Consider the following 57,671-nt stretch of genomic DNA (forward strand, 5'->3'; position numbering starts at 1 on the left):
CCATACAACTAATCCGTGTTTTTCCATTAACACGAGTTCCGCATTCGGATTATTTTGAACTCCCTCTGCAATCATCTTAGAAAGGGTGAATCCTGGGCGGATATATGGTACCCAAACAAAACGGTTACCAAAGATTTCTTCTGCTAATTGTTTTCCATTATCTGCACAGCAAAGACTAATAATTGCATCTGGATGAGTATGGTCGACATGCTTAAATGGTAAAAAGGCATGCAAGAGTGTTTCAATGGATGCTCTCGGATGTTTACTATTAATCATACAATGTGATAAGTATTCGACCATTTCTTCATCTGACATTTCATCCCGTTCCATTAACGGACGGATATCATCCATTTTTAAACCAGTAAAGTTATGGTGTTTCATTGTGGCTAAATCGGATCCGCTTCCTTTTACCCACATGACTTCAATATCACGACCTCTAAAATCTTCTTCGATTGTTTTCATCGACGTATTACCACCACCCCAGTTACAAACAGCTCGATCTGATCCAATTAAATTTGAGCGGTATACGAGTTCATCTAACCCCGTTTGCAAATCTGTTGCTTCTTGTTTATCCCATAAATTTTTTACCATAACTACCTCCGTTTTAGTTTGAATATTTTTGTTTATTTCTGTTTTTTTACCTTATCATAGTTTTGTTTACATTTGAATAATTCTGCATTTTGATTTTTCAGACTTTTACCGTTTCAATAATACTTCTTCTTCATAATTTTTCACTTCCTCTAACCACGTTTCTTTCACTGGCACTCCCATTTGCTCGCAATAATAATCCCATATAGCTCCGAATGGATATGTTTTAAATTCTTCGATTAGCGCTAACCTTTCTGTGAAATTCCCCTCTTCTTGTAACTGTTTTAGTTTCTCGTTTGGCATGAGTAACCCATATAGTAACGACTTAATCATATTTCTTGTACCTATCGTCCATGCTGCAATACGATTGATGCTAGCATCAAAAAAATCTAATCCAATGATGACTCTATTTAACGCATCGTTTCTCACGATTTCTAATGCAATTTCTTTTAACTCGTCATCTAAAATAACGACGTGGTCACTATCCCATCGAACGGGTCTTGAAACATGTAATGCTAGTTTTTCACTAAATAACAGCATAGATGAAATTTTATTTGAAACGGTCTCTGTCGGATGGTAATGTCCTGTATCAAGCAAACATAGTTTATTTTTTTCCAATGCATAATTTAAGTAAAATTCGTGTGAACCAACTACATAGGCTTCAGAACCGATTCCAAATACTTTACTTTCCACGGCATCCAAGTTATATTTTTCATCTATTTTTTCTGTGAAAATTTCATCTAACGCTTCCTTCAGACGTTTTCTTGGAGTTAAGCGATCACTCGGAATATCCTTGTAGCCATCTGGTATCCATACGTTAGTTAAACTTGGTGTTCCAAGTTCTTTACCAAAATACTCTCCAATTTTACGGCTAACTTTACAGTGCTCAATCCAGAATTTACGAATCTTTTCATCAGGATGAGATAACGTTAATCCATCAGCTGCTTTTTCATGGGAAAAAAGGGTCGGATTAAAATCAAGACCTAGCTCATTTTCCTTAGCCCACTTCACCCAGTTTTCAAAGTGCTTAGGCTTCAGTTCGTCCCTTTCCACCTCTACACCATTTGTTTCTGCATAGATAGCATGTAAGTTTACACGATGTTTCCCAGGGATTAGGGAAAGTGCTTTTTCGAGGTCCATTCGCAGCTGCTCTGGAGTTTTTGATTTACCCGGATAATCTCCGGTTACATCAATTCCTCCAGATAGCTCCCGTTGGTTCACTTCAAACCCTGTCACATCATCGCCTTGCCAACAATGAATGGAAATAGAGACTTTTTTTAATATTTCTAACGCTTGTTCAACTTCAATCCCCCACTTTTCATAATCTAATTTTGCCGCTTCAAAATTTGCTTTTACTGACATCGTTATCTCTCCTCTACTAAACTCGTATATTTTTTCACATCAAAAGATTCCTTTATTATTGTACGTGCGTCACGAATGTTGTTTAATTCTCCTAAAGTCATGAGCTGGGCGACGATATTTCCAATTGCAGTTGCCTCAACTGGTCCTGCGTACACAGCTTTATTTGTTTTTTCAGCAATAAGTTGGTTTAACAATTCATTTTGACTGCCACCTCCGATAACATTGACACGATCAAATTTTTTCTCATAGATTTCTTCTATTTGATTAATCGCAGATTGATAGCTAATAACTAAACTGTCAAAAATACACTTTGCAATTTCACTTGGGGTTTGTGGTATTTCCTGAGAGGTTTCACTGCAGAATTGTTGAATCTCCTCAATCATATTTGCTGGCTTAAGGAACCTTTCATCGTCCACATTTACTGTGGAAGTAAACTCCGGAGCTTCATGAGATAGGTTCACTAATTCTTCATAGGAGTACTGATCTTCCAAGTTTCGTTTCACTTCTTGAATCATCCATAGACCCATAATATTTTTTAAAAAACGATAACGGCAATCAATGCCTCCTTCATTTGTAAAGTTATAATCAAGTGCCTTTGTTATACAGATGGGAAAATGATTTTCTACGCCAATGAGTGACCATGTGCCAGAGCTTAAATAGATCGTCCCTTCCGTTTCTGGGATGGAAATGACTGCAGACGCAGTATCGTGTGTTGCGGGAAGAACGACGTTAATATTAAAACCAATTTCATTTACAATTTCTTGTTTTACGTCTCCTAATACTGTTTTTGGAAATTTAATGTCCTGGAACATCCGTTTATTGATACCTAACTTATCCAATAATTGTTGGTCCCACTTTTTTGTAAAAGCATTGACTAATTGAGTGGAAGTTGCATTCGTATACTCATTCACTTTTACTCCAGTTAGTAAGTAGTTAAGATAATCTGGAATCATTAAAAAAGTTTTTGCCTTTTCTAATATTTCTGGATTATTTTTCTTGATGGAATAAAGCTGATAAAGAGTATTAAACTTTTGAAATTGAATCCCAGTCTCCAAATATAAGCGTTCCTTTGAGATAATCGTAAATACCTCCTCCATTATCCCATCGGTTCTAGGGTCACGATATGCCACTGCGTCTGTTAATAAGTTGTCATTTTCATCTAATAATACAAAGTCAACTGCCCACGTATCGATACCGATACTATCTGGTTGAATCCCTATGTCATGACATTTCTTCAAACCCGTTTTTATTTCTTCAAAAAGTTTATCCATCTCCCAACAAAAGTTTTCTCCATTATGAATCATTTTGTTTTCAAACCGATGGATTTCCTGAAACGTTATTTTCTCTTCCTCTATTAATCCATGGATCATTCTTCCTCCTGATGCACCTATATCTACTGCTATACTAGATTTACCCATTTTCTCACCCTCTCTAGAAAGCGCTTACTTAATTTAATAATATCGTGGAGGTATATTAAAATATATAACTTGATTCGCCTATTTATTGTCCTTATTTGCAAGCCGATGTAGCATTTATAAATTCCATATTCATCCAGGTGCCAGGCACCTGGATGAATATGGATATAACAAACTTGCTGATGGTGGAACCAAGTTAACAACGATGTTCTTTGTTATAATAAAAGAGTGCTAAAAATCGAAATATTCAATTTAATAAACGAGGTGGTTTGATGACTTTTCAAATTCTACACGAACTAATGGAAATAACGGAGGAAGAACAAACAATCTTGGAACATAAACAGGAAGTTTCGAAGGAATTGTATACTAGTCAAACCCCATTCATCATTGAAAGTGATAAGTTTTTAAGTAATGAAAAGAAGATCATGATCAGGAAGCACACTAGATTTGTTGATTTTCCAAAGCATAGACACGATTACATTGAAATCAATTATGTTCTTAACGGACAGTTAAAACAGAAAGTCGGAGAAACTGAAATCACGTTAAAACAAGGTGAATTATTATTTTTAAATCAACATATTGAGCATGAGATAGAAGCGTGTGAAAAAGAAGATATCATATTAAATTTCATTGTTCACCCAGACTTTTTAAAATTCATCTTTTCTTTTCTCTCAACGGAAAACATGGTCAGTGATTTTCTATTAAATAGTTTGTACTACAATACGCATAATGGTGAATATTTGTATTTTAAAGTTTCTAGTGTAATCGAAATTCAAGAAATATTAGAGAAGATGATTTTAGAGTTGTTTCATCATAATCTATTGTCTGATTCCACGGTGAAATTATATATGGGGCTCCTCCTAATACAACTAATTAAGCATTCGGATAAACTTATCCAAAGGGAAAATACTCCTTTTGAAAAGAACTTTGTCATAACATGCTTAAAATATATAGATGAGCACTATCAGGATGCTTCCTTAAACGTATTAGCCGACCGTTTGAATCAGCCAATATATGCAGTAAGTAAAAATATTAAAAAAGCAACGAATCAAACTTTTAAAGAGCTCCTTCAAGAAAAAAGACTAACGAAAGCAAAGGAACTGTTGGAGACCACTCAACTTTCCATCGGTGAGGTCGCAGTACAAGTTGGTTACGACAATATAAGTTACTTTTATCGGATTTTTAAAGGAAAGTACGGACAAACACCGAAGCAGTTAAGAAATAAACTTGCAAGTAAATAAGTAGATTTATGTACTTACCTTACGAAATGATTGTTCGAATTTGCCATTCACACGCTTGAAGAGGAGATTTTTTCGAAAAAATCTTAATTCACAAGGAGATGAAAATAATGACAAAATATTCTTATTCACTTGTCGACGTCTTTACAGATCGGCTGTTCGGGGGAAATCAGCTTGCTGTACTTCCAAATGCCGAGGGCTTATCTGATCAGCTGATGCAGAAAATTGCAGCTGAGTTAAACCTTTCTGAAACAGCCTTCGTTTTTCAAGCTACAAACCCTGAAAATCATAACAGAGTACGTTTTTTCACACCTCAAACAGAATTACCGATGGCTGGACACCCAACTATCGGTACAGCTTATGTTCTAACTTCTAATGCAATCATTAAAACAAAACAAGGAGCAAATCAGTTAGTGTTTGAAGAAGGAGTAGGGAATATAATAGTAACGGTTCATAATGAAAACAATGAAATAAAACACATTGAGATGAACCAACCACTCCCAAAGTTTGGAGACTATTTTTCTCGTATCGATTCCGCTGCTGAACTTCTTTCTTTAAACCAAACTGATATTGACACTCGTTTCCCGATTCAGAGCGTTTCAACTGGAGTCCCTTTTTTATTTATTCCTGTGAAATCAACACGAACGATGAAGGACATCAACTTCAATAGTGAGATTTGGAAAAAAATGTTTCGGCACAATGAGTATACAAAACATATTTTCGTATTTTCCACAGATAAAGCAAACGAAGAGTCAATCGTTCGCAGTCGTATGTTTGCACCTGCAATGGGCATTGCCGAAGATCCTGCAACAGGTGCCGCAAGTGGTCCACTCGGTGCGTATCTCGTCGAACACGGGATTGTGACTACTCAGCAAAATGGAAATTATAAAATAAGAAGCGAGCAAGGTGTTGAAATGGGTAGACCGAGTTTTATAGATATCACAGTCGTTAAACAAGAAGATCATTATAAAGAAATAAAAATAGGCGGTACGGTCGTGGAAGTCGGGAATGGTTCATTATCAATTCCATGATTATGAATAACTTTTCCGATTGATATCGGACCAAACTTCAATTGTTGATGATTTCCCCCTTCGATGCATTCTCTTCTTCGATTGATCTTGCAGAGGAAGAAGCACAGAATACCTTCCATCTATTTACTATAAAAGAGATCTCACGATTACAACCCTTAAAGGTTTATTTTCACACAGGCTAAGCCTGTGGTTTAAGAAGAATGTAATAAAGGGGGGAATAAGTTCCCCTCCTCATCGGAGTGACATGATTAATACTAGTAACGGTAGAGCATAACGAGTTCAAACTGCTGACTTTATGGCTTCTAATTTGTGCTCTTCAAATAATTTAGTTTTTATAACAACCTCTGCAGAGCCGCCCTCACCTTCTCTTTTTCAGATGTTCCATGAATCACCTGCCGTACAGCAGATTTAATTGCTTCCAACAAAATAATTCCAAGTTCGTATGGATTTTCTTCTCCTATTTCCTTCGCTATGTCACCGAGAAATTTTTCAATAGGATCATGTTGATTACGTGGATCAGGCTCTGTGAACAACTTCCCGACACCGGTACGAAGAACACCATCAAACACAGCTGTACACGCAACTGAAAGAACCTTCTCGTTTGAATGGCTTTCAACTGCTGCTTCGACCCTGTCAATGATCCTCATGGTGATGTCATCACGAATTAGTCCATAAAAGGATCCTTTAGATTTGAAGTGGTGATATAAAGCCCCCACTGTCACACCAGCTTCTTTTGCTATTTCCTCAACTTCAACGTCAACATAGTATTGTTTACTGAACTGATTCAAACCAGCTTGAATCAATTTATGTCTCGTTGAACCTGGTATTGGTATATCATTATGGAGTCTCATGCTGTTTTCCATTCCTTTCTAATTTTCCAGTTGACACCAAAACATAATTTGATTATGTTTATAGTAACACAATTATGTTACTATGATAAGGAGATGATTGTATTATGGTTGGAAAACTTATTTTTTTCTACATGCCTGTCGATGATATTGCCCAAGCAAAGAAATTTTATCGTGACACACTGGGGTTAAATGAATCTTGGCGTGAAGGGGATTTGACAGTCGCATTCAAACTACCTGAATCAGACTTGGAATTAATGGTTGACGAAACAACGGATTCAAACGGGCCTGGTCCTATCTTTTTAGTCCCTTCTGTTCGACATATTTATTCAACCATGAATGAGGAGATTAAGTTTTCTGGGGAACCTGGTGAAACACCTGATGGACTATGGTTAAGTGGGATTGACCATTCTGGAAATGCTATTTATTTCACGGATGAAAGTGGTACAAAGTAAGGTCTTATTCAAAATAAAAATTAAAACAGTTAGCTCCCAAGCCAATGAATAAGTGGTATACTCTTAATTTCCGAAAAAGAAACAGGGCTCCTTATTGGGACCCTGTTTCTTTTCAAAACCTCACGCATCTTGACTATTGAACCTCATCTTCTAATTGCGAGATTTAAACCGGATTTATTGTTTTTCCATCAAGAAGGTAGCTGATCATATTATGAGCCGCTTTTTCACTTACTAGCGCTCCCGCTTCAATGGTATATGCTGCTATATGTGGAGTAATAACAACATTATCGAGTCCTCTTAATGGCGAAGTTTGAGACAATGGTTCCTTTTCAAATACATCTAATCCGCATCCTGCGATTTCACCATCCACAAGCGCTTCATAAAGGTCCTCTTCCTTAATTAACGGACCTCTCGCTGTATTAATTAAGATGGCACTCTTTTTCATTTTTCTGAGCACATCCCGATTAATCATATGTTTTGTGGAATCTATTAATGGAGCATGAAGACTAATATAATCTGCTGATTCCCATATTTCATCTAAACTTGAACGCGTGACACCTATTTTCTTTTCTTCTTCACTTCTATCACTTACATCATATCCCAACACATTCATCGAAAAACCTTTTCCTCTTCTGGCAACACTTTTTCCAATCGCACCTAGACCAATGATACCTAAAGTCTTCCCCCAAACACTTCTTCCATCATATCTCTGCCATTCTCCGGTGTTCATCGTTTGATAAGCTTGTGGGATCATTCTTGCTGTACTAAGCATTAGTCCAAATGCCATATCTGCAACAGCATCATTGTTCGTTCCTGGTGTATTCGTACAAACAATGCCTCGCTTCTTTGCATAGTCGAGATCGATATTGTCTACGCCAACACCATGCTTTGCAACGATTTTTAGCCTTTTCGCTAAATCTAACTCTTCTTTACCAACTGACTCTAATCCAACAATCCAGCCATCTATATCATTGAGGTCGCTTTTATTAAATGGGATCGAGCGAACAACCTCAATTCCTCGAGATTCTAACTCTTGAAAAATAGCTGGATTAAATTTCCCAAAGCTAGGAGATGTCACAAGTACCTTCATAATTTTTCACCCTTTATAATAACTTCAAGTAAACCTCTTTTATATCTTCTACACTTAATTCTTTAGGATTATTATCCATTAAGCGAGTGACCTTTGATGCTGCAATTGCAAGTTCTTCAACGTTCTCATCTGTTATACCAAAATTAGATAAGTCTTGTGGGATATTTAATTCTGCCGTCCACCTTTTTATTTCATTGATTAATGTTCTTGCACCTAATGCCACATCATCTTCTTGTTTTGCAAGATTCAATTCAACCGCAATCTTTGCCATACGCTCTTCAATCACATCCAAGTTCTTTTCCGTGACATGTGGTAATAACATAGAATTTGCTTCTCCATGGGGAATATGATATTTCCCTCCGAGAGGATATGCTAATGCATGAACAGCTGCAGTACCCGCTGCCGTTAACGCCATCCCGCCATATGTGGATGCAAGTAACATATTCTCCCTCGCTTCAATGTTAGAAGGTTCTTGATATGCTTTTAGGATCGATTTTGCAATAAGTTTCATAGATTCTATAGCGAATAAGTCACTAATCGGATTCGCTTTATTAGAAATGTAAGATTCAAAGGAATGAGTAAATGCATCCATTCCAGTTGCAGCAGTAATCGGTTTGGGGAGGCTGAGTGTTAATAAAGGATCAAGGATGACGTAGTTTGGTAATAAATGTTTACTTACCACTCCTACTTTTAATTCTTCATCCGGGAGAGTTACAATAGCATTTGGCGTAACTTCTGCTCCTGTTCCAGAAGTCGTAGGAATTAAAACTGTTGGCAAGCCTCTTTCTTTGACATTCCCGATCCCCAATAGGTCCCTTACATTTACTTCCTTATTAAACATCACAGCGAGTAGTTTCGTGACATCTAATACACTGCCTCCCCCTATTCCAATAACAAGATCATAGTTTTTTGCTCGATATATTGAAGAGAGTTCCTCAATATGGCCAATAGTAGGCTCAGGTTGAACAGAATCTAGAATATCAACGTTTATATTTTGCTCATTCAATTCTTTTTCAAGTACCTTTAATTGGTCAAAAGAGCGAAGAAAATTCGATGTAACGATTAACACTCGATTAACGGCTGCAACTTCCTCTATCAATGAAGGTAGCTTTTCAATTGACCTTTGACCAAAGATCAATTGATCGGCAGTTTGAAATTGACTCAAATTCATCGTTTCATCTCCCCTTAAATAATTTCATTTCAAAAATTATAGCATTGCTATTAAAGTGAATATTGTGAGGATACCAAGCAAGAAAAAAACGACAAATCTCATTTGAAACTTGGCAATCTCTCCACTTGAATATTCATTAAATATAGACTGTACCATTAGATTTAACCCACTATAAGGGCTGGCTAGCATTCCGCAAATAAATCCAATCATAAGTAAACTTCCTAATAAATCCGGCCGTAAAAAATAGTCCAAATTCGTAAAGACTTCTAAGAATAACACAAGTATGACAAATTGATGGACGCCTACTTGTGACAGTAAAATCATACATACAACAATCAAAGCCATCACTAAGAAAATCGGCAAAGCATTTGTTATTTGTTGAACGAAACTAAGTGAGTTGCTCGTTTCTAAATACAAATTTAATGTAAAGATAAACCAGCCTGCGATCAGTATTACTGAAAATTGCTGAAAGTAACTTGTCACACCTTTAATTTGAGAAATAACATCCTTTTTCCACTGCTTATATTGTCCAGAAAAGCTACTCCACAGAGCAGTATAAGGGATAATGACAAACAAGATCACTTCCATCATGTTCATATCTGTCACCGAATCAATAAAAACTAAAATAGCGACAAACATAATAAAGGGGATGAAAATAGCCATGATCTGTTTGAATATCATTTTCGTTTCGATTTTCTCTTGACTTGACTCTTCATTCCTCTCATCTACCACTCCTTTGTACCGCTTCACAAGTACATAAGATAAAACAAAGGCAAAAACGACAACACCCAATTGTACCTTTAAAAGCTCAATGTAACTGACCCCAACATAACTTACCGTAATCGTAATCGCTGCCCCTACAGGGGTTATTAGCATTGCTAGTGCAAATGAACGATTTTGTATTTGGACCAATCGATCTTGATGCAAGTCAGAAACATCGTTTCTAAATATCTTCGAATTAAGTGGAACGCTCGACAAGTTGATCATCAAGCTCATAATGAACGTAAAATACTCCGAAAGAGTGAGAGTGGAGACTTTTGCTCTCATTTTTTCTAATACAGCGTGAACCGACGGCAAATATTTATGAATCGGAGAAGAGATTAATGGTACAAATAAAATAAATAACAATAAATCTACCATTGTTGTAATGCCGTAAAAGGACTCTATAAAATGAATTTCCGAAACATAAATGAGAAACATAACGGACACAAAGAAGATGATATTTAGTACAATCGCTCCCCTTATCGCATGCCTTAATGAAAGAAGATAGATTCCAACTGTCAAAAATAACAAACAAGTAGTGATAGGTTCATAAGGTAATAAAACATCCAGTACATATGTGACAAGTAACACTAAGACAAACCAATAAGTGCCTTTACTCACAATCCAATTAAACATTGGCCTTCTTTAAATAACCTTTCTTCTTTGATCGAGTGATAAAGTACACAGTAAGAACTGTCAAAATAAAGAAAAATAACGCAATTGGTCGTGTAAAGAATGGTGTAATATCACCACCACTTTGGATGAGACCCGTACGAACATACTGTTCAAAGCTAAACCCTAGTAATAAGGTGATCACTAATGGCAGTGCTGAGAAGTTCCATTTATGCATGAAATATCCTAACACTCCGAATATCGCCATAATCCATACATCCGAGATCCGATACCCGATATTGTAGCTCCCTGCAATACTCATAACCATGACAATTGGTAATAAATAAACCTTTTTTATTGCTAATAGTTTCGGAAAAATTCTTGCTCCGATTGTTACCATAAAAGTAAACATCACAATGACCGCAATAAAGAAAGCAACAAACAAACCTACGAGAAATTCAGGTTGGTTCACAAATAATAGCGGTCCTGGTTGTAGACCGTGCATTTGTAATCCACCTAATAGAAGAGCAGTAACACCGTCACCTGGAATCCCTAATACTAATAACGGGATTAAAGCACCACCAATAACTGCGTTATTGGCAGTTTCAGAACTCACGACTCCTTGGACATTACCTTTTCCAAATGAAGAAGGATTCTTATCAGCTTTTTTCGCTTGATCATAAGCAACAAAGGTTGCCAATGAAGATCCAATACCTGGTAAAATACCAATCATCGTTCCTATAACACCTGAACGAATAAAGTTAACAAAGGAGTCTTTGATTTCTTTTATTTTAGGCAACACCTTCACATTTTTACTTTTTGGTATAATAGGCTGGTTAAAATCTGACTCTAATTCAATGAATACACGAGAAACAACAAATAATCCGATCATTGCCGGAACTGCTTCTATACCGTTTCTTAAAAAATCAATTCCAGTTGGGTTTCGATCCATCGCATTAATAGGATCATATCCCCATGTTGCTATTAGGAGTCCTAAAACCGTCATCAACAAACTTTTGTAAAAACTCCCTGTAAGTCCAGCAACCGTTACAAATGCAAAAATCATAACCATTGCATACTCATAAGCCGTGAACGATAACGCAATAGTAGCGAGCTGAGGTGCAAGTAAAATAAGGAAAAACAGGGAGATAAGCGCTCCTATTAAATTTGATACAGCCCCCATTCCTAATGCTTTAGAGCCTTGCCCTTTCTTTGCCATCGGATAACCATCAAACACAGTCGTCACTGAAGATGGAGTACCTGGCATACCGATTAAAATAGCGGCAACTACTCCCCCGGAGATGCCTCCAATATAGGCTGCTAACAATGTAGACAAGCCCGTTACCGGCTCCATCCCAAACGTTAATGGGAGGAGGATGACTACTGCTAGCGTAGCTGTTAAGCCTGGAATCGCTCCAAAAACCACACCTAGTATCGTCCCTATAGCTATATAGATTATGGCTGAGCTTGTTACAATATCTCCAAAAGCAGAAAGATAACTTTGAAAATCCACATCCATTTCCTCCCAAAATCAGAATAACCAAGCATTAGGCAAGTACACACTGATCAAGTCAAACAAAAAGTATAAAATGACATTTAAAACAACACTAAAAGTAAAAGAGTTCAAAATTTTACCCCGATCAAACCGATAAACCATCCATGTGAAAAGAAAGACAAACACAAAAGATGTAACAAAAAAACCAACGTAAGCAAATCCATAGGCAAATAGAACGACGAGTATCATGGCAATATAAATTCGATACTTATCTACAATCAACGTAAGTTTACTTCGACTCTCACTTGGTGTGACTACTTCATCTTCCTTCTCAATCTCAGGCACTTCCATTGTTTCTTCAGCTTCTCGTATGACCTCGTTCGACTGCTTCGAACCAATCTTTTCTTTTACTATAGAAGCAACAGCTAATCCTATTAATAGAATAGACAAGACAATGACATATTCACGCTGGTTCAACACGTCTCCTTGAAAACCACGAACACTGATTTGAAAGGCTGTAATGAAAAAGAAGAGTCCAAGAAGAATCATGACTATTTGAATAGAATATTTCCCTCTCATAACCATCATCCTTAGTATTGTGATGACTTGAATAATCATGTAACTATCATTTGTAGCCCCAAGTGAGGTTTTGGGGCTACACCAAATGAATGAATTAATCAATATCAATATTTTCTGACAGCATATCAAATACCTCTTGTACTTCTTCGTTCACTTGAATAAATGATTCACGATCCAAAAACTCAGCTTCAGCTCCGTTATCAGCAGCAAAGTTTTGAAAATCCTCATGTTGAACGACTTCTTGAAATACATCCTCTAAATAATGAATGACCTCTTCAGGAGTTCCTGACGGAGCATAATAACCAAACCTAACAGATACACCAGTACTTACACCTAAGTCAGAGAATGATACAGCATTTTCTAATAAAGAATGGAAGTGTTCTTCGTAGCTTGATGTTACAAGAGGTACCGCATCTCCAGATTCAACATATTGAATGGAATCAGGAGTTGACGCCATTCGTAAATCTACTTGTCCTCCTAAATGTGCTGTAATTAAATCTGCACCACTTTGATAAGGAATGACTTCAAATGCATCTGGATGTCCAGTGGCTTCCATCATCGCTTCATAAGCTAAATGGGTTGTTGAACCAATATTCGTAATACCAACAGAAATTGAGCCTGGTTCTTCTAACGCTGCCTCTAAATACTCCTCAAATGTTGAATATTCTGAATCACTACTGCCTACAAGTACTGAAGGTGTATGAGAAACTTGAGCAATCAGTTCATAATCTTCGAAACCAATATCGATCTGTCCAACTGCATTCATCGCATTTAACGTTGAATGGTGAAGCAGAAGTGTATGTCCATCAGGTTCTGCATGAAGCACTTCCTCTAAACCATTTCTCGTATTTGCACCGGGAAGGTTAACCACTGTCAGGCTTTCTGGTAATAATCCTTCCTCACGGATGATATCGCTTACAATACGACCAGTAGAATCACTCGTACCGCCCGGATCATACGGAACAATAATACGCACTTCTTGAGTAGGAAAATCTAGTTCTTCACCTTGACTGCCGTTGTTGTCGTTCGAAGCATTTTCATCCGTATTTTGGTTATCATGATCTTCAGTTCCCGCTTCATTATCTCCATTACAAGCAACCAATAAAGCCAAACCGAATACAATACTTAACAATCTATTCGCTTTCTTCATACCATTCATCTCCTTGTCCTTATATTGATTAGACCAACTCTTCCGATTTATAAGCACTTAACAATTGCTTTAATTCAATCTTCACATCTTCTGGAAGGGGTTGAACAGGTAATCTTGGTATCCCAACATCTAATCCAGATTGATTGATTGCCGCCTTTAAAACTGAAGGCATTGTTCCCAAACTGAATGCACTTCTTAACACTTTTAATTTGTTTTGATTCTCATTTGCTTCTTCATACTTGCCTTGCCGCCAATAAGTATAAATGTTGGCCACTACCCGAGGCATATAATTTGCTGTAGCAGCTATCGCACCATCAGCTCCTGCCATCAAGCCAGGCAATATGAGTGAATCAGTCCCGATTAAAACTTGAAAATCACTATTTTTAATTTCAATTAGTTTAATTGTAAAATCTAAGTTACCGCTACTATCCTTAATGGCTACAATGCTATCAATGGTTCCGAGTTCCTTCACGGTTTCAGGCTGGATTGTGTTTCCCGTAATTCTTGGAATGTTATACAAAATAATAGGTAAATTCGTTTGTTCTGCAATCATTCTAAAATGAGCTGTAAGCTCTTCTTGAGATAATGTAACATAATAAGGAGTGATTACGGATACTGCATCTACACCGATACGTTCCATTTCATTGGTCAAGCGAATCGTCTCTGTTGTCGAATTTGTTCCAGTACCAGCATAGACAGGAACCTTTCCCTTTGCTTCTTCGACTACAATTCGTGCAACCTCAACCTTTTCACTATTGTTAAGCGAAGCAAATTCACCATTACTCCCTAAACAAAATAAACCATCACAGCCACCGTCAATGGCTCGATTCACTAATTTCTTGAGTGCTTCCTTGTCAATTTGATCATTCTTATTAAATGGGGTTACGAGTGCTGGAATAATTCCTTTTGGACTTAACATTAAATCACCTCTTGTTTTGGAGATAGTTCTACGGCCATTTTGATTGCTTCAATCATTGAACCTGAGTTTGCAATCCCTTTTCCTGCTATATCAAAAGCTGTTCCATGGTCAACAGATGTACGTATCATCCCGCCTTTAAGACCGACAGTAATATTAACACCTGACTCTAAACCAAGCACCTTGACTGGGCCATGTCCTTGATCATGGTAACACGCCACAACAATATCAAAATCGCCTCTTACTGCTCGAAAGAATAATGTATCAGCTGGATAAGGTCCTGACACTTCGATTCCTTCTTTTTTTGCTCGTTCGATACCTGGGATTAGCTTTTCTTCTTCTTCCCCATATCCAAATAAACCATTTTCTCCAGCATGCGGGTTGATGCCGCAAACTGCAATTCGTGGATTTCGAACCCCTGCGTTAACAAGCGTTTCATACGACAACTTTATAACATTATAAGTTCTTTCAGCATCAATCTGTTTGACAGCTTCGATTAATCCAATGTGTGTAGTCAAATGGATGACTTTTAAATCAGGGGTTGAAAGCATCATCGAATAATCTTTTGTTCCTGTTAATGTTGCAAGAATTTCAGTGTGTCCTGGGAATTGTTGACCTCCCAATTGCATCGCTTCTTTATTAAGTGGTGCTGTTGTAATAGCGGAAATTTCCCTCTCCTTTGCAAGCTCAACTGCCTTTTCAACAAACGAATAGGCTGCATATCCGGCTTTTGCAGAAATTTCACCATATGGAAGCTCTTCAGGTAATAAATTGAGATCGATACAGTGGACCACTCCTTTCTCCTCTTTCAACTGTAAGGGAGGTTGGACAACTTCTACAATAAGAGGTAAACCGAGATTCTTGATTTCTCGTCGGAGAATTTTTTCATCCCCAATCACAAGTGGAATACACATTTCTTGAATGTTTCCTTCTGCTATTGCCTTCAATGTGATTTCGGGTCCAATTCCAGCAGCATCACCCATCGTAACTCCTATTATCGGTTTGTTCACCATCTACTCACCTCCTAAAGCCTTATATGACTTAAATAGCGTCTCTTTTGTTCCAAATCCTCCTGCCTTTGTAATGGTAATCATATTTTTCTCACCTTTTAAAATACCGATTGGGATACCTTCTTCGACTTCATCACACAAATAGAATTCATTCGCCTTAATATGTGCAGCAACCTTTTTTGCTGTATCTCCTCCCGTTAAAAAACTCTTTTGAACATTCGTTACTCGGATCACTTTTTCTACTAATTCCCCAAGACTATTTGAAATGAAATCACTCATCTGAACAGATGTTAAATGACTATTCTGACCATTTAATCTTGAAGCTTTGATTTCTTCTGGATTTGCTGAAGTATATAGAACAACATCTCTCCCTTTTTGTAAGGCATCCACTGTATTCTTCAAGGCATTTTCCATTATAATTTCTTTCGATTCTTTCGACTTAACAATATCTCCTGTGTTTACTTCTATTCCACAAATCGATGTTTGCATCAATAAATAATTCAACTGCTCCCTAGTAGATTCATGTACACTCCCAATGACAAACAAAATTTGCCCTTTTCTTACTAATGAATCTCGTTCAATAGTAGAACTTTTATTTTGCCACCTCTCTGCTATCTGCTCCGCGAGCCCTGCAGACCCACACCAAATAAATTTCTCTTGATAATCATCCATATATTCTATTAACTTTTGAAAATGGTGATTGGAATTCGTATCACATACAATAAACTCTGCTTGAGACTTCCTTAATTGAAGCAATTTTTGTTGAAAAGAACTTTTTCCCGAGTCAATATCATCTATTGAAATAATTCCTACTTTACGTTTAGATGATTGAGTTATTATTTTTTCAATTGACGAACTATTAATTGGAGTACTTACATCTCTCGCAAAATAAGTATGCTCGAGAAGTGACTCTCCCACATATATTTCACCATTTTTTACAAACCTTTGATTATCTGGGTAACCGGGAGCAATGATGATAAATTTTGCATCACTATGATCAATCAATGAATCCAATTCTGTTCCTACATTCCCTCTCATTGTAGAATCGACTTTTTTATAGATCATATCAACATGATATTTTTTTGCTACTTCTATAGCCTTTTCTACACTTTTATATGCCTCTGTTTCCGATGCTGATCGACTATCAGTCTCAATAACTAGGACATCGATATCGTCGTTTTTTAATATTGTATCCTGATCCAACAAAACTGTTGTTTTTAAACCTTTCTTCGCAAATTGTACACCTGTATCATTTGCACCGGTTAAATCATCTGCAACCACTACTGCATTCACATCGTCACCCCTAACTTTAAACGCTTTCACTCAATCTAGTTATAATATATTGAAACAAAGCAATATTATCAACATTTTTTCTGAATTATTAATTTTATTAAAATTTATATGAATTTCTGTTTATTTTTGCAACAAATAACCCTTGTCTTCACCGACAAGGGATTTCATTTACGAATTCAATTTTCTCCAAAGGGTTGAACGATTGATTCCTAGCCTTTTTGAGGCTTTTGATTGATTTTCGTTTTCCTGCAAATATACTTCCTCAATAATATCCCTTTCAATCTCAGAAAGTGTTTGATTAATATTGATTGGGATTAACGACTGATTTCCTTGTGAGTTTTCTATCTTGACCGTTTTTAACACACTTTTTACATCTTTAATGAGGATATCACTTGAATTCTTTACTAATAATTTTACTGCTTTTCTTAATTCACTAATATTGCCGTACCAAGGATATTTAATTAGTGTTTCTAATGCACCTTCTTCTACTCCGATAACCTGCTTCCCATACCGTTCATTGAAATGGAGAATGAATGTTCGAATCATATGTTCAATCATTTCTTGCCTTTCTCTCAACGGTGGAAAATAGTATGCATTTCGAAGTAATTCATCCTTTATCGCACGATCAAACTTTTCGATTGTTTCGTGAAAAATTGATTTATCACAGCAAAACGTATATATGGCTTGAAGCGAATAGTTTTTAATCGTTTCGTGAAGCTTTTTCTGTTGTGTAGCGGTTAAGTTCTCGATTTGACTAAAATGAATAATATCGTGAGTACTATAGGATTGAAGCATTTGTATAATTCGATTAAATGTCCTAGTCGAAGGATGATTAAAACGAAATTCGGTCATTGTGCCTTGACAAAAAGGTTCCTTTTCCCAAAGCATTTTAATAAAAATTCTTTTCCCCGTCCCACGTTCACCTATAATTGTAATCGAGTTCTGTTCCTTTTTTTGTTCAATATCGTTCATCGTTTCTTGAAATAAACGATCCGAAGCAATTAATTGAGGAACATGTTCTAAATTAGCATCAGCCATAATAACATTGACTTCATTATCAACACTTAGATCGCCATTCTCTAACTCTAAATAAAAGTATGTTGTTAATTTTGAATCACTTACTCGTCCTATGTTCATCCGAGGCGGCTGCTTAAAATGACCTTCATACATGTAGAAGGAGATAGGAAGATCCATAAAGGATTCATCAAATGCTAAAGGTAGTTTAGGATGAATATGGAAAAAATTCTTTTTTTCAGTCGACACTAAACGCTGTTTAAATGCTAAATTGCTAAAATAAAGTTCCCCATTCATTCTCATCAAACAAACCGGGTTAGACAATTGGTTTAATAAATTGTTAAAAGTTTCCGCTTTAGAACTATACTTTTCTATTTCAGTTTTCAATGCCTTTGCTTTATTAAATGCTTCGTAAACAGACTCTTTTCCAGATGTAATTAAGACTCCTTGCATACCAAGAGAGATTGCTAACCTTACTGTGATTGCATCACCAACAATAATGGAAATTCCTTGTTCCTTCATCTTTACAAGGGTATTCTTCACTTCAGATTCGTGATCAACAACTCGATATTCTACATCTATATTAATAACCGAAGAAACTGCTTCAAAACTATAAATTACATTTTTAAAGCCAACCATGCCAATTTTAACATTATAGCTCTTGAGTAATGTCAATATTCTCAAAATATCGTATCCGGAAATGTGAATATCAATCACTGGAATTGAAGTGTTCTCTCTTAATACCTTTGCCGTTCCTCCGCGACTAATAATGACATCAAACTCTTCACCTGACCTTTTATAATTCTCCAATAAAACTAAACTTTGATTTAAATCAGCTACATGACTTGTAATAGAAAACTCTTCAAACTCATGCTCCATCGAATTAATTAACTCCGCCAACCCCTTATATGGAGCAATCACCAATGTTTTAATATTCACGGCACACCACCTGTTGCGATATTAGTCAAATTCCCTTAATTTTTTATTCTATAATTATTATACATGAAATTCGATGAATTTATAGAGGTTAATTTGCTATAATTTAAGAGGAGGATATGTTTTAGTTTCGTCAAATATAGAGATATAAGCCTAATAGGATTTTGAAGTTTCTCAATAAAAGGAGGTGAATGATCTAAGAGCTTCTACTATTTTAAATTAAATCTAATTCAATACAATTTGGAGGGATCATATCCATATGAACTTAAATCTAAAAGGGAAATCAGTTCTTGTTACAGCTGCAAGTAAAGGTTTAGGAAAAGCAATTGCTTTACAATTTGCCAAAGAGGGTGCCCACATCGTCATATCTAGTAGAAATAAAGAAGCTCTCCAAAAAGCCCAACGTGAAATTAAAGAGGATAGTGGAAATGAAAATGTACATCAAATCGTTTGTGATATTACAAGCTATGATTCTATTAAAAGCCTAATCAATCATACCCTTGATCTGCATGGCACGATCGATGTTTTAGTAAATAATTCTGGCGGTCCACCAGCTGGTACATTTGACAATATTACGGATGAAGATTGGCAAAAAGCATTTGAGTTGAACTTATTAAGTATTACTCGATTAATTCGTGAATCGCTGCCACATCTAAAAAGTGATGGAGGAGGGCATATTGTAAACATTGCCTCTTCTTCTATGAAACAAACAATCAATAATTTAATCCTATCTAATACTTACCGTGCTGGAATTGTAGGATTATCAAAGAGTTTGTCACAAGAGTTAGCAAAGGACAACATTTTAATTAATACGATTGGACCTGGAAGAATTGAAACCGACCGTGTTTCTGAATTAGATTCAATTAGTGCGATAAAACAAGAGGTCACATGCGATAAAACAAGAGGTCACATATGAAGAAATAAAAAAATCAAAGGAAATGGAAATTCCAATTGGACGTTACGGGAAACCGTCTGAATTTGCAAAGTTTGTCGTCTTCTTATGTTCAGGCGCAAACACATATATTACTGGTCAAGCTATGCTCGTCGATGGAGGACTCGTAAAAGCTTTGTAAAGTCAGTTTTGAATACTCTCAATCGACTTACAGCATTCAGTAGTTTTAAAAGTAACTTTATCTACGCAACAAAAGACGCCGCGGTTTCTCAATCTTTTTGAAAAACCGCGGCGTTACTCGCTTAAATGTAAAAAATTTGAATTCTAGAATATTCGTTTGCCTATGGGTTTAACCAACATCATTTAATGAAATAACTATATCCTCAATATTATGAATTTATAAAAGTCCAACCATAAAATATGGATTACAATTGCAGATGTTTTTCGCGGACATCAGGTTCCTTATATAACCACAAAACAGCTCTTTCACAACCTTCGAGGACACCTGTTCCGTTATCTCCCCCAAAACATATGAAATCAGCGACTTTTTGACTCAATAGAGGATCATATGGCCGATTAACAGCGCAATTCTGCCTTTTCAGTGCATTTAGCGAACCCTATGTCCGCATGACAAATGATTAAGTTACATAAGGGTAGTTCTCACTCACTTTCTTCATCATTTCACACTGCAGCAGCCTTACTTCAAATATTTTCATAGGATCATAGAAAAGCTGCGGATTCTCTTTCATTATTTCAAGCTTTGCTTTTAAAGCCTTGCTTTCAGATTCAGCTTCTGTAATACTTCTGTACAATTGCTGAAAAGGCTCCTGGAAAAACAAAGTTACATCTGCTTTTAAAGCTTTTTCAAACAGATCAAACTCTAAAAAGAATTTATCCATAACTGAAGCAGTAACATCCTCATAATTGCTTTGTTCTACATGTTTTTTATATCGATTGAATAGCATATTTTTATTTTGCTGAATATTACCAAATAGTTTTCCTGCACTTTTCAAAAAGAACTGTGTTGGATTCTGGCGATTCATAATGTTTTCTTTCTTAATTTCTATTCTGTATGCTAACCGGTTAATATCTCTCCGCCAGTCGGAAAGGGTTTGAAAGTCACATTCTAGCTTGATTTTATTTTCTTCGTATAAGGTATTCAATGATTCGCTCATTTCATCAAGGTACTGTTGTATATCCCGAAGTTCCTGTTCCGAATCATCAAGCCATTCCTGCAAGTGCCCTCTTAATTTTGGCATAATCTGTTCCTGCAAATAAATTTTTATTTTTTCATTCATTTTCTCATTCAATTCTTCATGTAGAGTTCTGAAGTCACTGTCTTCTTTTATATAATCTGTACACTCACGCAACAGTTTAGGCAGGGCATTTTTCACATCGTGTTTTGCCCCTTCTTTGACCGCTCTATATGATTCTGTAATCCTTTGTGTTTTTTCAAGCTGTGTCTCATCGAGAGATTCCACAAGCGCTTTAAGCCTGCCAATGATATCTTCATTAAAAACGACATTTTTATTAAAAGAATGCTCCATTGCAGTACGTTTCTCTATTAAATCTTTTAAAACAGTACGAATTAAAGATAGAAATCTAGTTGTTCCCTGTTCCATGTGGTGAGATTGTTGTTGAACAGTAAAGCTTTCATTAATAAATCTCACTAACTCTTCTGTTTTGGCAAAGTCTGCATCAAAAGAGGAATAAGAAAATACTCTCGCTTCCGGAAATAGTTCATTTATTTTGGAACGGCTTTCCTGTAGCCTCCTTTTCTCCAATGACGTCCCATCATCATGCAAGAGAAAGTGCACCTTTAAATCAGGGGAGTGCTCATAAATTTGGAGAAGTAACTGAAACTCCTCTTCTCGGAACTGATGACGTGCATCAATAATATATAGAAGTCCATCTACCAAGTTTAAATATTGATAAACAGTATTTTTCTTAAGGCTGTTCTCAATTTCTGGAGAGCTTACTAGGGAACAGTCTAACTGCTGCAAAAATGGTGACTGCCATTCAAGCTCTATGATCGTATCGTCCCGAAGAGTTGTAATGTCATTAACTTTCTTCATTCCTTCTTCAGTGACTTCCGTTAATTCTCTCGCTTCAGAATTATTAATAAACATTGTTGCAGACTCATCACCAGCTATTGTCTCCTGAAGGATAGCGTTTATGATATGTGATTTTCCACTTTCGGCTGATCCTGTCATCAAGATATATTTCTTATTCAAATCCGCAAACCGTGAAACAATCCATTTTGTCTTTTCACCCATCTGCAGCTGATTTGATTCCACCCACGTTAATAAGCTCTGCAAAAGGCCAACAGCTTCATCCGTGTTCTCCACATTCTCAAAATCAAACAAAACTCTCTCTGATTCCCACACAGTGTCAGCATTTAATGAGGAAGGAAAATATTCACTCCACGCCATAATTGCCGCAGCTGGGAATATCGCTCTCTTCTCATTTGTAAACTTTAACCAGTTGCTTAACAATTTTGGAACAACTGATTCTATCTCTGTAAGTAAATACTCACCGTTCATCAGCTCAAGGTAGCTTTCGTAGTGAATCGTTGATACATCATACGAAGATTTTCCGTTCGCTATATCTATCTCTGAAAAAAGAACATTGGCAGTATGAACCCAAGATAATACTGTCTCACTCCTCTTATAACTATTCCAAAGAGATTTTGTAATCTGCGAAAACATCCTCTCGTCTACTTCGTAAATAACCTTGAGTGCTTCTAGAAAATAATCAGGTACAAAATCTTTCGTAAACCCTCTGTCTACGTATCCTTTAAGTACTTCAAACCATTGTATCGATGCTGTCCGTATTGTCTCGTTGACAGCCAGTTCAACTGCATTCTGATAGTCATTCTGCTCTTCATAAAAAGTACGAGCAAGCTCCATTACATTCGGATAGTCCGGATCAATAGAAATTGCTTTTTTAATATATTGATAGACCCGTTCACGATTGTTTTTTTCAGCATACAAAGAAAATAATTGTAATGCAATTTCAACGGAGAGCATTGTATTTTCTGTTTCAATCGATGTATATATTTGTTCTGCATCATTCAGCCAGCCAAGCTCGTAATATGCATCACCGATATTTTTTTTAGCCCATGCTTTTAGGGGGCTGTTAACATTCTCCCATTTATAAATTGCTGCTTCCAGATCTTTGTTATGATAGTAAATTTCCCCTTGCGCAAAACGGATAGGAGACAACTCAGCCTCATCTTTTGTTTGTTCTGTAAAAAAAGCTTCACCAAGTACTTGAAGCGGCTGCCTGCTCTCTTGCTCGTCCATGTATGTTTTATAAAATGCCTTTTTTATCAGTTGATTTTCATTCATCATTGCTTACCTCCACGATGCAAAATTTCCTGAAAACATCTAAACTTCCCGTGTTTAAATCTCCTCTTTATAGTATTCGTTTACCAATGTAAATTTTAGACCAAAATATTCTATTCCCTGTTTTTCTCTCTTATGACAAAATGGAGAAAATTAATTTTATATCTTATCATCTAATTTAAAACGCGACTAAGCGACCAAAAGAAAACATTGTAAATTCGAGTATTTAGTGGTAATATATACTATAAGTTAGTTATTCGAATAACTAAGAAAGTGGTGAAAAAATGGCAAAACCTAATGTCATTAGTAAGAAAGACTTAATTCAATTTGCAAAGGAAAGTTTGGTGATCAACGGAATAGAAAGGTTTACTTTAAGGTCTGTTGCAGAGACAGCAGGAGTAACGCAAGGAACAATATACTACCATTTTCGAACGAAAGATCAGTTATTGTTAGAAATTGTTCATAATGTTTGTGAAGAGACTTGGACTGAAATATCCCAGCAAAATAATCAACATATTATAAGTCAGGCAATACATTCTGCAAAAAGCCGTTGTTCCCATGATTCTTTCTTTCATAAATTATTTTTTACATTGATAGCATCAAGTCTCAATAATGACAAAATAAGAAGTCAACTAGGAGAAATTATTTATAAAGAAAATAAGGCATTAAGCGAAAGTTTATCAAAATTGTGGCCTGAATCTCCCTTGGAGGGTGTTACTCTTGAGACTTGGGGAATTCTTATGAACGCTGTTGTTGATGGAATTGCATTGCAGGCACTATTGCAAAAAGACTTTCCAATAGAAAAGACTTACAAAGAGGTAGAGCAGTTGTTCGAAGGGCTTAGTCAATTAGATAGGGAGGACAAATAAATGACAGGCTATACATTCACTGTCGTTTTTGGAATATTAGTTTGGTTTATTGCGACAATGTTTTTCATTGTTTTTGGTGAATATGTGCTCTTTAGTCCTGGATCAATCAATTACGGAATAAGCCTATCATTGTTAATAGTGGGTACAGGAATACTACTATGGGGTGTAACCTACCTTTATTTATTTTTTGATAAATCAGTTTATGCACCATTGAAGTTCGGGGTAATTGGAACTACTATAGGATTAGCACTGGATACGTTTAGTATATCATTCCATAATGTTCTTTTTCCTCATTTAGATGATTCACAGGTTATCGCTTTTACAGCATGGATGTCTTTTGCTTATGCATTGTATTTACTTATTCCCGCAATAATAAATGTAAAAAGAAGTAGTTTACAATAATGCAAGTATCGCTAATACAAAGTTTAAATCAGTCTGATATATCAAGGATTCCAGATCTCCAAAACAAGTGCGTTAAATTTGATCAACCAAAAAAGGTTTTGTGGCTCGTGTGCGCTTGAATGTTATGGTGGAGCATAGCGGGCTCGAACCGCTGACCTTTTGGCTGCCAGCCCGTTACCAACGGATAGTCGGCGCAAAATCAGCCGAACATTGTTACCGCGAACATCTTATTCGGATATATTCGTTAGTATAGCACGTAGCACCACTTGGCGACAAGCACTATAAGCGTTTTTCCGCATTATATCTCGATAGCATCGTATGCCGCGTCTATTTCATCGCGGGTAATGCCGATGTATTTTAGCGTCATAGCCGGCGTGCTGTGGTTTAATATCGCCATTATACGGGTTATGTCGTGCCCTTGCGTATATAATTGATACCCGAAAGTTTTACGCAAAGTATGCGTACCTACTGCGCCAATTTTACCCGCAATGCCTGCCCGCTCGGCCGCCGCATTTAATATACGGTAGGCTTGCACTCGACTAATCGCTTTATTACCGCCCTGTCTACTGCGAAATATATACTCGTCGTTTCGACCGTCCAGCTTCTCAACTTCGTTCTTTACCGTTTTACTCAGCTTAATTCTGCGGGGCTTACCCGTCTTCTGTTCGCGGAGCTTTATCTCCTCTTTGCCGCGTAAGTCTCCGAGCTTTAACGTTAAAAGGTCGCCGATTCGTAAGCCTAGAGAAACGCCCATCACGAACATTAAACGGTCACGGCCGGCGAGTGCGGCTTTCATTTTGCGTATGTCTTTCGGGTCCTTAATCGGATTTACTTCGTTTGCCATCGTTACCCCTCCGTAACTTATCGATATATTATGTTACACCGATTATATAACGAAGTGATTACGGTATGCAAGGAAAATATTTCCGAAATGAAAATTTTTGTGCGTAATTTGCGGGCATCAGGCGCAGGGAATATTTGAGGGGGCGTTGGGGGTCGACGAATATTCATGCGTTCGTATACGGAATTTGATTCCGATAATCTGCATTACGTAAACTGCGAAATGTGTCGAAACCCTTTCGTTGAGCCATTTTCGTCGATCCTCGTCAATTCCGCTTTATACATTTTTCGGAAACCGCGTTAAATCAACGTTTGTTCTCCGCTCGACTTTGCATAAAAGTTGCATAAAATCCGCCCCAAAGCGTTCGAAGCGCCGCCCGCCGGCAAGGTGTCGCAGGATATACCGCCGCATATCCGTATGTATGCGTGTGTGCCCGTGTGACCGTATCGCCCTATAACCCCCTGAGTTTCGGCAAGGGGCGTCCTTCCGAGGCATGTCGCGGGCTATAACCGCCCGTATCCTCGTAACGTGTCAACGCACGGACGGGCTAAAACGTAGCTCTATCGGAAATTAACGGAAGCTCAAGACGGTTGTATATACAAGTTCCTCCTTATATGTACGCGCCCTATTTCCGCCGTACCGTCTAAGCCGTATCTATGTAGGTTTACACGGATGATCGTAACCACCCGTGCCACTATATTACTGCGCAACCTTGTCGACCTGCGGACTACCTACGGCTTCTACCTCGTGCTTTTCCGTCAACATACCGTGTGCCTGCAAGAACGTGCGGAACATAGCCGCGTTGCCGTCGTTTATAATATGCTCCGGTATTGACTCCATTACCTCCGGCAACATGTCGGCACTCTTGCGCACAATCGCCCGCTTGAGCTCGTCGTTAAAGTCGCCATCTTTGCGCCAGTTACGCCCAGCTTTGCAGCGATTTCCTGGTACTCGAGGCCGTGTACTGTCGATAATATTTCGATTGCCTGCAACTGCTTTTCGTTTAATTTGCCCATTTATTCGTTCCCCTTAGCTAATGTGTTTAACCGCTCGTGAAATGGAGCGGTATCGATTTCCTCGTAAGTAAATACCGGTGGATCGCCGGCTTGCTTCGGCTTGGTAAGTGTAAATAACTGTAATTCCGACGAAACGGAATCAGGATTTGCGAAAGAGATACATGTATGGATCATACCGATCGTCCCCCGCATATTGTCCACAGTCACTTCTTTACCGCCGTTGTAAAAGGGATCGGGGGTGTCGTCGTCCATCAACTCGTCGCCTACACCGCGTAAAAACGTCGGGTATGATTCGGCAGTCGCAGAAAATTCAAACGTTTCGACCTGCGAGTCCGGACCGGTTTCAAACGCGGCGACTCCGGTATTCCCGTTCTCGAAAAAGCCGACCAGCCTTACGCCTACATACGGGGCTGTTTCGGTGTTTAGGCTATCGAGGAAAGGGCAGAAGTCCTGCTCCGATTCCTCTCGTAATTCCGCGATAATATCCGCTAACACCGCAGCGCAAGTCCTTAAATCGTCAGACGGCTTTGTTCTCGTCATTAGCGCATCCTCTATTCGGCAACAAACCGAATGTAAGCCGACATGTCCTAGAATCACATAGTTACTTAACTTACGAACTTTTTCCATTCTAATATCGGTAGGAGTTTCGCCAAGTTCTCCTGTAATATGCCCGTCTTTATCCCGACTGTAAGTCACCTTCACGGTCTTTGTATCGCCTGACATCATCGCAAATTGATCCTTAAATGTTGCTCCTATAATTAACGACATCCTTACTCACTCTCCCTACTCAATTCAACTAGTAACTCACTAGCCCATACAGCTCTCCGTTTAGTTTCTGCATTTTTAGGAGCCACTCGATCGTCCAAACGAGCTATACTACCATTGTCCGTAACATTGACGTGTTTATCGATACTCTGCGACAACTCGTCATTCATTGTTTGAGCACCCGTTACGCCGTCCGCTATTGTTTCATTAATTCGGCCGGCTTCACGGTTGATGTCTTGCTGCGTCTGCTCTTGGTCGGCAAGGCGGTCGTTCATTTGCTCGATCTTTCTGTTTCGATCATCTTCAATACCGAGAACTTCCGAGCTTAGGCGTGTTTCCTCCTCGATCTGTCCGATTATAGACTCGTGTTTCCCGATTTGCTCGTTAAGTTCGTCAACGTGCATTTGTAAAATGCCGTGTTTATCGCCTTCTTTTGCGATTTGTTCTTCTACCTCGGCTTTTTCATCTCGAAGTTTTTCGAGCTTTTCGTCCGCAATTTTTAAACCATCTTCGCCCGCCTCGTTTATCTCAAGCTCTTTCAAGTATATTCCCGCAATGGCAGCGTCGATTTCTTCTAACTGGCCGATCTCTTCCTCGTTTAACTCGATATTCGCTTGTAATTCGCGGTGCTTTTCTTGCAAGTTGGCGAGCGCTTCTGTCGCATGACCGTCAAGTATCGACTGCCAATATTCTTCTTCCTCCGCTAACTCAATAATGTCCTCACCGTTGGCAATAGCTTCTTGTTTTTTCTCGTTAATCTCATCGAGTATTGCGCCAATTTCGCTTTCGTTTAATTTCTGATCTTCGAGTATTTGCGTAATCTGCGTCTCAACTTCTTCTCGCTCTTCGATCAGTTCGTTTGTTTCGCGGATGAGGTCGCGGTGATCTTCAAGCGCCTTGAGCCGTTCAATCATCAGCTCTTCAAGCGCCATATCGCGTAAAGACTGGATATAATCGTGGACAGCGTCAGTCGTTTCTACTACCGCGTTACCGCGATCAGTAAACGTCTGTTCAACATGCGGAGTTTGGTCGATTATAGCGTCATTAGCCTCAAGGAGCTCGTTAATTTCGTCTTTTGATAATGACGTTTGCTTCGTAATTTCCTCGTATGCTTTTTCGAGTTTTTCGAGTTCTTCCGGGTCGCTCTCCGATTCCATTCGTTTTTGTATATCGAGTAAATCGCCAATCTGTTCAGTAGTTAAGCCGGAGCGACGGCGTAGTTCGTCATATCGCGACGTCACATCTTCGAGAGAATCCGATTGTTCGACGAGGCTTTCTGCGTACTCCGTATTTACCTCTCGGCCCTCGCTCATATGCCTGTTTAACGCGACGATGCCTCCACCTAATAACGATAAGCCCATTATTAACATTCCGCCCGGATGCATCATAGCAAGCCCCCTTAAAGCCGTCGCTAACCGTAGGGCTGCGGTTACTGCTAACGCAATCCCTGCCGATGCTCCGACAAAGTTAAGTCCGAGCGTAACCGTCGCAGGATTTAGATCACCAAACCACCTCGTTAACTCCGTGGCTCTTTCAATCATCCGTCTTACAGCCGGCAGATACTCCTGTCCAATTGCGATTCCGAGCTCGCCCATTGCCGATTGAAATTCTCGGAATGCGCCGTTAAGGTTATCTTGTTGTATAGCCGCCATGTCACTCGCTGCGCCCTCACTATCGCGCAACTGACCTGTATAGTCGGCAAGCGCGTCCTCGCCCTGCGAAATTAACGTAAGGAAGCCCGAAGCTGCCTGCGTCCCCACTAAAGTCTGAGCAACCTGCGTCTTTTGAGCGTCTGTCATGCCGTCCATCGCGTCGGATATATTTCCGACGATTTCAGGCATCGGCAACATTTCTTCATTAGCGTCGAGTAGGTTAATGCCGAGTTCCTCCATCGTACTAGCCGCCTCTGACGTAGGCGAGGCGAGCGAAAGCATCGTCTGACGTAACGTCGTTCCCGCGCGCGATCCGGCGAGCCCGTTATCACTTAAAACGCCCACGGCTGCCGCCGCTTCTTCAATATCGTAACCAAGACTCGCAGCGACCGGCCCAACATAGCTGAGCGCTTGCCCAAGTTGCGGCAAGTCCGTGTTTGCGCTGGAAATAGTCGATACCAGCACGTCGACGGCTCGGTCTGTTTCCTCGGCGGACATATTAAACCCGCTTAAAACGTTAGATACGATATCGGCGGTTGTACCTAAATCGGTGGCCGAGGCGGTCGCGGCGTTGAGTATCGAAGGGGTAGCGGCTAAAATCTCGTTTACATTGAAGCCCGCCATTCCCAATTTCAGAAAATTTTCAGATACCTCCGGCGCACTAAAGGCGGTTGAGGCGGCGAGCTCTCTCGCTGTTGCTTCCAGCTTTTCAAGCTCCTCTGTACTCGCGCCGGTCACACTCGCAACACGGCTGAGAGATTCCTCGAAGTTTGCCGCAGCTCTTACGGAAGCCCCGATCGCCCCCGCCACGGCGCCTTTCATTAGTAGCGCACCTTTTTCAACCTGCTTGATCGATTTCGTGTAACTTTGCGTCTTCTTGTTCGTTTCTTCTGTCCGGCGTTTCGCCTCGTCCATGCCTCGCTGGAACTCCTGAGATTCAAGCGTTCATATGTTACGGCGAGTTCTTTATCTCGCCCTCGGACTTTCGTCGCGAGTATCGGACTATATCTTCGCCTTCGTCATTAACGTTAAGGCGCTCGGCGCTCGTGGGCGTTTCAACTGATCTAGCTTACTCCGCCTAGTCTCTACACCTTCCGTACATCACTATACGGCTTGGCTCGGGATTAGCGTAGCGTTTGCCGTAGCCTTCCCCGAATTCACCGAGTATTTTTAACCGCGTATTTCTACGGGCTGCCCAAATCTTATAGGCGCGCTTTTATCTCACCTGCATTTGGTGTCGTTGACATGTTTATTCCTCCTGCTTCATAGTTTGACTTTGACTAACTTTGACCATTTGCATAATAAAAAAGCCGCCCACTATTGGACGACTCGCAATGTTTTAGATTCTTTTATTACCGCATCGAGCAGAAAATTTGTAACGTAATCCTGCCCGTGCAGCTCGACCCACTCGTTTAATGTTCCATTTACGGAAAGTTTGTCTATTAGACGTAAATATAGCTCTAATTTCCAAGTATCCGAAAACACTTCGGCTGCTTTTTCTTCGTTTACTGCCATACAATCACCCCGTAAAATTTGTTATTAGCCCCGGCGACTAACCGAGGCACCTAAAGGAGAAATACTATGCTCCGGGCGGCTGAGTAATACCGCCGTTCATCGCGTAAAATTATTATTCTTCGATATCGCCGTTTTCGTCTTCAGGCTCCGAATGTCTGAGCTTATGTTGTTTAACAAACGCCTCTTTGACCGCGGCATAGTATTTAGCACGTTCTAGACCACCTTTTTCCGCGTCATTATAGGCTCGAGCCAATGCGTCGCCGTCTACACGTCCATTAATTTTTACTCCGGACAGGTCTTCGCCTTCTGCTTTCGCAATAATATCCTCGTCCCCATCGATTGTTAGTTGATCGTTATAGTAATTTAATCTCATTATTAAACCTCTCCTTTTGTTTTTTATCTTGACTTACTCGTTATTTCCCTCTAATTGAGCTAGTTTTATTTCCGGGTCATTTAAATAACGAGAATAACCCGAGCCTAACCTCTCCTGGATCGCGTTTTCCTCGATTGGTCCGTATAATTTATCAAAGCCTCGGCCGTCGTTATATGATAAGATGTTACGCGCTTCCCTTCGCTCATCTGTATCAGCCTTTGTTTTTAGGGATTGATATACAGACCGGAGCTTCGATTTATCTTGCGGAGTAATCGTAGCGCTTTGAGACATCCGATCGGACAACGAAGGTAATTGATCGAGTAATGAATTCGCTAGATATGGATCGTCAATTTGTTCCGTGTATTCCGAAATACTGTCGATAGTTTCTCGAGCTCCCATAAATACGCTATTTAAACTAATATCGCGTACCTTTTGTTCATGTAAAGCAAGTTCCGTTTCGTGCGGTTTTGGCAGCGGTTCAGCTAGCACACGTTTCGACTCATTTACCGCCTTAACTACGGACTGCCTATATTCATCGCGCTCTTTTGCAAGGGTTTCAAGTAGTTGTTTACCCATCTTCGCCTTGAGTTCATCCATTTTTTTATCTTTACCTTCGGCCGACAATGTGCGGTCAGATTGAATTTCACGCTTTGAGTCATTAAACATTTCAGTAAAAACACGAATTTTACTAGTTGTGCTCCCTTGAATTTCTTGAATCTTTGAATGTGCTTGTCTTGCTCCTTCTAAATACTTACTCATAATAAAATCTCCCCTTTGGTTTTTTAATAAATTGGTTCTGTCGTAATCACTCGGCCAACCTGCTCAAAACCGTTATCCCTTGCAAGTTCATACGCTTTATCCAACGCCAGCTTTGCGGCAATCGGCCGACTAACGTCTGTATATGTTCGCCCACTCTCCGCAATTATTTCCCCGGTGGTTTCGTCGATAACTTTCGTTAAAGTATTAATTTCGCTGGCTTCCGCCGTTTGTTCTACGCGGTGAACGACGATTGCACTTTTTATTTCCCGCATGTTTCCGCCTCAACTCCTCTTCGCGTTTCTCAAACGTCCACTTTTTGCGCAAGCTACGTAACTTAGGTTCGTTGTCGCGCCTGTCGTTCCAGCCGAGGTACTCGCGCCGTCTTTCCGGCTCGTCATTGGGTGATTGAATTTTCCCCATGTCTGTCCACCTCCCCCTATAACTCCGCGAATATAGTATCTTTCCGTTTTAGTGCGTCATTAGCGAGCAACATACATTCTTTTTGTATCGGCTCGGGCATTTTTCGATCAAAAAACACCTTAAAAGTGATACCTCGATTTTTACTGATTACGTTTATTTTATTTTCTACCTTGCTCTTTCTGCGGAAATGCTCAACGGTCGACCTCGCAACTATTAGCTTATTGCCCTCGCCTACTTCATCGCAGCACCGAGCTAGCAACGCAGTAATAGCTTCATAGCCCGACGAGACGCCCGTTAAAAATACCGAGCCAACTTTAAACGGCTCCAGCCGCTCACCTTCAGCGCGTCGTTTTGCAAAAATAACGCCAGCTATCGCGTAATTATCGTCGAACGTCATTATTTGTATTGCAAGATTCACCGTTTCATCGGTCATTTTTAATCACTTCCGTAGAGCGATGCGGAATAACTTCACGATAACCAAGAGTAAACGCCCGGTGTTTACCGGCTTGGTTAGCTTGACTTGTCGCAGACTCGACTTTCCTTGTTTGATAAAGATTACGTTCAAATTCCGAAACTGTCTCGTTTGTCACCGTGTCAACAATCGCGATTTTTGCTAGCCAATAATGTGGCGGTCGCTTGCCTAGTTCCTCGTCCACTTCCGGCACGACATGTTCGACAGCGACTTTCAGTTTCGCACGATAACCCGCGGCAGTTGGCGGCCAGTCGCGCTGTTCAACTTCCGTTATTGAACCGTCGGGCCATACGGTGACTGGTCTACGTTTGCCGGTGTGTCCGCGGTAAACTACCTCGAGAAAAACGTTTTGTCCGTAATCCATTATCTAATCACCTCTCGTTTGTTTAAGGGTAAATAGAACCCGATATTCTCCGTTTAAGACTTCTAATATTAGGTAAAGGGTGGCGTTTCTAAAATCAAGCGCTAGACGCCGAAAAACGCCTGATTTTCGCCCGTTTACCCCCTGATTCCCCCCTTACTTTTGCGCCTCAAATAGTACCGTTGATTCTCGCGTTTTCTTTGTTCTTTTTGCCTACGTTCCCGACACTCTCCGCAATACTTTTGTGCATTGCTGTTCGGCTCAAAAACGTTCGAGCAACTTGGCTCGGCGCAATACTTACCTGAACCGTCTGCGTTGAATAAACGCCAATAACGCGCGTGTAGTGTGTCGACGCCGGGCAGCACGCTATTTTCAAAGTACGGGCACCTCGGCAGCTCTACATCATCGCGAAAATATAAACATGTTCGGCAGCCTCCGCGCTCGAGTAAGCAAAGGCCGTCGCGGTCGTAGGTGGCGCACTGGTTGCGTGCTAGTTTCTGTAAATCTTGTTTTAAACCCATAATTAACTCCCCCGAAAATTAAATATTGCATTGACTTTCTATATGTGTTATTATTTAGTTGGGAAAACATGAGTTTCTTCAAAATCACGAATAAAAAATAATAATTGACGTTCTTTTTCGAGCGCGTCAAAGAAACCTATGTCATCGCCAATCAATTTTAATAACTCATGACGCAATCTAGGCGAGACATTCTTCACCCCACTTTCCACGTTAGCGATTAATGATTGACTAAAACCAGTTGCATCGGCAAGTTGCTGCTGTGTCATCCCCTTATAATACCTCAACGCCTTCACTGTTTCAGAATTCATTTCATGACCTCCTTTTTATTACTATTACATTCTTTTATTACCTCCGCCGCTAAAAAAGACGGAGTCAAAAATACCGAACTAACGTTCCTATCTTTATACGGTCGTTTACCCCACATCTTCGCGCCACTAGCGACATTTACGGAAAAAATTTCGTTATTTTCTCCTTCTTTAAATGCGTCGTATTTCTCAAGCTGTTCCTGTATTTGACTGTTGCGTGTCATTCGCTCCCTAACCTTACGTCTTTCTCCGCGTGTATCTAACTTACCGCCCGGACGTTGCGCGATTGCCTCACCTTCGTCTTTCGAGTACATACCGATAAAGTCATCGTTAAATGCCGTTTCATGCTTACGATAATCTTCTTCAACCGTCCGCACCATTTTTGATCTATACGCGTAATCCGGTAAGTATGTGCCGGTTTTATCGTAACGTCTGTTTGCGTTCTTATCAGCTTCCCGATGCTGGTCGCAACAGTGGCGAGTATTGCCGTGTACCTTCCGTGTATCTATCGCAGCATAGCAAAAGCGATAAGCGCACTCTTTAAATTTCGCCAGTACCTCCGTTAATTCTTTCTCCGTCATTAACCCGCGCTCATACGCCGTTAAGTAATTGTCCTGCATATCCTGCACGCTTTCGGCCATTCTCGGCATATCCGTAAACTCCCGTTCTAATTCCGCAATCTCTTCCGGTGATAAATGCTGTAACTCCGTCGCCCGTTTATGTTCGACCCTTTGCGCCTGGATATCTAGTAATTTGCCGAGTTCTTCTAATCGATCGCCGTTAGGACGCACACCTGTTTTGATACGATACTCCTTTAGTAAATCTCTCATTTCATCACGCAAAGTGTAGTACACATTCTCTCGATCTTCTAACGAGTCATTATTCCGAACCTTTGTCGGGTATTTCTCTTTATTTGCCCGAACAGATTCCGCGAATATGTCTAAACCTTCGTTCATCATGTCGATTAAACGATCGTCGAACGTTCGCAGCTTGCGTTCACCAACGCCAATTTCCGCATAGCACGACCGGCAAATAACGCCATGATCGCGGTTATTATATATTTTCCCCTTCGTAATTTTTTCGTCGCAATATGCGCAGTAGCCGTCTTGCTCTTCGATCAACCTTTTCGCCAGTTTCATAGGTATCCCCCCTTTTTTGTGTGGTGTCCCAAACGGGACAGGCCGGTTGGTATATTGTCTCGTAATCTCTTCTTCTTCGAATTCTCTTCCTCGCAATCACTTGTATTTACACATAACCGCGTATTCTTTTATATTTAATTATTCGCGACTTAATATATAGCCAAGTGAGCGTAAGCGAACGCAGGCCCGTGCGTTAGCACGGCAATCTTTTTAAATCTTGTTCGTTAAATCTACGTTAAAGTAAATATAGTTAACCGGTGATTGACGCCTTAGCCATTGGTAAAAATTACACCTTCTACCTGTAAAATTTACCGGTACCCTTTTAACGCAAGCCAATTCTCCGCACTTCGTTCGCGTTCGGCTGCTTCTTTTTCGAGTGCTTTGCGATAGTTTCGCTCAGCCTCCGGGCACACTCGGAATAATTCCTCCTGAGACAATGGCTCAAGCGGCACGTAATACCTGCGACCATCTTCGGGGTAATCGATCAGCCCCGCGTCCTTTAACGCCCGCAAGTGAGTGCTCGTCGTTTTCTCTGTTTTTCCGTATTCACGTGCTAGCCGAAGCACTGATGGATATGCGTACCCCTTTTTCGCGCTGAAAAAATCAACGATCAAAGCGTAAAGATAGTTGTATTCTGCGCGGTAGCCAGGCACAAATATATACCACCGCAAGTTAGACGGCAGTTTTATAAAAAATTCCCCCTCGCGCCGTTCGGACTTATCGAATACATTTTGCGAACTAATAACCATTGTTACGCCCCCTTATAGATTTCTCTGAATAAATCGTATCCTGCGTTATAACGTGAGGAAGCCCAAGTATTCCCTCCACGGTCGGGATGAACTTTCCCTCGCGCCTTCCGAAACTCTTTCTCTATTTCTGAAATTGTTGCGGTCTCGCGTAGTCCCACGAAATGAGCAAAAATTTTCAGTCCGTTATCACTGCCGCCGAACATACTAGACATAAGATACGCGTCGCGTTCCCTTTCAAGTCGTCTTATCTCGTCTTTTTGCTCGTGATAGCTCCGTGTGATCGCTTCCTTTTCTCGTTCGAGGTTGGATATTTTCCGTTTAAGCTGGTCGATTTCATCCTCGTATTGCCGGCTTTTACTGCTTTGTGACGGATACGTCTTCCCGTCCTTCCCGTCCACCTTTGCGCCTGTCCCGTTTGGGACACCTCGGCCGGCAGTATTACTAAGCCACCGCTCTACTGTGCTTTTACCAACGCCCAGCCATTCCGCGATTTGCCGATAACTACGGCCCTCGTCTCGTAATCTCTTCGCCTTCTCGATTTTCTCCTGGCGAGATATAGGACGAGAGGTGGCGTTCATCTTATACGCGATTGCCAGCTTGCCCTCTTCTGAAAGGTTGCGACAAACTATTACGACTACCTGAGTTAGTCCTACGTCTTTACACGCCTTGTACCGATGATGCCCGTCTAAGATAGCGCAATCTTCGTCTACTAAGATCGGGTACATTTGACCGTTTGCCTTAACATCGCCTTTAAGCTTTGCGTAAGTTTCGTCCGCCATATCCGACCACACCTGATAATGCTTAATACGTAGCTGTCCGATTCCTATCGTTTGAATGTCGCTCATAATCGCCCCTCCTTAAAAAGATTTGCGCGGCAAGTTTGCGAGGCTCACCGCGCTTACGGTAATTTGACGAAGGCATCGTCCTCCGCTACGGTTGCCATAACGCAGCTTCATCGGAGTGGAACTATTTTACTTTTTTATATTTCCTTTGTTTACTATCCCAAATGAATTTCCCTTCTTCACAAACAAGTGGGCAATTTAAAAGGTAGTTATAGCATTCGTGAAACAAATTTTCATTGATTATAAACTTAACTTCTTGTTCTAAGTCGATGATACTCATTAGTTGCTTCACATTTTCAAATTTAGCTACACCCTGGAAACAATCTTCCGTTGAACTCATGTACCAAGTTTTTTCCATTACTCATCTCTCCCTTAAATTAATTTTTATTTGTAATTCTCCGCCCGCTGGCTTCATCGAATTATTTCCTCTACTATAACAAAGTGCTCAAAATTAAAAATGTGGTTCAACTTTCCGGTACTTTTTTGTCCCTTACTTAAACAAAGTGCTCGCTTGCCGTAAAGTTGGCACATTACATTTCGAATATTTTACCGACTGGCAAAACGCTCGACGTCGCGTGGTTTGAAAATTGCTCATGCGCCTGTATTAACTTACGCGCAGTCTGCGGAACAATATCGACGCTTTCTAACCACCTCGTCCACTCACCGTGCGCGAGGTCGTGTTCCTTGACGTGTTTCAACCGGCGACCGATCTCGAATATTGCTCGGCCGGCGATTTGCTTATACGAATTAATTTCCGCGGTGATTACATTGTTTACCGTCGGAACCTTCCGTTTTTTCAGTTGTGTCGTCTGTCCCACCTGAAAAATGTTTCGTCCACCTTTCGATAGTTTTATAACTTACGCCCAACCAATCGCCTTTGCTATTTTCTCTTCGGTCGTTTATCGTTTTTTAACTTACGCAATATTCCATCAGCAATCCGCATTTCTTTTTCGATTTCTTCTCTTTCTTTCTTCGCTCTAGCACTTTCATTTGTAAAAACTTTCTCTCGTCTTACTATCGCTCTTTCATTACCGACACCGGACATAAAACGAATCATAACTTTTTCACCATCAACCCGTATAACCCTTGCTTTCCTATAGCCTTTAAACCAAACGACGTCACCTTTTTTCATAACTAATCCTCCTCATTGATTAATGTCTCTACTATTCCAAATTGCTCGTTTTTTAAATAGTGTATCATAACTCAGAATCTTTTTTTGACATTAACGAACATTTGTTCTATTATTATTTATAAGAAAAGAACGCCCGCCAATGCGTTCCCTCCGTCTATGTTCGCGAGCTATTGCCGTAGCCCGAACGATAATGCCAGCCGCCATGGTCGCCCCTACCGTCGGTTCATCGGAGCTTTCTCACCGCTCAGCGCCCCGCCTAATGACGCCGAGCTTTCTCATCCGCCCGTTATACTGCCGCCTGCAATTTGCCGATTGCGGGCTGTTTTACGGTTGATATAACGTTCATCTCATCGATCATGTCGTCGAGCAATTCAACCGGTAATTCAGCCGTTGCTCGCCCCACGAAAGCGCGCCAAATGTCCGTTGTGACGTGGTATGTTCGACCGCCAACTTCGAACACCGCGATACCCACGCCAATTTTAGCGGACTTTAACAAAAACGAAACCCGAACCATCGCGCACACCTCCTTTTCGATTGCCGAACACTACTGCGCGACAGTCTGCGCATAATGTAAACGGCACGTCTCCGATATAATTATTCGCCGTCACGTCTCGGCTACCGCCGCAACACTCGCATTTTACCGCCATTTATAACGCCCCCTTTTCGAACGCTTCAACAAATCCGTATGTTTCGCTACCTTTTTCCGCTAGTGCTCCGTGCCTAGTCGTAAGAAACTCCATTAGCGACATTTGATTTAGTCGGTCGATCAACTCCGCAAGGTCGATATCCTGCCGTGCAAATCCGAGCCATGCCGATGACGCATCGTTAATTATCTCGTACACGCCCTCGTCCTCGGTCGCAATGACGCGGTCAATTTTGACGAAATACGTCTGTACCATCGGAAGTTTACATATTGCGTAATCATCCCGAACAACAAGCCCGGAGCATCTTCGAGCATTTCCGAACCATCGATCTCAGTATCGCGGAATCGAACCGTTATTTCCTTCATATTACACCGCCCCTTTCGATAACAAATTAAGCGCCGTCATGCCGTCCATTTTCGCAAAGTCGGGCGTGGATTTGATCGGAAATTCGATGTAACCCGGTGAGTTGTCGTCATTTTCGTAATAACCCGGATATTCCGTGCTAGGTTCGATATTCTCCATATGGACGAGTTGCAAGTCATAATCGACCATAAGCGCCATTGTGTCCGTGAGCATGAAGCCTTGGCCCTCTTCAAATACCCTTTCTCCGTCCGACTCTTCCCAATAATAAGCAACTTTTACTTTTTTCATGTAAATCCTCTCCTTTAAATTTCTAGTTGATAGTCACCTTAATTACGTTTAGCGTAACTGGTATACTTATACTATAATTACGTTTTGCGTAATTGTCAATTACTTTTTGCGTAATTTTTAAAAATAATTTATAATGATGACTAAGGACGAGTTATAGAGAGGGATAGCGAAATGAGAACAATTAAATCAAATTTAAAAGAAGTATTAAAAGAACGAGGGTTAACACAAAAGGAACTCGCGGAAAAGATAGAAGTCAGAGAAGCAACTATTTCTGAACTATGTAATAACAAATTAAAGCTATATCCCCGTGAAGTATTATCCAAGATTGCGGAAGAACTAGACATAGACGATATAAACTCAATAATTACGATCAAAAAAGAGGACGGCAGCAATGACTAAGATGCAACCGTCCTTTCTTAGTCTTTTAGGAGGGCAATAAGATGCTATATAAAGATATCGGGGACAAAGTTAAGGAATTAAGAAAGGGGAAGTTAACGCAAAAAGAGCTCGGAGAAAAGTTAGGATTTTCAGAATCATATATGGGACATTTAGAGAGCGGCAGGAGAAAAATTAGCCTCAAAATGTTAGAGAAAATATCTATGATTTTTGATGTTGATATTACTTATTTCTTCATGATGAACCGGGGGCTTTTTCTTTTGTTATTTATGCGGATTAAAATCGCCCTTTGCGATCAACTCATCGACTTTATTTACTACTTTGCGGTAATACGCCGTCCTTAACACGCTCAACTTCCTGTATTATACCGCTAATTCCGACTAATACGAGCCCCATTATCGTTGTAAATATCGCGAGTCCTCCTGCATAAAACCATCGGAACGGGTGCGGAATTGCTTCCTCAAGTACACGACCTGTTATCGAAGTTTCAGCCGGCACAATATTCAACGTAAATCCGATTATTAGCGATAGTATAATCCCCGCCACAATGACGACAATCCCCGCGGTTCCGGTAAACTTTCCTATTTCGTTATTCACACAAACCCCTCCTAATTATTTTACCATAATATAAATTGTTGATGAGTATTATATCGCTCGCAACAACTCCGCAGTTTCTGCTATATAAACATCGTCAAACGTCCGCTCTACCGACGCATAGAAGTAGCCGCGGAATGTCTTACGGATCATGCCTCGTTTTGCCGCGAATATAGACGTTTTGAGTACGCTAACCACACGATCGACCAATTGCGGCAAACTTGCGCCCAGCTCGCAGCGGTTGTACGCGGTTTTAACCCGTTGCCATAACGCAAATATCTCGTTAGCACGAAAAAATGGTCGAGCGGCTTTCGTAAATGCTGCGGGCACGTTAGACGGAGTATAAGACGCGTCGAGCTCGTTAAGTGCCGGCGCCTCACCTACGTATGTATTTTTATTTATGCTGTTGGTTTCTTCTTGAACCGCCCCCTTATTTGCGCTACTGCCGCAAGGACTTTCGCAGCTTGACCGACTGGACAACCCGACTGGACTGTCTTGCGCAGCACGACGAATTATTACTAGGTCATAACCGCGCCCGCCCCGTTTTCTGACCGTCGGCACACGCTTAATAATGCCGCAGTCCTCAAGCCGTTTTAGCGCCCGGCTAACCGTTTTGTCGCTAACGTCGAGCTGTGCCGCAATAGTCGCCCGTTTCATCCACGAGACGCCCTTAACAACGCAGCTATAACGCGACAGCAAGTTAAGCACCGCCACTGCCGTTTTATTCAACTGTTCGCGGTGCTGGTCGATGTGCGCGCGTACAGCTTCGTTCATTTCCGCCACGTCCGTAAAGGACTCATGATGGCGATATTCTTCGTAATAAGCGATCGACTCGGATTTCATGACAAACGTCTCCCTTTTTGCGCTTGACCACGCTAGAGAAACGTTATACACTGTAATTGATGATAGCAGTGTCGGCCTTTGCGTGGTCGGCGCTCTTTTTTTTATGTCTTTTTATCGCAGTATTTTGCGTTCTTTTTGTAGTTTCGTTTCAACCGTATTAAGTGGCGAGAACTCCTCGTGTTGATTAAGAATTGATTTCGTCGTCAGATGTGTGTAGCGTTGAACCATTCTCATATCCGAGTGCCCGAGTATCATCTGCAAATGACGAATATCTCCTCCAGCCTCAAGAAACATAGTTGCGCCGGTATGTCTAAAAAGATGCGGGTTTATGCTCCTTTTAATTCCGGCTTGCCTCGTAATAATATCTAACCTTTTGCGAAATCTTTCTGTAGACATCGGTTCCCCATAATTAACTAGAAATATATAATCGGTCTCGAAATCATCCGTCTCCTCGATCAATTCTTTTATTAATCTCGCAGTCTTCGCTTTGATCGGAACTAGACGAGGCTTTTTTGACTTCGTATTTTCACCCCGAAAATAAACAGTCCTCCCTTGTATGTCTACGTCACTTCTTTTCAAAGACAATGCTTCTCCAATTCTACAAATTGAATCTAGTAAAAGATGCATGATTACAAAATCGCGAAAATCAGCGTACCTTCTAATGTTCGGAACTGAGAGCAATGCCCTAACTTCGTCTGCTGTCATAATTTCGATGTCTTTATCGACGTATTTCACGTTATCTATTAATTCCGTAGGATTTTCATGAATATAAGATTCGTCTACTAAGAATCGGTAAAAAGACTTTATGTTCTTTATGTAGCCGTAAGCTGTCCGTTTAGATAGAGGTTTATTTTTCGCGGACTCGGGCTTGTACCTATGATCTAGGTGCCGTTTGCGTTCCGTAATCATCCAATTAATAAACTGCCGTAAGTGCTCCGTTTTAACGTTGCGCACATCTTTTCGTATTCCTTTTTCGTTTAAAAAGTCGATCAATAACTTGAACGATCTGCGGTAATGGTTAACAGTCGCAGCCGACCGACCTTGTGCCGTTTTCATTTCGCAGAAAACATCGAATAATTTTTCAAACGAGTAAATACCGTGTAACGTTCTATCTTCCAAGTTATTGCGTGGCTGGTCGAAGTTCCGTCTATAAATGCGCATGAAAAAAGCCCCCTTATCCGAATAGTCGACGAAATAAATCATCGTACATTATCCGAATAAGAGGGCGGTTGTCTGTTCCGTGTAGGACTTGTTTACTGCGTACATTTCCCGGAAATATAAAAACGCCACAAACGCTGTTGTGACGCGGTTTATTCCGTATGGTGGAGCATAGCGGGCTCGAACCGCTGACCTTTTGGCTGCCAGCCAAACGCTCTCCCAGCTGAGCTAATGCCCCATAACCAAATGAAATTTTCTAATTCTAGCTTGCTCGTTTATTGAAATAGCAGCCTTGACGGCACTTGTTGAACAGGCTGTTTTCCCTTAACAATATGAATTATAGATGCAAAAAAAGAGCAAATCAAGCTCTTTTTTTAAAATCGAAAATCGCTAAAATATGACGAACAAAATGTACCAAACTATTCCGGCAAAAATAGCGGCAATGAGTCCTGCCCAGACGTTTTCTTTAATAACCTTTTTATGTTTAACTGCGTCAAAGATAACCCAGCCAATAAAAATCGTAATCGCAAATGTGATCGCTCCGAGCATGATTTCCTCCCCTTTCATCTTTTCTTATCGTATCAAATTTATGAATGGGATGCACTCAGTTTTGTCTATAATGGTGAGGAGGAATGCAGACGAATGGAAGGGGAAACATCATGTTTCGCTTTGAATTAATTACAGATTCAAATTCTAAATTAACAATGGTGCTTAAGATGTCTGGCATCGTTTTTATTTTTATGGTAAGTGTTGGTGTTGTCATCCATTACTTAGAACCTGATGTTTATCCAAGCATATTTGACGGCATGTGGTGGGCAATAGTAACAATCTCAACCGTCGGTTATGGGGATTTCGTGCCTGAAGGAACGATCGGGAGAATTATTGGAATGATTTTGATTGTTTCAGGGATCGCACTGTTTTCATTTTTTATTACAAACCTTGCAAGCTCAGCGATTGCGAATAAGCAGGAACGTGACAAAGGGGGGCTTGCCTTCCACCGTTCAGGACATTTTATTATCGTCGGCTGGAATGAACGGTGTAAAGAGCTGCTTAAACAGTTGGCAAAAATATATCCGAAAGCTGAGTTTGTACTCATTGATGGAACGTTGCAGCACACTCCTAAAACTATCAATCGACTCACGTTTGTAAAAGGTTCTCCGATGATTGATGATACGTTTGCAAGGGCAAATATTTCAGAAGCACATACGATCATAATCACGGCAAATCTACATATTGACGAGAAAACAGCAGATACGAACTCTGTTGTGACACTTCTTACTGCAAAAGGAATGAATTCAACAATTTATTCTATTGTTGAATTGTTAACGACCGAACAGTTAAAAAACATCGAACGAGCAGGTGCAGATGAGATTATTGAGAGTTCAAAACAAATTAGTTTACTTATGACTAATGGTGTTGCAAATCACGGAATGTCTGATGTTGTTTTCCAGGTACTGCAGCACAAAGAAAATAATCAACTTAAGTTTTCACCGCTTCCTTCTGAATGTATAAATGAAAGTTTTGCTGCAACAATTCGTAAACTCCAAAATGACGATTGTTTTTTATTAGGTATTTTAAGAGATGGGGAGACGATCCTTCATCCCCCAAAATCATCAACATTATTGAAGGGTGATCAACTGATTTTCTATATACGGACAAATGATCATTAGCTGTCTCGTGATGAAACGTCCATATCATTTAAGATGACTTGTTCTAGCTCACGGACATATTCTTGACCAGTATTGATCATTTCTGTTGGGAAATAGGCATCCTTGTCTTCTGGCTCTGCAAATTGGTTCACCCATGGGTTTGGATCTTCAACATGATCATCCAAGCCTTCTTTGTATTTATGCGCAAGTAAAAATGGCCTGCCAAGCTTTACGTGAACCCCCTTTGTATCTAGTTCACCATCAACTGCCGTAAATGGCAACCTTACGTATAAATAGCTGTCTTGTTCACCAATTTTATAATCAAAATATCCATGATCATATTCCCAGCCGCCGCCAATCGTATATCCTAATGGCTTTAACTTTTCCTCTAAATCATGAAGTTTATATTCTTGATTCTCTAATTGTGATGGCATTTCAATCATCAATATCCCTCCGTTCATTTATATGTTAGGTTATCCGAAACGAAGAAAACTAATCTTAAACAACAGAATGGGACATAAATAACGAAAACCAACTTTTCCCAGGTGCCAGGCACCTGGGAAAAGTTGGTTTTTCTATAATTATAATTTGTCTTATTTATCATTCAAGCGCTTTTCAAGCTGTGCTTTTTGTTCTTCAAATCCTGGTTTTCCGAGGAGCGCGAACATGTTCTTTTTGTATGCTTCTACACCTGGCTGATCAAATGGATTGACGCCGAGCAAGTACCCGCTCACTGCACACGCCTTTTCAAAGAAGTACACTAAATATCCGAAGTGATATTCATTTAATTCTGGAATATTTAGAATGAGGTTCGGTACACCGCCATCTAAGTGAGCAAGTAACGTTCCTTCGTACGCTTTTTGATTAACAAATTCCATTGTTTCGCCTGCTAAATAGTTTAAGTTATCTAAGTTATTTTCTGCTTCCTCAATTTTCACTTCTTCTTTCACTGATCCTACATGTAACACGGTTTCAAATAAATCACGGCGTCCATCTTGCACATATTGTCCTAGTGAATGAAGATCTGTTGAGAAATCAGCTGACGCTGGGAAAATCCCTTTTTGGTCCTTCCCTTCACTTTCCCCGTATAGCTGCTTCCACCATTCTGACACATAATGAAGTGCTGGTTCATAATTGACCATCAACTCTACTGTTTTCCCTTTATTATAAAGAGCATTACGAACAGCAGCATATTGGTATGATTCATTTTCTGCTAAGTCAGCATTGCTGTATGCTTCACGCGCATCTGCAGCACCTTTCATCATCGCTTCAATATTTAATCCAGTAGCTGCAATCGGTAATAACCCTACTGCTGTTAATACGGAAAAACGACCTCCGACATTATCCGGGATCACAAACGATTCATAACCTTCATCCGTTGCAAGCTGTTTTAATGCTCCTTTAGCTTGATCTGTCGTCGCATAAATACGTTTACGTGCTTCTTCAACACCGTATTTTTTCTCAACATATTCACGGAAAATCCGGAAAGCAATCGCGGGTTCTGTCGTCGTTCCTGACTTTGAAATGACATTGAGTGAGACATCTTTTCCTTCAATTATTTGAAGTAAATGCTTGACGTATGTTGAGCTAATATTGTTTCCGACATAATAAATTTGCGGAGCGTTACGATCCTCTTTTTTCAAATCATTGTAAAACGTATGTTGAAGTGCTTCAATCGCAGCACGGGCACCTAAATAGGAGCCGCCAATTCCAATAACGAGCAGAACATCAGAATCGGATTTTATTTTTTCGGCTGCTTTTTGAATGCGGGAAAATTCCTCTTTATCATAATTGACAGGCAGGTCCATCCAACCTAAAAATTCGTTTCCTGCGCCACTACCAGTATGTAATGCTTCATGAGCCACTTTGATAGCATCAGTCATATAATCTAGTTCATGTTGGGATACAAAAGCCGATGCTTTTGAATAATCAAATGATAACGTTTTTGTCATCGGTACATCTCCTCCATTTATACGATCTAGTTCCCACTCTTCACTTTATTAAAAGCGTCTCGATTAATCAAGCTGAATCATAAATGTAAACGCATCCAATTAAAAATTATTGTTTATAAAAATAAGTAAACAATACGTAAGTAATAAAAAGTTCATACAAGTGTTGGTCAAACTGATGATGAAGGTCTAATTGGTACACACTTCCTGACAGTCGTTTTCCAATCTCAACTTGTTAATCATACATAATACGGACTCGAAGATTATTTCGGACCTCAATAAAAAGGCTCAAACACATCATGTCTGTGCAGAGCCTTTTTTTGTGGACGATGTTGTCATTATGCACGATTTAACATCGAGCTACGATGGTTGTTACAGGGAAGCTTTTAATATTGCAAGTACGTCTTCTTTATTCAACTTATTAAAGTTACCGAATGATCCATTTGCCATTGCTTTGTCAGCCATCGTATCGAGCTGGCTGCCATCGATATTGTAATCCGCTAATTTGCTCGGTGCACCTAAACTAGACCAAAACTGTTCAAGACGTTGGATGCCTTCTTCAGCAATTTCTTCGTTTGATTTTCCTTGCGGATCTATTCCCCAGACGCGGACAGCTAAGTTAACAAGTTTTTGTTCCCCTAATTGTTTATGATATCTCATCCATTGAGGGAAGAGGATTGCCAAACCGCCGGCATGAGGAATGTCATATACAGCAGAAACAGCGTGTTCGATATTATGTGATGCCCAGTCTCCACGAGTTCCCATTTGTAACGTTCCGTTTAACGCAATCGTGCCTGAGTAAAGAATCGTTTCCCGGAGTTCAACGTCTTCGAGATTTTTAAGTAATTTCGGACCAGCTTCAATGACCGTTTTTAATACGGCTTCACACATATGCTCTTGAAGTGGTGTGTTTGTCTGCTGATGGAAATATTGTTCGAATACGTGTGACATCATATCTACGATTCCGTACACCGTATGGTCTTTCGGAACAGTCACGGTATTTTTTGGATCTAAAATCGAGAATTTTGGAAATACAAGTGGGCTTCCCCAACCGTATTTTTCATGTGTTTCCCAGTTTGTAATAACAGAGCCTGAGTTCATCTCTGACCCAGTCGCAGCCAATGTTAAAATCGTTCCAAAAGGAAGAGAACCTTCTACTGGCGCCTTTTTTGTCACTAAATCCCAAGCATCACCATTATATTTTGCACCTGCGGCAATTGCTTTCGTACAATCGATCACACTTCCCCCGCCAACTGCTAACAGGACTTCGATCCCTTCTGACTTACAAAGGTCAACCCCTTTATGTACGGTAGATAACCTTGGGTTCGGTTCAACACCTGGTAATTCATGAACGTCAAAATCGCCCTCTTTCAGTAATCCGGTCACTTCTTCATAAAGACCGTTTCGTTTTATACTACCACCGCCATAAACGAGCAGCACTTTTTTTCCGTAAGCTGATAATTGATCGATTAGTTGTTCTTTCACTTGTCCTTGTCCAAAAATTAATCTTGTTGGATTTTGGTAAATAAAGTTATCCAATTGGAACAACTCCTTATTCGTTAATTTAATGTTCATTCTATATTATCTCGCACGACAACGGAAAAAATCAAAAGAAAGGCTTCGATAGAATGGTGAAGGTTTGAAAACTTTTTTCCTAAACGATGAATAAAGTTTGCATAGAAATATCATTCTAAAATCAGGAGCTTGTTTTTGCTTCTGTTTTACGATTTTACCCCTTATAAGGAGGTGAGGAGTGCATGAGCGGTATACAACGAACAGCCCTTGTACTTGCGATTATCGGAGCGATCAACTGGGGATTAATTGGCTTTTTCCGTTTTGACCTTGTAGCTGCGATTTTTGGTGGACAAGCCGCTGGATTTTCCCGCTTCATCTATGCCATTGTCGGATTGGCAGGGTTATATTGTATCTCCATCTTATTTAAACCAGATGAAGAGTTAGAACGAAGTCCAGAGCCTCAACGATAAGATGGTCACATCACTCTTTCAGTTTAGATGAAACCATTCGAATGATTCCATTCGAACTGAAAAAAAGAAAGGGGCAGCTCATTGAGTGAGCTGCCTCTTTGCCGTTTCAGTAATTGGACTGAAGCCGTTTATTTTTTGATGCGTTTGTTAAGATCTTGTTGGATCTCATTAGATTGTTTTAACCAGCCTTTAAGCTTCTCTTCAAGCGTGTTAAAACCTTGCGCTTGCTGTTGTTCTTGGCGCTTTCCTCCACCACTTTGACGCTTTGGACGGTCTTGACGCTCACGACGCTCTTGTCCTTCTGGCTTAGGCTGTGTTTCACGGATAGAAAGTGAAATTTTACCTGATTCTTCGTCTACAGAAAGAATCTTTACTTTCACTTCGTCACCGACAGAAAGATGTTCATTAATATCTTTTACATAACCATGAGCAATGTGGGAAATATGAACAAGACCTTGCTTTTGATCGTCTAATGCTACAAATGCACCAAACGGCTTAATACCAGTCACTTTACCTTCAACGATACTACCTACTTCGTATTGACTTGACATGAAAACAACTCCTAACTATTTATTAACTCAACAATTATATCATATGTTAGCCTAGGTGACAAAAAACGTTGACAATTTATCCAACAAAATTATATAAGTATGGATAGGCCTTTCTGCCTTCTTTCGACATTTCTTCGTTTGACATTAATAATGCAACGCTTTATAGTAATGAAATATCCTAAAAGTCTTATTTAAAAGGAGGGAATTATATGGGACAAAAGCAAGAACAATGGACCTCAAAGCTGGGCTTTATTTTAGCAGCAGCTGGATCAGCGATCGGACTAGGAGCAATTTGGAAGCTTCCTTACGTTGCTGGAACTAGTGGTGGTGGAGCTTTCTTTTTAATTTTTCTATTATTCACTATCTTCCTCGGTCTTCCATTGTTATTAGCTGAGTTTACAATTGGCAGGCATACACAAAAAGAAGCGATTTCAGCTTACCGAACGATTGCACCAGGAAGCTTCTGGCACTGGATCGGGAAACTAGGTGTAAGTACATCTTTTCTATTGCTTTCTTTTTACAGTGTGGTTGGCGGTTGGATTGTTATCTACTTGTCAAGAGCCTTCACTGAAGGGGTACAAGGTAGAGAGGTTGAACAGTTCGGCCAAATGTTTGAGGAAACAATTAGTAACCCCTATTTAGTGCTATTTGCACATTTTATTTTTATTGTAATGACGATATTAGTCGTCCAAGGCGGGGTACAAAAAGGGATCGAACGTTTTTCTAAAATAATGATGCCGGCTTTATTTATCCTATTTTTAGTCATTGTTATCCGATCCGTCACGTTAGAAGGATCTATGGAAGGCATTCAATTTTTCCTTATGCCTGACTTTTCATCATTAACAGGAGAAACCGTTCTTTTTGCACTTGGACAAGCCTTTTTCTCGCTAAGCTTAGGGGTCTCGATTATGGTCACATACAGCTCCTATTTAAAATCTGGAGAGAGTTTGCCAAGATCAGCTGTGTCCATTGTCGGACTCACGATATTCATCTCAATTCTTGCAGGTTTAGCGATATTCCCTGCTGTCTTTTCATTCGGTCTAGAGCCAGCAGAAGGTCCGCCACTTATATTTATCGTATTGCCTGCTGTATTTAGCAGTATTCCATTTGGGAATTTATTCTTCATTTTATTTATGTTCTTATTGTTATTTGCAACATTAACTTCAGCCTTTTCGCTATTAGAGTTGGTAGTTGCATCCATTACGAAAAATGAAGAAGGCAAGCGAAGAAAAACTGCTTGGGTAGCTGGATTACTCATTTTTGTTATGGGGATTCCATCTGCATTATCATTCGGAGTCATGAGTGATATAAGCTTTTTCGGAATGTCATTCTTTGACTTAATGGATTTTATCGTCAGTAATATCATGTTACCGTTAGGAGCTTTACTCATTGCGATCTTTACACCACTGAAGCTTAAAAAAGATGCACTTTACGAAGAAATGAGAAAAGGATCGACATTTAAAAGGACGGTTTTTGATGTATGGTATGTGCTGCTGAAATATGTTACACCAATAGCCATTATTATCGTTTTCTTACACGTACTCGGTCTGTTTGACCTTATTCTACAATAGAAAGCCAAAATTAATCCAAAATATTCCAGGTGCCAGGCACCTGGAATATTTTTGTTATTTATCACTCAATGATTTTTTTTGTATAACATGATAGCTCGGGGGACATACTTATGTTGTATACAACCTAGTATTCCCCCTTTCGGCAAAGTGTCTGCTCGACTCGACACTTTGCTTTTTATTTTGTTATCTATGACGTTCTCATACTTGTTAACAGCTGGTCGATTCGTTCGATTGCTTCTTCGAGCTGACTCATTGATGTTGCGTATGAGCAACGTAAATGTCCTTCTCCACCGAGTCCAAACACATTTCCGGGTACAGCTGCAACTTGTTTCTCTAATAATAGTTTCTCTGCAAATTGTTCAGATGTTAATCCGGTTGATTTAACGGAAGGAAACGCATAAAATGCTCCTCCAGGTGTATGACAGTCAAGCCCGATTTCCCGTAACGATTTAACAAAGAAATTTCTCCGCTGTCGGTAGCTCACAATCATTTCGTCCATTTCATCTTTGCCGTTTAATAATGCTTCTAATGCAGCATATTGTGCCATTGTAGAAGCACACATCATCGAATATTGATGGATCTTTAACATTTCCTTAGAGTAAGGTTCTGGTGCTGCGATAAACCCGACACGCCATCCGGTCATAGCAAATGATTTTGAAAAGCCCGAAATTAAAATTGTCCTCTCCCACATCTCATCAAGTGCCGGGATGCTCATATGCTTATGATCATACGAAAGCTCCGCATAAATCTCATCAGAATAAACAACTAAGTCATATTTGTGTATGACTTTTGCGATTTGCGCCAATTCCTCTTTGTCCATCGTCGCTCCAGTCGGATTATTCGGATAAGAAATTAACACCGCTTTTGTCTTCGGTGTGATCCTTGCCTCTAACTCATCTGGCAAAACTTTAAAGTCATCCTCAATTTTCGTTGGGACTGCGACAGGTACCCCACCTGCTAACGAAACGAGCGGTGCGTACGAGACAAAACAAGGTTCTACAATTAACACTTCATCACCTGGATTGATCGTCGAGCGAATCGCCAAATCAATCCCTTCACTAGCTCCAACTGTAACAATAATTTCACTTTCAGGACGATACTTTGTAAAAAAACGTTTCGATAAATAATCAGCTATTGCTTCCCGAAGTTCAATCATCCCAGCATTTGCCGTATACGATGTATGCCCTTTTTCCAATGAAGCAATACTCGCTTCCGTAACATTCCATGGAGTGGAAAAATCAGGCTCACCTACACCTAGGGAAATTACATGATCCATTGAAGATGCTAAGTCAAAAAAGCGGCGAATCCCTGATGGTTTAATTTGTTTAACCGCTTTTGAAAGGTGAGGTTTATGAACGCTTTTAGATTGTGTCATGGTGAAACCACAATCCGTTGATCATGATCACCATCATCAAAAACTACGCCATCATGCTTATATTTTTTTAACTGGAAGTGTGTCGTAGTAGAAATGACTGAATCAAGCGTCGATAATTTCTCTGAAACAAAACGTGCAATTTCAGACATCGTATTTGCTTCAATAACGACTGATAAATCATATGTACCAGACATTAAATATAAAGCCTTCACTTCTTTAAATTTATATATTCGTTCCGCTACACCATCAAAGCCTACTCCTCGTGTCGGTGTAACTTTCACATCAATCATCGCCGTAACACGTTCATTTGGGACTACTTTATTCCAATCAACAACAGCTGCATAACCTAAAATAATTTTCTTTCTCTCTAAATTTTCAAGCATCGTTTCGACATCATTTGTTGGTAGATCAAGCATTTTTCCAAGCTTTTCAGCTGGCAGCCGCCCTTCTTTTTCCACTAATTGAAGTAACTCTTTTTCTCTTTCTGTCATCGGTCATCTCTCCTCTAGTTTGTGAATCGTTCGAAAGGGGAAACTAATGATAAGTATTGTACACAATGATCTGTCATTGTACTAGGGACAATTGTTTTACTTTTATTTTAACGTTTACAGAAATAAGTACGACAAGTGTTTCCTATCCAATCCTTTCTGTTACATATTTTACATGACTAACTGCTGATGATATACCTATAGTTTTAAAAAGGAGCACACCAAAATGAGTGAAAACACAAATCCTCACGTCGTTGAATATGAGCATGTCGCATTATTATTAATAGACGTCATTAATGACTATAATTTTGAAGATGGGGAAAAATTGTTAGAACATGCCAAACCGATGACACAAAAGATCGCATTATTAAAAAAACGGGCAAAAGTTCTTAATATCCCGGTATTATACATCAATGATAATTATGGTCGCTGGCAATCTGATTTTGCCAAACTCGTTGAACATTGTAAAAGAAAGGAAAGCCGTGGTAAAGACATTGTACAATTAATCGAACCTGACGATGATGACTACTTTGTACTAAAGCCGCAGTTTTCTGCATTTTACTTAACTCCGTTAGAGCTGTTGTTAGACTATTTGAACGTAAAGTCGTTAATCATTACGGGGGCGGCTGGAAATATGTGTGTTCAGTTTACAGCTAATGATGCTTATATGCGTGGGTACAAACTTTATTTACCGCAAGACTGTATTGCCTCAAATGAGAAAGACGATAATGTAAAAGCTATAGATCTGATGGAAAAGGTGCTTAAAGCTGACACTACACCTTCTGAGCAACTGGATTTAGAAAAAATAAAATACGAATGGCGGAATTAGTTTTAAACGCTTTTGCCATTCGTCTATTAGTAAATCTGAATTTTCAATCATTTTCCAAACCTATTTACTCTAAAAAGAAGTTCAGCTATAATTCCTATAAAGATAGAGTTATATCATTACTTTGCCATATCTTCCACACTTTTTATAGCCCTCAAGGAGCCCATTCCTCGAGGGCATATTTTTCAATTACATATACGATATCCCGCTTCATTTCTTCCTCACTTGAGCCGATTCTGTCAGTACGGCATCTTCTAGAAAGAGTAAAAGCACTTTTTCTTTACGCAAGTCGGAATACGATTCCATGTCCGCCTTTTGGATACTCCCATTTAATATTGTCAAACTTACAGCCGATTCTGCAGCTCCCACACTCGTGACAGCCTTCAAACCCGACAAACATCCGATCGACTTCCCACTTATAAACTTCTGCCGGACAAAAAATCGTACAGTCTTTATCAGGGCAGTGATTTTTACATACATCATGATCTTTAATCTCTAAGTGTGACTTTTCATCACACCGAAAACGGACGAGATACTGCTTTTCTTCAACCGTTTTTGCCATTATTTCATCACCCTCCATGCGCGATATAAATCTTTTGCAACGCTAAACTTACCTCTTCCCGATGTGAAGTCCTTCACAATCTTCTTTTGCTTTTCCCGTTTTGACGTCCCGTCAACAGTAAAGAACGCATTCATCGCCTTATTCATAAGAGGAACATATTCTTCAAAATATTGAGGGTTTTCTTCAAAAGTATGTGTGGCATCTTTATATTTCTTCAAATCTTTACCGATAAAGCTGTCATATAAATTCGTTCGATACGAATCCAGTGTTCGTTCTGTAAATTCTCCAAGATCTTTTGCTTTTATAATTGTTTCTGCAGCCATTTTCCCTGAGGACATTGCCATGTTCGATCCTTCACGATGGATTGCGTTAACAAGCTGTGCCGCATCCCCTGCTACTAATACGCCATTCCCTACAAGCTTAGGAATTGATTTGTAACCACCTTCAGGGATCAAGTGAGCTAAATATTCTTGCGTCTCACTTCCATCAATATACGGTTTGACCATTGGGTGGTTTTTCACATACTCTAACAATTCGTACGGCTTCACCTTTTTCTTAATCATCCCTGATAATGTCGTCCCTACACCGAGATTGAGACTGTCGATGTTCGTATACAGAAATGCCGTTCCAAGAAGCCCCTGCGTCGAATCACCGAATATTTCAATTGATACTCCTTCCTTATCACCGACGTTAAAACGTTCATTAATCGTTTTTTTCGGAAGTTTTAAAACTTCCATGACCGTTAACGCGACTTCATCAGGCTTCCATTCCTTGTGAAACCCTATCTGTTTTGCTAGCAATGAGTTTACACCGTCAGCTAGGACTACGACATCTGCATACAATTCACCATTTGGTCGATCCGTCCGTACACCAATTACACAGTCATCTTCTACAATACATTCTGTGACAACGGTTTCATTTATTAATATAGCTCCTTGCTCTACTGCTTTTGAAGCAAACCATTTATCAAATTTCGCTCGCAACACTGTGAAGTTATTAAACGGTTCTTTCCCCCATTCCAAACCTTTATAACTCGTCGTTACCATCGACTCTTTATCTAAAAACCAAAATCGTTGTTCAACAACTGGACGCTCTAACGGGGCTTCCTTCCAAAACTCTGGAATGATTTCTTCCATCTGTTTTCTATATAATATTCCCCCCATCACATTTTTGGCACCGGGATATTCACCTCGTTCAATCAGTAACACATTCAATCCATTTTTCGCACAAGTGTAAGCACAGCTCGTTCCTGCAGGTCCTGCTCCAACAACGATAACATCAAATTTTTCAGGCATGATTCGTTACACCTCCAGCTTTGGATTCACCTTGTAAAGCTTTGCGAAATTCCTCTGTTAACAGTGGGACAATTTCAAATGCGTCTGCAACGACCCCATGATGGGCTGCTTGAAAAATAGCCGCATCCGGATCATTATTTATGGCGATAATCAATTCTGAGTTTTGCATGCCAACAAGATGTTGAATCGCTCCTGATATCCCGATTGCAATATATATTTTCGGTGTTACAGTTGCACCTGTTTGACCAACTTGATGCTCGTGTTTACAAAGTCCTGCTTCGACAACATCCCGGCTCGCTCCGACTGTTGCATTCAGGACGCTAGCAAGCTCTTTTACCATTTGAAAGCCTTTCTCATCTTTAATTCCTTTGCCTGCTGAGACAATGACATTTGCTTCTTCTAAATTTACCGCTTTTTTCGTATCTCGGACAATTTGAAGAACTTTCGTTTTTAAGCTTTCTTCTTTAATCGAAATTTGTTCTTCAATAACCTCCCCGGTCCTCCCAGGCTGGCGATCTGGTTTTGCAATGACTTTAGGTCGTACTGTTGCCATTTGAGGTACGTGCTTTTTACATAAAATTGTCGCCATAATATTCCCGCCGAATGCTGGCCTGCTTGCCTCAAACAGCCGTTTTTCTACATTGACATCGAGCAATGTTGTATCTGCTGTTAAGCCTGTTAACACTTCTGTTGCAACCGCACTTGCTAAATCTTTACCGTTCGCTGTCGCACCATACAAAAATATCTCAGGCTTGTATTTCCGTACTAAGTCGCCTACAGCTACCATATACGTTTCTGTCCGGTATTGATCGAGGATAGGGTCATCGATGACATATACTTTGTCGGCGCCGTATTCAAATACTGTTTTTGGTAATTCCTTCACGCCACTTCCTAATAAAACACCGCATAAATCAACATCTAATTTATCAGCGAGATCTCGGCCTGCACGTAACAGCTCGATTCCAACATCAACAATTTGACGGTCTCTCTGTTCAATGAAAACCCAGACACCTCTGTACTCATCTTTATTCATCATTTTCCTGACCACCCTTCACTTCAAAAAGTTCCCTTTGTTCCATCAAAATGTTGAACACAGCCTCCGATTGCTGTTCAGCACTTCCTTGAATCATTGTAGCCCCTTTGCTTTTTTCAGGTGGCCACATCTTCCCTACAATGGTCGGTGAGCCTTTTAATCCGAGCTGTTTAATATTAACGTCATCTAAGTCATCAACGGTCCAAACAATCGGTGAGTATCTCGCAGCACGCAGCATATTTGGGAGGGGAGAGTAAGCTACTTCATTAATTTCCTTTTCAATCGTTAATAAGCATGGGAGCGTTGACTGGATTCTTTCATACCCGTTTTCTATTTTTCTTCTTACGATAATTTGTCGCTCTGCTTTATCGACCTCTTCCACTTTTATAACACTTGTAAGCGGCGGTATTTCCATTCTTCTAGCAACTCCGGGGCCTGTTTGTCCGGTATCACCATCAATGGCATGTTTTCCGCATAAAACTAAATCAATCTCATCTAGCTTCCTAAGTTTTTCAATCGCCTTATACAACGCATAACTAGTAGCAAGTGTATCTGCACCAGCAAAACGCCTGTCAGAGATGAGATAGCCTTCGTCCGCTCCTATTTCTACACATTTTTTGATAGCTTCCCTTGCTTGAGGCGGTCCCATTGACAAAACAGTCACTTTTCCTTCATGAATTTCTCTTAGGCGAACAGCTTCTTGGACAGCGTGTGCGTCATAAGGATTTAAAATAGCTGGTGCACTCGAGCGGTCAAGTGTATTCGTCTTTGGATTAATTTTAATGATTTTCGTATCTGGAACTTGCTTAATACATACGAGAATATTCATTACATTCCTACACCTCTTTCTCCTTGACATTCCATTTGTGAATATATTCACTTACATAACGAGACAGTTATTTTTGTTCAACGCTTCACGTAATCACGGAAAATTTTTTTGCGGGACAATTACGTACTTATATGATGTGAGCAGCAAATGGTTCATGAAGCTAAAAGTTTGATGTGAAGCGATTACATGTACAAGTATCTCCTCCCTTTCAAGAGCAAATGCCTATAAGTGCTTTCTATCTTATATGCTGTTCTCTCTTAAAATGAAAGTGATTTTCACTTTTATTTTTTGAAGTAAAATGTTTCTCAGCTTGCTCCTATCTTCTACTTTTTATATGAATATGTGGGACCTTGAATATTGATGCTACTTAGTTCAGGATGTTCTCAGAAAAGCTGAAAGAATCGGCAATAGAGGGCAACAAAGCGAAGTAATGATTAAGAGAAAGACTCAAAAAACGGGTATATCCGTAACGTGGAAAGCGTCCGGAGTTAGCTTTCAAATTACCTTAAAGAGTAAAAAAAGGTTGTCCTCAATATACATTTGGACAACCCTCTTCCTTTATGTTGTATGAATAGCCATCTCTTTTCGCTGAAAAAAGTAGCTAGTTAAAGAGATCATCGCGAAGATGATAATAAACGTTGTCATCATATTTAGAAGGAAGTTTTCTCCCACTGCACCTGTCTGAAACAGCAATTGCGTGTGATTCATTAACATTCCTGGTGACCATTTCATCAGATCTGGAGTTAAACTACTTAATAAGCTAATGGTCACAGTTATACCTATACTTAAAAATGCGGTTGCTGCTGTACTTTTCAGCAATGCACTTAAACAGAGGACGAGCGTTATAATAAAGAAAACCCAAACACTATATACAAGGGCTCCTTTTATAACAAAGACAGCTGCTACTCGTTCTATTAGTAAGAACGTATAATAAACAGACAAGCTAAAGCCTAAAATATAAGAACTAAGTGATAACAAAGTTATATGAGCCCATTTCGCTGTTAAGTAAGACACGTAAGAAACAGGCTTAACGAGCACCATAATGATGCTACCATTGTTTCGTTCTGATGCGACTGTCCCCATAAATGCCAGCACGATTACGAGAAAGCCAATTTGACTAAACTGACCTAATGTTTCCGAGAGGACTTGAGCTCCTGAAGGGACAGGAATATTGATCACTGTATCTTCCGGCAATCCGCCAAACTGTTCAATGATATCTGGTAAAAAATAAGTAGTTACAGGTTGCATGATCCCTAACAATAAAAAGACGAGCGGAATCCATAACCATTTGAAATTTCTCAACGACTCTTTCCATTCTTTTTTGAATAATGTCATCCATTGGCTCATGATTGTGTCACCCTCATAAATAAATCTTCTAATGTTGTTTTTACAACTTCAAACTTTAATAATTTTAATTGCTGAAGGTTTTCATCTGCTAACAATATTGACCTTGCCTCATCTATATCTTTGACAGTCAAGGTCATTTTCTTCTCTTCTACATTCATGTGTCTTACCCATTCAGCTTTTTTTATCGTTCTTGCCCAATCTTGAAGCGGATTTTCTGTTTCTATATAAAATGTCGGCTTCTGATATTCATTTTGTAATTCATGAAGATTCCCTTCGACGATAATTTTCCCATGTTTCATAATAAAGATTTCCTCACACACTTCCTCTGCATCATGAAGTACGTGAGTGGAAAAAAGAATCGATGTTTTTTCTTTTAACTTCTTCATTAAGTTCAGCACTTCTCTGCGTCCAATCGGGTCCAATGCCGAAACAGGCTCATCAAGAATAATCAGTTTCGGATCATGGACGAGCGCTTGCGCGATACCTAACCTTTGTTTCATTCCACCAGAGTAACCTTGTATTCTTTTTTTCTTTGCTTCTGTGAGCCCGACAAGCTCTAACAGTTCTTCACTTTTTTCTTTTGATGCC

The 57,671-nt window shown here is 39.9% G+C and carries 62 protein-coding genes, 1 tRNA gene and 1 pseudogene (2 of these 64 running past the window's edge); 12 read left to right on the top strand and 52 right to left on the bottom strand.

Translation table 11 applies throughout. The annotated features are described in order from the left end of the window. The 3 genes from CD001_RS23150 to rhaB all read right to left on the bottom strand — a co-directional run. A protein-coding gene (locus tag CD001_RS23150) for a bifunctional aldolase/short-chain dehydrogenase (protein WP_257010006.1) crosses the window boundary here: on the bottom strand, positions 1-615 show its 5' end (the start). It extends 1,479 nt beyond the left edge of the window; 615 of the gene's 2,094 nt are visible here — the first part of the coding sequence; the start codon lies at positions 613-615; its stop codon lies off the left edge, out of view. A gap of 81 nt (positions 616-696) precedes the next feature. Then, positions 697-1,950 (bottom strand): L-rhamnose isomerase, encoded by a 1,254-nt coding sequence (gene rhaA, locus CD001_RS23155; RefSeq protein WP_096189962.1) that lies wholly within the window; start codon positions 1,948-1,950, stop codon positions 697-699. A gap of 2 nt (positions 1,951-1,952) precedes the next feature. Further along, the gene (rhaB, locus tag CD001_RS23160) at positions 1,953-3,368 is read right to left on the bottom strand and encodes a rhamnulokinase (protein WP_096189963.1); all 1,416 of its coding nucleotides are present in this window, start codon (positions 3,366-3,368) and stop codon (positions 1,953-1,955) included. 269 nt (positions 3,369-3,637) lie between these two features. Between rhaB and CD001_RS23165 the strand changes: the two genes are divergently transcribed. Further along, the gene (locus CD001_RS23165; RefSeq protein ID WP_096189964.1) at positions 3,638-4,606 is read left to right on the top strand and encodes an AraC family transcriptional regulator; all 969 of its coding nucleotides are present in this window, start codon (positions 3,638-3,640) and stop codon (positions 4,604-4,606) included. Between the two features lie 107 nt (positions 4,607-4,713). Beyond that, on the top strand, positions 4,714-5,634 hold the full coding sequence (locus tag CD001_RS23170) for a PhzF family phenazine biosynthesis protein (RefSeq protein WP_096189965.1): 921 nt from the start codon (positions 4,714-4,716) through the stop codon (positions 5,632-5,634). A 332-nt stretch (positions 5,635-5,966) separates the two neighbouring features. Here the strand turns inward: CD001_RS23170 and CD001_RS23175 are convergent, their stop codons facing one another. Beyond that, positions 5,967-6,497, bottom strand: coding sequence for a TetR/AcrR family transcriptional regulator (locus tag CD001_RS23175; protein WP_257009918.1), 531 nt, complete (start codon positions 6,495-6,497; stop codon positions 5,967-5,969). A 92-nt stretch (positions 6,498-6,589) separates the two neighbouring features. On the opposite strand from CD001_RS23175, the gene CD001_RS23180 reads away from it, so the two are divergent. Then, the gene (locus tag CD001_RS23180; protein WP_096189967.1) at positions 6,590-6,937 is read left to right on the top strand and encodes a VOC family protein; all 348 of its coding nucleotides are present in this window, start codon (positions 6,590-6,592) and stop codon (positions 6,935-6,937) included. 163 nt (positions 6,938-7,100) lie between these two features. Here the strand turns inward: CD001_RS23180 and CD001_RS23185 are convergent, their stop codons facing one another. From CD001_RS23185 to CD001_RS23230, 10 genes are all read right to left on the bottom strand, one after another. Further along, positions 7,101-8,027, bottom strand: a complete 927-nt coding sequence (locus CD001_RS23185) for a phosphoglycerate dehydrogenase (RefSeq protein ID WP_096189968.1) — start codon at positions 8,025-8,027, stop codon at positions 7,101-7,103. 13 nt (positions 8,028-8,040) lie between these two features. After that, positions 8,041-9,198 (bottom strand): iron-containing alcohol dehydrogenase, encoded by a 1,158-nt coding sequence (locus CD001_RS23190; RefSeq protein ID WP_096189969.1) that lies wholly within the window; start codon positions 9,196-9,198, stop codon positions 8,041-8,043. 36 nt (positions 9,199-9,234) lie between these two features. Next, positions 9,235-10,596, bottom strand: coding sequence for a hypothetical protein (locus CD001_RS23195; RefSeq protein ID WP_096189970.1), 1,362 nt, complete (start codon positions 10,594-10,596; stop codon positions 9,235-9,237). Continuing rightward, on the bottom strand, positions 10,589-12,085 hold the full coding sequence (locus CD001_RS23200; RefSeq protein ID WP_257009919.1) for a tripartite tricarboxylate transporter permease: 1,497 nt from the start codon (positions 12,083-12,085) through the stop codon (positions 10,589-10,591). The genes CD001_RS23195 and CD001_RS23200 overlap by 8 nt, the downstream gene beginning before the upstream one ends. Positions 12,086-12,103: 18 nt before the next feature. Continuing rightward, positions 12,104-12,646, bottom strand: a complete 543-nt coding sequence (locus tag CD001_RS23205) for a tripartite tricarboxylate transporter TctB family protein (RefSeq protein WP_096189972.1) — start codon at positions 12,644-12,646, stop codon at positions 12,104-12,106. A 94-nt stretch (positions 12,647-12,740) separates the two neighbouring features. Further along, the gene (locus tag CD001_RS23210) at positions 12,741-13,796 is read right to left on the bottom strand and encodes a tripartite tricarboxylate transporter substrate binding protein (RefSeq protein WP_179298871.1); all 1,056 of its coding nucleotides are present in this window, start codon (positions 13,794-13,796) and stop codon (positions 12,741-12,743) included. Between the two features lie 28 nt (positions 13,797-13,824). After that, positions 13,825-14,715, bottom strand: coding sequence for a 4-hydroxy-tetrahydrodipicolinate synthase (dapA, locus tag CD001_RS23215; RefSeq protein ID WP_096189974.1), 891 nt, complete (start codon positions 14,713-14,715; stop codon positions 13,825-13,827). Further along, complete coding sequence (pdxA, locus tag CD001_RS23220; protein ID WP_096189975.1) at positions 14,715-15,725, bottom strand: 4-hydroxythreonine-4-phosphate dehydrogenase PdxA; 1,011 nt, start codon at positions 15,723-15,725, stop codon at positions 14,715-14,717. The genes dapA and pdxA overlap by 1 nt, the downstream gene beginning before the upstream one ends. After that, on the bottom strand, positions 15,726-17,015 hold the full coding sequence (locus tag CD001_RS23225) for a four-carbon acid sugar kinase family protein (RefSeq protein WP_179298872.1): 1,290 nt from the start codon (positions 17,013-17,015) through the stop codon (positions 15,726-15,728). It abuts the gene before it with no gap. Positions 17,016-17,183: 168 nt separating this feature from the next. Next, entirely contained in the window at positions 17,184-18,968 is a 1,785-nt protein-coding gene (locus tag CD001_RS23230) for a sigma-54-dependent Fis family transcriptional regulator (RefSeq protein WP_096189977.1), read from the bottom strand. Between the two features lie 256 nt (positions 18,969-19,224). Between CD001_RS23230 and CD001_RS23235 the strand changes: the two are divergent. Next, a pseudogene (locus CD001_RS23235) lies at positions 19,225-20,038 on the top strand (SDR family oxidoreductase). Positions 20,039-20,495: 457 nt separating this feature from the next. Here the strand turns inward: CD001_RS23235 and CD001_RS23240 are convergent. Then, positions 20,496-23,210, bottom strand: a complete 2,715-nt coding sequence (locus CD001_RS23240; protein ID WP_096189978.1) for a tetratricopeptide repeat protein — start codon at positions 23,208-23,210, stop codon at positions 20,496-20,498. A gap of 278 nt (positions 23,211-23,488) precedes the next feature. On the opposite strand from CD001_RS23240, the gene CD001_RS23245 reads away from it, so the two are divergent. After that, entirely contained in the window at positions 23,489-24,073 is a 585-nt protein-coding gene (locus CD001_RS23245; protein ID WP_096189979.1) for a TetR/AcrR family transcriptional regulator, read from the top strand. Next, positions 24,074-24,475 carry a DUF5367 family protein gene (locus tag CD001_RS23250; protein ID WP_096189980.1) on the top strand — a complete coding sequence of 134 codons (402 nt, stop codon included), beginning with the start codon at positions 24,074-24,076 and terminating at the stop codon, positions 24,473-24,475. It begins immediately after the preceding gene. A 298-nt stretch (positions 24,476-24,773) separates the two neighbouring features. Here CD001_RS23250 and CD001_RS23255 read toward each other — a convergent pair whose 3' ends face one another. The 20 genes from CD001_RS23255 to CD001_RS23345 all read right to left on the bottom strand — a co-directional run bounded on the left by CD001_RS23255 (position 24,774) and on the right by CD001_RS23345 (position 38,632). Beyond that, the gene (locus tag CD001_RS23255) at positions 24,774-25,319 is read right to left on the bottom strand and encodes a site-specific integrase (protein WP_096189981.1); all 546 of its coding nucleotides are present in this window, start codon (positions 25,317-25,319) and stop codon (positions 24,774-24,776) included. Between the two features lie 1,013 nt (positions 25,320-26,332). Continuing rightward, on the bottom strand, positions 26,333-27,100 hold the full coding sequence (locus tag CD001_RS23260) for a hypothetical protein (RefSeq protein ID WP_096189982.1): 768 nt from the start codon (positions 27,098-27,100) through the stop codon (positions 26,333-26,335). A 2-nt stretch (positions 27,101-27,102) separates the two neighbouring features. Beyond that, positions 27,103-29,664, bottom strand: a complete 2,562-nt coding sequence (locus CD001_RS23265; RefSeq protein WP_096189983.1) for a phage tail tape measure protein — start codon at positions 29,662-29,664, stop codon at positions 27,103-27,105. Positions 29,665-30,066: 402 nt separating this feature from the next. Continuing rightward, positions 30,067-30,264: a hypothetical protein gene (locus tag CD001_RS23270; RefSeq protein ID WP_096189984.1), complete on the bottom strand. Its 198-nt coding sequence runs from the start codon at positions 30,262-30,264 to the stop codon at positions 30,067-30,069. Positions 30,265-30,376: 112 nt separating this feature from the next. Next, a complete protein-coding gene (locus CD001_RS23275) occupies positions 30,377-30,637 on the bottom strand; it encodes a hypothetical protein (RefSeq protein ID WP_096189985.1) in 261 nt (86 codons plus the stop codon). 33 nt (positions 30,638-30,670) lie between these two features. Further along, complete coding sequence (locus tag CD001_RS23280; protein WP_096189986.1) at positions 30,671-31,396, bottom strand: hypothetical protein; 726 nt, start codon at positions 31,394-31,396, stop codon at positions 30,671-30,673. 23 nt (positions 31,397-31,419) lie between these two features. Further along, positions 31,420-31,668, bottom strand: coding sequence for a hypothetical protein (locus CD001_RS23285; RefSeq protein WP_096189987.1), 249 nt, complete (start codon positions 31,666-31,668; stop codon positions 31,420-31,422). 164 nt (positions 31,669-31,832) lie between these two features. Continuing rightward, the gene (locus CD001_RS23290; RefSeq protein ID WP_096189988.1) at positions 31,833-32,249 is read right to left on the bottom strand and encodes a hypothetical protein; all 417 of its coding nucleotides are present in this window, start codon (positions 32,247-32,249) and stop codon (positions 31,833-31,835) included. Beyond that, positions 32,239-32,652: a hypothetical protein gene (locus tag CD001_RS23295; RefSeq protein ID WP_096189989.1), complete on the bottom strand. Its 414-nt coding sequence runs from the start codon at positions 32,650-32,652 to the stop codon at positions 32,239-32,241. The genes CD001_RS23290 and CD001_RS23295 overlap by 11 nt, the downstream gene beginning before the upstream one ends. Positions 32,653-33,220: 568 nt before the next feature. Next, positions 33,221-33,478 carry a helix-turn-helix domain-containing protein gene (locus CD001_RS23300; protein WP_096187958.1) on the bottom strand — a complete coding sequence of 86 codons (258 nt, stop codon included), beginning with the start codon at positions 33,476-33,478 and terminating at the stop codon, positions 33,221-33,223. Then, positions 33,475-34,614 (bottom strand): hypothetical protein, encoded by a 1,140-nt coding sequence (locus CD001_RS23305; RefSeq protein WP_096189990.1) that lies wholly within the window; start codon positions 34,612-34,614, stop codon positions 33,475-33,477. Before CD001_RS23305 ends, CD001_RS23300 begins: the two co-directional genes overlap by 4 nt. A 308-nt stretch (positions 34,615-34,922) precedes the next feature. After that, on the bottom strand, positions 34,923-35,363 hold the full coding sequence (locus tag CD001_RS23310) for a helix-turn-helix domain-containing protein (RefSeq protein WP_096189991.1): 441 nt from the start codon (positions 35,361-35,363) through the stop codon (positions 34,923-34,925). Between the two features lie 2 nt (positions 35,364-35,365). After that, the gene (locus CD001_RS23315; RefSeq protein WP_096189992.1) at positions 35,366-36,208 is read right to left on the bottom strand and encodes a helix-turn-helix domain-containing protein; all 843 of its coding nucleotides are present in this window, start codon (positions 36,206-36,208) and stop codon (positions 35,366-35,368) included. A gap of 121 nt (positions 36,209-36,329) precedes the next feature. Further along, complete coding sequence (locus CD001_RS23320) at positions 36,330-36,563, bottom strand: hypothetical protein (RefSeq protein WP_096189993.1); 234 nt, start codon at positions 36,561-36,563, stop codon at positions 36,330-36,332. Between the two features lie 172 nt (positions 36,564-36,735). After that, positions 36,736-37,023, bottom strand: coding sequence for a DUF3102 domain-containing protein (locus tag CD001_RS23325; RefSeq protein WP_257009920.1), 288 nt, complete (start codon positions 37,021-37,023; stop codon positions 36,736-36,738). A gap of 62 nt (positions 37,024-37,085) precedes the next feature. Further along, positions 37,086-37,337, bottom strand: a complete 252-nt coding sequence (locus CD001_RS23330; RefSeq protein WP_096189994.1) for a hypothetical protein — start codon at positions 37,335-37,337, stop codon at positions 37,086-37,088. Between the two features lie 286 nt (positions 37,338-37,623). Continuing rightward, the gene (locus tag CD001_RS23335; RefSeq protein WP_096189995.1) at positions 37,624-37,851 is read right to left on the bottom strand and encodes a hypothetical protein; all 228 of its coding nucleotides are present in this window, start codon (positions 37,849-37,851) and stop codon (positions 37,624-37,626) included. A 133-nt stretch (positions 37,852-37,984) separates the two neighbouring features. Beyond that, the gene (locus CD001_RS23340; RefSeq protein ID WP_142303635.1) at positions 37,985-38,179 is read right to left on the bottom strand and encodes a hypothetical protein; all 195 of its coding nucleotides are present in this window, start codon (positions 38,177-38,179) and stop codon (positions 37,985-37,987) included. Further along, on the bottom strand, positions 38,167-38,346 hold the full coding sequence (locus CD001_RS26595) for a hypothetical protein (protein WP_179298873.1): 180 nt from the start codon (positions 38,344-38,346) through the stop codon (positions 38,167-38,169). The genes CD001_RS23340 and CD001_RS26595 overlap by 13 nt, the downstream gene beginning before the upstream one ends. Before the next feature lies 1 nt (position 38,347). Beyond that, complete coding sequence (locus tag CD001_RS23345) at positions 38,348-38,632, bottom strand: hypothetical protein (protein WP_096189997.1); 285 nt, start codon at positions 38,630-38,632, stop codon at positions 38,348-38,350. A 171-nt stretch (positions 38,633-38,803) separates the two neighbouring features. Here CD001_RS23345 and CD001_RS23350 point away from each other — a divergent pair, with 171 nt between their 5' ends. Next, on the top strand, positions 38,804-39,031 hold the full coding sequence (locus tag CD001_RS23350) for a helix-turn-helix domain-containing protein (protein ID WP_096189998.1): 228 nt from the start codon (positions 38,804-38,806) through the stop codon (positions 39,029-39,031). 41 nt (positions 39,032-39,072) lie between these two features. Beyond that, entirely contained in the window at positions 39,073-39,372 is a 300-nt protein-coding gene (locus CD001_RS23355; RefSeq protein WP_096189999.1) for a helix-turn-helix domain-containing protein, read from the top strand. On the opposite strand, the gene CD001_RS23360 is transcribed toward CD001_RS23355, so the two are convergent. From CD001_RS23360 to CD001_RS26600, 5 genes are all read right to left on the bottom strand, one after another. Further along, complete coding sequence (locus CD001_RS23360; RefSeq protein ID WP_096190000.1) at positions 39,338-39,625, bottom strand: hypothetical protein; 288 nt, start codon at positions 39,623-39,625, stop codon at positions 39,338-39,340. The two genes, CD001_RS23355 and CD001_RS23360, sit on opposite strands and share 35 nt — an antisense overlap. A gap of 48 nt (positions 39,626-39,673) precedes the next feature. Further along, positions 39,674-40,465: a helix-turn-helix domain-containing protein gene (locus CD001_RS23365; RefSeq protein ID WP_096190001.1), complete on the bottom strand. Its 792-nt coding sequence runs from the start codon at positions 40,463-40,465 to the stop codon at positions 39,674-39,676. A 111-nt stretch (positions 40,466-40,576) separates the two neighbouring features. After that, entirely contained in the window at positions 40,577-41,626 is a 1,050-nt protein-coding gene (locus tag CD001_RS23370; RefSeq protein WP_179298874.1) for a tyrosine-type recombinase/integrase, read from the bottom strand. 159 nt (positions 41,627-41,785) lie between these two features. Further along, a tRNA-Ala gene (locus tag CD001_RS23375) sits at positions 41,786-41,861 on the bottom strand. Between the two features lie 152 nt (positions 41,862-42,013). Further along, the gene (locus tag CD001_RS26600) at positions 42,014-42,172 is read right to left on the bottom strand and encodes a hypothetical protein (RefSeq protein WP_179298875.1); all 159 of its coding nucleotides are present in this window, start codon (positions 42,170-42,172) and stop codon (positions 42,014-42,016) included. Positions 42,173-42,282: 110 nt separating this feature from the next. On the opposite strand from CD001_RS26600, the gene CD001_RS23380 reads away from it, so the two are divergent. Beyond that, positions 42,283-43,293: a potassium channel family protein gene (locus CD001_RS23380; RefSeq protein ID WP_179298876.1), complete on the top strand. Its 1,011-nt coding sequence runs from the start codon at positions 42,283-42,285 to the stop codon at positions 43,291-43,293. On the opposite strand, the gene CD001_RS23385 is transcribed toward CD001_RS23380, so the two are convergent. The 3 genes from CD001_RS23385 to CD001_RS23395 all read right to left on the bottom strand — a co-directional run bounded on the left by CD001_RS23385 (position 43,290) and on the right by CD001_RS23395 (position 46,760). Continuing rightward, a complete protein-coding gene (locus CD001_RS23385; RefSeq protein ID WP_096190004.1) occupies positions 43,290-43,715 on the bottom strand; it encodes a YugN-like family protein in 426 nt (141 codons plus the stop codon). The two genes, CD001_RS23380 and CD001_RS23385, sit on opposite strands and share 4 nt — an antisense overlap. A 150-nt stretch (positions 43,716-43,865) precedes the next feature. Next, the gene (locus tag CD001_RS23390) at positions 43,866-45,224 is read right to left on the bottom strand and encodes a glucose-6-phosphate isomerase (RefSeq protein ID WP_096190005.1); all 1,359 of its coding nucleotides are present in this window, start codon (positions 45,222-45,224) and stop codon (positions 43,866-43,868) included. A 369-nt stretch (positions 45,225-45,593) separates the two neighbouring features. Then, positions 45,594-46,760 carry an iron-containing alcohol dehydrogenase gene (locus tag CD001_RS23395; RefSeq protein ID WP_096190006.1) on the bottom strand — a complete coding sequence of 389 codons (1,167 nt, stop codon included), beginning with the start codon at positions 46,758-46,760 and terminating at the stop codon, positions 45,594-45,596. A gap of 218 nt (positions 46,761-46,978) precedes the next feature. On the opposite strand from CD001_RS23395, the gene CD001_RS23400 reads away from it, so the two are divergent. Next, positions 46,979-47,206, top strand: a complete 228-nt coding sequence (locus tag CD001_RS23400) for a DUF378 domain-containing protein (protein WP_096190007.1) — start codon at positions 46,979-46,981, stop codon at positions 47,204-47,206. Between the two features lie 128 nt (positions 47,207-47,334). Here the strand turns inward: CD001_RS23400 and yugI are convergent, their stop codons facing one another. Beyond that, the gene (yugI, locus tag CD001_RS23405; protein ID WP_096190008.1) at positions 47,335-47,757 is read right to left on the bottom strand and encodes a S1 domain-containing post-transcriptional regulator GSP13; all 423 of its coding nucleotides are present in this window, start codon (positions 47,755-47,757) and stop codon (positions 47,335-47,337) included. 209 nt (positions 47,758-47,966) lie between these two features. Here yugI and CD001_RS23410 point away from each other — a divergent pair, with 209 nt between their 5' ends. After that, the gene (locus CD001_RS23410; RefSeq protein ID WP_096190009.1) at positions 47,967-49,328 is read left to right on the top strand and encodes a sodium-dependent transporter; all 1,362 of its coding nucleotides are present in this window, start codon (positions 47,967-47,969) and stop codon (positions 49,326-49,328) included. A gap of 187 nt (positions 49,329-49,515) precedes the next feature. Here CD001_RS23410 and CD001_RS23415 read toward each other — a convergent pair whose 3' ends face one another. Both CD001_RS23415 and CD001_RS23420 read right to left on the bottom strand, forming a co-directional pair. After that, positions 49,516-50,703 (bottom strand): aminotransferase, encoded by a 1,188-nt coding sequence (locus CD001_RS23415; protein ID WP_096190010.1) that lies wholly within the window; start codon positions 50,701-50,703, stop codon positions 49,516-49,518. Next, positions 50,700-51,194, bottom strand: coding sequence for an Lrp/AsnC family transcriptional regulator (locus CD001_RS23420; protein WP_096190011.1), 495 nt, complete (start codon positions 51,192-51,194; stop codon positions 50,700-50,702). Before CD001_RS23420 ends, CD001_RS23415 begins: the two co-directional genes overlap by 4 nt. A gap of 223 nt (positions 51,195-51,417) precedes the next feature. On the opposite strand from CD001_RS23420, the gene CD001_RS23425 reads away from it, so the two are divergent. After that, positions 51,418-52,020: a cysteine hydrolase family protein gene (locus tag CD001_RS23425; RefSeq protein WP_096190012.1), complete on the top strand. Its 603-nt coding sequence runs from the start codon at positions 51,418-51,420 to the stop codon at positions 52,018-52,020. Positions 52,021-52,297: 277 nt separating this feature from the next. On the opposite strand, the gene CD001_RS23430 is transcribed toward CD001_RS23425, so the two are convergent. From CD001_RS23430 to CD001_RS23455, 6 genes are all read right to left on the bottom strand, one after another. Continuing rightward, positions 52,298-52,597, bottom strand: coding sequence for a ferredoxin family protein (locus tag CD001_RS23430; protein ID WP_096190013.1), 300 nt, complete (start codon positions 52,595-52,597; stop codon positions 52,298-52,300). Further along, complete coding sequence (locus CD001_RS23435; protein WP_096190014.1) at positions 52,579-53,874, bottom strand: FAD-dependent oxidoreductase; 1,296 nt, start codon at positions 53,872-53,874, stop codon at positions 52,579-52,581. The genes CD001_RS23430 and CD001_RS23435 overlap by 19 nt, the downstream gene beginning before the upstream one ends. Next, positions 53,867-54,907 carry an electron transfer flavoprotein subunit alpha/FixB family protein gene (locus CD001_RS23440; protein ID WP_096190740.1) on the bottom strand — a complete coding sequence of 347 codons (1,041 nt, stop codon included), beginning with the start codon at positions 54,905-54,907 and terminating at the stop codon, positions 53,867-53,869. Before CD001_RS23440 ends, CD001_RS23435 begins: the two co-directional genes overlap by 8 nt. Then, the gene (locus CD001_RS23445; protein ID WP_096190015.1) at positions 54,900-55,736 is read right to left on the bottom strand and encodes an electron transfer flavoprotein subunit beta/FixA family protein; all 837 of its coding nucleotides are present in this window, start codon (positions 55,734-55,736) and stop codon (positions 54,900-54,902) included. Before CD001_RS23445 ends, CD001_RS23440 begins: the two co-directional genes overlap by 8 nt. 558 nt (positions 55,737-56,294) lie before the next feature. Beyond that, entirely contained in the window at positions 56,295-57,083 is a 789-nt protein-coding gene (locus CD001_RS23450; RefSeq protein WP_096190016.1) for an ABC transporter permease, read from the bottom strand. Further along, positions 57,080-57,671 carry the 3' portion of an ABC transporter ATP-binding protein gene (locus tag CD001_RS23455; RefSeq protein WP_096190017.1) on the bottom strand. It continues 314 nt past the right edge of the window, so the window shows 592 of its 906 coding nt (coding positions 315-906); its start codon lies beyond the right edge, outside the window — the gene reads right to left on this strand; it ends in the stop codon at positions 57,080-57,082. The genes CD001_RS23450 and CD001_RS23455 overlap by 4 nt, the downstream gene beginning before the upstream one ends.

It is taken from the genome of Evansella halocellulosilytica, assembly GCF_002335745.1.
Classification (GTDB): Bacteria; Bacillota; Bacilli; order Bacillales; family Salisediminibacteriaceae; genus Bacillus_CA; species Bacillus_CA halocellulosilytica.

Bases quoted from the DNA above. Each gene is read 5' to 3' on its own strand.
- CD001_RS26595 (WP_179298873.1), bottom strand. From the start codon at position 38,346: ATGAAGGAAATAACGGTTCGATTCCGCGATACTGAGATCGATGGTTCG.
- rhaB (WP_096189963.1), bottom strand. From the start codon at position 3,368: ATGGGTAAATCTAGTATAGCAGTAGATATAGGTGCATCAGGAGGAAGA.
- CD001_RS23185 (WP_096189968.1), bottom strand. From the start codon at position 8,027: ATGAAGGTACTTGTGACATCTCCTAGCTTTGGGAAATTTAATCCAGCT.
- CD001_RS23345 (WP_096189997.1), bottom strand. From the start codon at position 38,632: ATGAAAAAAGTAAAAGTTGCTTATTATTGGGAAGAGTCGGACGGAGAA.
- CD001_RS23270 (WP_096189984.1), bottom strand. From the start codon at position 30,264: ATGGCAGTAAACGAAGAAAAAGCAGCCGAAGTGTTTTCGGATACTTGG.
- CD001_RS23205 (WP_096189972.1), bottom strand. From the start codon at position 12,646: ATGAGAGGGAAATATTCTATTCAAATAGTCATGATTCTTCTTGGACTC.
- CD001_RS23180 (WP_096189967.1), top strand. From the start codon at position 6,590: ATGGTTGGAAAACTTATTTTTTTCTACATGCCTGTCGATGATATTGCC.
- CD001_RS23240 (WP_096189978.1), bottom strand. From the start codon at position 23,210: ATGATGAATGAAAATCAACTGATAAAAAAGGCATTTTATAAAACATAC.
- CD001_RS23355 (WP_096189999.1), top strand. From the start codon at position 39,073: ATGCTATATAAAGATATCGGGGACAAAGTTAAGGAATTAAGAAAGGGG.
- CD001_RS23165 (WP_096189964.1), top strand. From the start codon at position 3,638: ATGACTTTTCAAATTCTACACGAACTAATGGAAATAACGGAGGAAGAA.
- CD001_RS23365 (WP_096190001.1), bottom strand. From the start codon at position 40,465: ATGAAATCCGAGTCGATCGCTTATTACGAAGAATATCGCCATCATGAG.
- CD001_RS23450 (WP_096190016.1), bottom strand. From the start codon at position 57,083: ATGAGCCAATGGATGACATTATTCAAAAAAGAATGGAAAGAGTCGTTG.
- CD001_RS23350 (WP_096189998.1), top strand. From the start codon at position 38,804: ATGAGAACAATTAAATCAAATTTAAAAGAAGTATTAAAAGAACGAGGG.
- CD001_RS23425 (WP_096190012.1), top strand. From the start codon at position 51,418: ATGAGTGAAAACACAAATCCTCACGTCGTTGAATATGAGCATGTCGCA.
- CD001_RS23290 (WP_096189988.1), bottom strand. From the start codon at position 32,249: ATGACCGATGAAACGGTGAATCTTGCAATACAAATAATGACGTTCGAC.
- CD001_RS23315 (WP_096189992.1), bottom strand. From the start codon at position 36,208: ATGAGCGACATTCAAACGATAGGAATCGGACAGCTACGTATTAAGCAT.
- CD001_RS23305 (WP_096189990.1), bottom strand. From the start codon at position 34,614: ATGAAACTGGCGAAAAGGTTGATCGAAGAGCAAGACGGCTACTGCGCA.
- CD001_RS23370 (WP_179298874.1), bottom strand. From the start codon at position 41,626: ATGCGCATTTATAGACGGAACTTCGACCAGCCACGCAATAACTTGGAA.
- CD001_RS23445 (WP_096190015.1), bottom strand. From the start codon at position 55,736: ATGAATATTCTCGTATGTATTAAGCAAGTTCCAGATACGAAAATCATT.
- CD001_RS23175 (WP_257009918.1), bottom strand. From the start codon at position 6,497: ATGGAAAACAGCATGAGACTCCATAATGATATACCAATACCAGGTTCA.
- CD001_RS23280 (WP_096189986.1), bottom strand. From the start codon at position 31,396: ATGAGTAAGTATTTAGAAGGAGCAAGACAAGCACATTCAAAGATTCAA.
- CD001_RS23310 (WP_096189991.1), bottom strand. From the start codon at position 35,363: ATGGTTATTAGTTCGCAAAATGTATTCGATAAGTCCGAACGGCGCGAG.
- CD001_RS23190 (WP_096189969.1), bottom strand. From the start codon at position 9,198: ATGAATTTGAGTCAATTTCAAACTGCCGATCAATTGATCTTTGGTCAA.
- CD001_RS23415 (WP_096190010.1), bottom strand. From the start codon at position 50,703: ATGACACAATCTAAAAGCGTTCATAAACCTCACCTTTCAAAAGCGGTT.
- rhaA (WP_096189962.1), bottom strand. From the start codon at position 1,950: ATGTCAGTAAAAGCAAATTTTGAAGCGGCAAAATTAGATTATGAAAAG.
- CD001_RS26600 (WP_179298875.1), bottom strand. From the start codon at position 42,172: ATGCTCGGAGCGATCACATTTGCGATTACGATTTTTATTGGCTGGGTT.
- CD001_RS23420 (WP_096190011.1), bottom strand. From the start codon at position 51,194: ATGACAGAAAGAGAAAAAGAGTTACTTCAATTAGTGGAAAAAGAAGGG.
- CD001_RS23210 (WP_179298871.1), bottom strand. From the start codon at position 13,796: ATGAAGAAAGCGAATAGATTGTTAAGTATTGTATTCGGTTTGGCTTTA.
- CD001_RS23330 (WP_096189994.1), bottom strand. From the start codon at position 37,337: ATGAAAAAAGGTGACGTCGTTTGGTTTAAAGGCTATAGGAAAGCAAGG.
- CD001_RS23265 (WP_096189983.1), bottom strand. From the start codon at position 29,664: ATGGACGAGGCGAAACGCCGGACAGAAGAAACGAACAAGAAGACGCAA.
- CD001_RS23260 (WP_096189982.1), bottom strand. From the start codon at position 27,100: ATGTCGTTAATTATAGGAGCAACATTTAAGGATCAATTTGCGATGATG.
- CD001_RS23430 (WP_096190013.1), bottom strand. From the start codon at position 52,597: ATGGAGGGTGATGAAATAATGGCAAAAACGGTTGAAGAAAAGCAGTAT.
- CD001_RS23435 (WP_096190014.1), bottom strand. From the start codon at position 53,874: ATGCCTGAAAAATTTGATGTTATCGTTGTTGGAGCAGGACCTGCAGGA.
- CD001_RS23195 (WP_096189970.1), bottom strand. From the start codon at position 10,596: ATGTTTAATTGGATTGTGAGTAAAGGCACTTATTGGTTTGTCTTAGTG.
- CD001_RS23390 (WP_096190005.1), bottom strand. From the start codon at position 45,224: ATGACAAAAACGTTATCATTTGATTATTCAAAAGCATCGGCTTTTGTA.
- CD001_RS23335 (WP_096189995.1), bottom strand. From the start codon at position 37,851: ATGGTTCGGGTTTCGTTTTTGTTAAAGTCCGCTAAAATTGGCGTGGGT.
- CD001_RS23300 (WP_096187958.1), bottom strand. From the start codon at position 33,478: ATGAATTCTGAAACAGTGAAGGCGTTGAGGTATTATAAGGGGATGACA.
- CD001_RS23255 (WP_096189981.1), bottom strand. From the start codon at position 25,319: ATGGCAAACGAAGTAAATCCGATTAAGGACCCGAAAGACATACGCAAA.
- CD001_RS23400 (WP_096190007.1), top strand. From the start codon at position 46,979: ATGAGCGGTATACAACGAACAGCCCTTGTACTTGCGATTATCGGAGCG.
- CD001_RS23245 (WP_096189979.1), top strand. From the start codon at position 23,489: ATGGCAAAACCTAATGTCATTAGTAAGAAAGACTTAATTCAATTTGCA.
- CD001_RS23410 (WP_096190009.1), top strand. From the start codon at position 47,967: ATGGGACAAAAGCAAGAACAATGGACCTCAAAGCTGGGCTTTATTTTA.
- dapA (WP_096189974.1), bottom strand. From the start codon at position 14,715: ATGTTAAGTCCAAAAGGAATTATTCCAGCACTCGTAACCCCATTTAAT.
- CD001_RS23285 (WP_096189987.1), bottom strand. From the start codon at position 31,668: ATGCGGGAAATAAAAAGTGCAATCGTCGTTCACCGCGTAGAACAAACG.
- CD001_RS23385 (WP_096190004.1), bottom strand. From the start codon at position 43,715: ATGATTGAAATGCCATCACAATTAGAGAATCAAGAATATAAACTTCAT.
- CD001_RS23295 (WP_096189989.1), bottom strand. From the start codon at position 32,652: ATGGATTACGGACAAAACGTTTTTCTCGAGGTAGTTTACCGCGGACAC.
- yugI (WP_096190008.1), bottom strand. From the start codon at position 47,757: ATGTCAAGTCAATACGAAGTAGGTAGTATCGTTGAAGGTAAAGTGACT.
- CD001_RS23320 (WP_096189993.1), bottom strand. From the start codon at position 36,563: ATGGAAAAAACTTGGTACATGAGTTCAACGGAAGATTGTTTCCAGGGT.
- CD001_RS23250 (WP_096189980.1), top strand. From the start codon at position 24,074: ATGACAGGCTATACATTCACTGTCGTTTTTGGAATATTAGTTTGGTTT.
- CD001_RS23440 (WP_096190740.1), bottom strand. From the start codon at position 54,907: ATGAATAAAGATGAGTACAGAGGTGTCTGGGTTTTCATTGAACAGAGA.
- CD001_RS23170 (WP_096189965.1), top strand. From the start codon at position 4,714: ATGACAAAATATTCTTATTCACTTGTCGACGTCTTTACAGATCGGCTG.
- CD001_RS23275 (WP_096189985.1), bottom strand. From the start codon at position 30,637: ATGAGATTAAATTACTATAACGATCAACTAACAATCGATGGGGACGAG.
- CD001_RS23380 (WP_179298876.1), top strand. From the start codon at position 42,283: ATGTTTCGCTTTGAATTAATTACAGATTCAAATTCTAAATTAACAATG.
- pdxA (WP_096189975.1), bottom strand. From the start codon at position 15,725: ATGGTGAACAAACCGATAATAGGAGTTACGATGGGTGATGCTGCTGGA.